This is a genomic window from Streptomyces sp. JLBG701 (genome assembly GCF_058544905.1).
Genome location: NZ_CM178588.1, coordinates 6,163,034 through 6,220,285, shown reverse-complemented (window position 1 = coordinate 6,220,285; position 57,252 = coordinate 6,163,034). Strand labels below are relative to the sequence as shown.

The 57,252-nt window shown below is 69.6% G+C and carries 52 protein-coding genes, 1 tRNA gene and 2 pseudogenes (2 of these 55 only partly in view); 33 read left to right on the top strand and 22 right to left on the bottom strand.

From position 1 onward, the window contains the following. The 4 genes from AC5DRG_RS28800 to AC5DRG_RS28785 form a co-directional block, all read left to right on the top strand. A protein-coding gene (locus AC5DRG_RS28800) for a fibronectin type III domain-containing protein (protein ID WP_491802348.1) crosses the window boundary here: on the top strand, positions 1–1,586 show its 3' portion. 109 nt of this gene lie to the left of the window's left edge; the window shows 1,586 of its 1,695 coding nt (coding positions 110–1,695); the start codon falls outside the window, past its left edge; its stop codon occupies positions 1,584–1,586. Then, positions 1,583–3,238 carry a PA14 domain-containing protein gene (locus AC5DRG_RS28795; RefSeq protein WP_491802347.1) on the top strand — a complete coding sequence of 552 codons (1,656 nt, stop codon included), beginning with the start codon at positions 1,583–1,585 and terminating at the stop codon, positions 3,236–3,238. Before AC5DRG_RS28800 ends, AC5DRG_RS28795 begins: the two co-directional genes overlap by 4 nt. Positions 3,239–3,321: 83 nt before the next feature. Then, on the top strand, positions 3,322–5,043 hold the full coding sequence (locus AC5DRG_RS28790) for a PA14 domain-containing protein (protein WP_491802346.1): 1,722 nt from the start codon (positions 3,322–3,324) through the stop codon (positions 5,041–5,043). A gap of 49 nt (positions 5,044–5,092) precedes the next feature. Then, positions 5,093–7,150: a fibronectin type III domain-containing protein gene (locus AC5DRG_RS28785; protein ID WP_491802345.1), complete on the top strand. Its 2,058-nt coding sequence runs from the start codon at positions 5,093–5,095 to the stop codon at positions 7,148–7,150. Positions 7,151–7,220: 70 nt separating this feature from the next. Here AC5DRG_RS28785 and AC5DRG_RS28780 read toward each other — a convergent pair whose 3' ends face one another. The 6 genes from AC5DRG_RS28780 to AC5DRG_RS28755 all read right to left on the bottom strand — a co-directional run bounded on the left by AC5DRG_RS28780 (position 7,221) and on the right by AC5DRG_RS28755 (position 13,089). Beyond that, on the bottom strand, positions 7,221–7,673 hold the full coding sequence (locus AC5DRG_RS28780; protein WP_491802344.1) for a heat shock protein transcriptional repressor HspR: 453 nt from the start codon (positions 7,671–7,673) through the stop codon (positions 7,221–7,223). Positions 7,674–7,678: 5 nt separating this feature from the next. Then, positions 7,679–8,860 carry a molecular chaperone DnaJ gene (gene dnaJ / locus AC5DRG_RS28775; RefSeq protein WP_491802343.1) on the bottom strand — a complete coding sequence of 394 codons (1,182 nt, stop codon included), beginning with the start codon at positions 8,858–8,860 and terminating at the stop codon, positions 7,679–7,681. A gap of 33 nt (positions 8,861–8,893) precedes the next feature. Then, positions 8,894–9,550, bottom strand: coding sequence for a nucleotide exchange factor GrpE (gene grpE / locus AC5DRG_RS28770; RefSeq protein ID WP_491802342.1), 657 nt, complete (start codon positions 9,548–9,550; stop codon positions 8,894–8,896). Beyond that, the gene (dnaK, locus tag AC5DRG_RS28765) at positions 9,547–11,391 is read right to left on the bottom strand and encodes a molecular chaperone DnaK (protein WP_491802341.1); all 1,845 of its coding nucleotides are present in this window, start codon (positions 11,389–11,391) and stop codon (positions 9,547–9,549) included. The genes grpE and dnaK overlap by 4 nt, the downstream gene beginning before the upstream one ends. Positions 11,392–11,485: 94 nt before the next feature. Further along, entirely contained in the window at positions 11,486–12,514 is a 1,029-nt protein-coding gene (locus AC5DRG_RS28760; RefSeq protein ID WP_491802340.1) for an MraY family glycosyltransferase, read from the bottom strand. 107 nt (positions 12,515–12,621) lie between these two features. After that, complete coding sequence (locus AC5DRG_RS28755; protein WP_491802339.1) at positions 12,622–13,089, bottom strand: hypothetical protein; 468 nt, start codon at positions 13,087–13,089, stop codon at positions 12,622–12,624. A gap of 216 nt (positions 13,090–13,305) precedes the next feature. Here AC5DRG_RS28755 and AC5DRG_RS28750 point away from each other — a divergent pair, with 216 nt between their 5' ends. The 8 genes from AC5DRG_RS28750 (at position 13,306) to AC5DRG_RS28715 (ending at position 25,888) form a co-directional block, all read left to right on the top strand. Further along, positions 13,306–15,606: a (Fe-S)-binding protein gene (locus AC5DRG_RS28750; RefSeq protein ID WP_491802338.1), complete on the top strand. Its 2,301-nt coding sequence runs from the start codon at positions 13,306–13,308 to the stop codon at positions 15,604–15,606. 211 nt (positions 15,607–15,817) lie between these two features. Continuing rightward, on the top strand, positions 15,818–16,795 hold the full coding sequence (locus tag AC5DRG_RS28745) for a glycosyltransferase family 2 protein (protein ID WP_491802337.1): 978 nt from the start codon (positions 15,818–15,820) through the stop codon (positions 16,793–16,795). Between the two features lie 2 nt (positions 16,796–16,797). Next, a complete protein-coding gene (locus AC5DRG_RS28740; protein ID WP_491802336.1) occupies positions 16,798–18,207 on the top strand; it encodes a polysialyltransferase family glycosyltransferase in 1,410 nt (469 codons plus the stop codon). Further along, positions 18,204–20,318 (top strand): arabinofuranosyltransferase, encoded by a 2,115-nt coding sequence (locus AC5DRG_RS28735; RefSeq protein WP_491802335.1) that lies wholly within the window; start codon positions 18,204–18,206, stop codon positions 20,316–20,318. The genes AC5DRG_RS28740 and AC5DRG_RS28735 overlap by 4 nt, the downstream gene beginning before the upstream one ends. Positions 20,319–20,414: 96 nt before the next feature. After that, positions 20,415–21,737: an FG-GAP repeat domain-containing protein gene (locus tag AC5DRG_RS28730; protein WP_491802334.1), complete on the top strand. Its 1,323-nt coding sequence runs from the start codon at positions 20,415–20,417 to the stop codon at positions 21,735–21,737. 136 nt (positions 21,738–21,873) lie between these two features. Then, complete coding sequence (locus tag AC5DRG_RS28725; protein ID WP_491802333.1) at positions 21,874–23,286, top strand: FG-GAP and VCBS repeat-containing protein; 1,413 nt, start codon at positions 21,874–21,876, stop codon at positions 23,284–23,286. A gap of 55 nt (positions 23,287–23,341) precedes the next feature. Next, a complete protein-coding gene (locus tag AC5DRG_RS28720) occupies positions 23,342–24,802 on the top strand; it encodes an FG-GAP-like repeat-containing protein (RefSeq protein ID WP_491802332.1) in 1,461 nt (486 codons plus the stop codon). Positions 24,803–24,889: 87 nt separating this feature from the next. Beyond that, entirely contained in the window at positions 24,890–25,888 is a 999-nt protein-coding gene (locus AC5DRG_RS28715; protein ID WP_491802331.1) for a Yip1 family protein, read from the top strand. Positions 25,889–25,974: 86 nt separating this feature from the next. On the opposite strand, the gene AC5DRG_RS28710 is transcribed toward AC5DRG_RS28715, so the two are convergent. Together AC5DRG_RS28710 and dcd are read right to left on the bottom strand one after the other, a co-directional pair. After that, positions 25,975–26,472, bottom strand: coding sequence for a phosphoribosyltransferase (locus AC5DRG_RS28710; RefSeq protein ID WP_491802330.1), 498 nt, complete (start codon positions 26,470–26,472; stop codon positions 25,975–25,977). A 2-nt stretch (positions 26,473–26,474) separates the two neighbouring features. Continuing rightward, complete coding sequence (gene dcd / locus AC5DRG_RS28705) at positions 26,475–27,050, bottom strand: dCTP deaminase (RefSeq protein ID WP_491802329.1); 576 nt, start codon at positions 27,048–27,050, stop codon at positions 26,475–26,477. A gap of 536 nt (positions 27,051–27,586) precedes the next feature. Here dcd and AC5DRG_RS28700 point away from each other — a divergent pair. Next, positions 27,587–27,660, top strand: a tRNA-Gly gene (locus tag AC5DRG_RS28700). 661 nt (positions 27,661–28,321) lie between these two features. Further along, on the top strand, positions 28,322–29,293 hold the full coding sequence (locus AC5DRG_RS28695; RefSeq protein ID WP_491802328.1) for a substrate-binding domain-containing protein: 972 nt from the start codon (positions 28,322–28,324) through the stop codon (positions 29,291–29,293). Positions 29,294–29,365: 72 nt separating this feature from the next. On the opposite strand, the gene AC5DRG_RS28690 is transcribed toward AC5DRG_RS28695, so the two are convergent. Together AC5DRG_RS28690 and AC5DRG_RS28685 are read right to left on the bottom strand one after the other, a co-directional pair. Beyond that, entirely contained in the window at positions 29,366–31,810 is a 2,445-nt protein-coding gene (locus AC5DRG_RS28690) for an alpha-L-rhamnosidase (RefSeq protein WP_491802327.1), read from the bottom strand. Positions 31,811–32,155: 345 nt separating this feature from the next. Next, positions 32,156–32,746 (bottom strand): TetR/AcrR family transcriptional regulator, encoded by a 591-nt coding sequence (locus AC5DRG_RS28685; protein ID WP_491802326.1) that lies wholly within the window; start codon positions 32,744–32,746, stop codon positions 32,156–32,158. A gap of 117 nt (positions 32,747–32,863) precedes the next feature. On the opposite strand from AC5DRG_RS28685, the gene AC5DRG_RS28680 reads away from it, so the two are divergent. The 10 genes and pseudogenes from AC5DRG_RS28680 to AC5DRG_RS28635 all read left to right on the top strand — a co-directional run. Then, complete coding sequence (locus AC5DRG_RS28680) at positions 32,864–33,601, top strand: SDR family NAD(P)-dependent oxidoreductase (RefSeq protein ID WP_491802325.1); 738 nt, start codon at positions 32,864–32,866, stop codon at positions 33,599–33,601. A 74-nt stretch (positions 33,602–33,675) separates the two neighbouring features. After that, on the top strand, positions 33,676–34,614 hold the full coding sequence (locus tag AC5DRG_RS28675; protein ID WP_491802324.1) for a cyclase family protein: 939 nt from the start codon (positions 33,676–33,678) through the stop codon (positions 34,612–34,614). A 32-nt stretch (positions 34,615–34,646) separates the two neighbouring features. Then, a complete protein-coding gene (locus AC5DRG_RS28670; RefSeq protein WP_491802323.1) occupies positions 34,647–35,297 on the top strand; it encodes a DsbA family oxidoreductase in 651 nt (216 codons plus the stop codon). Continuing rightward, entirely contained in the window at positions 35,290–35,445 is a 156-nt protein-coding gene (locus tag AC5DRG_RS28665; protein WP_491802322.1) for a hypothetical protein, read from the top strand. The genes AC5DRG_RS28670 and AC5DRG_RS28665 overlap by 8 nt, the downstream gene beginning before the upstream one ends. Positions 35,446–35,545: 100 nt before the next feature. Further along, a complete protein-coding gene (locus AC5DRG_RS28660) occupies positions 35,546–36,136 on the top strand; it encodes a TetR/AcrR family transcriptional regulator (protein ID WP_491802321.1) in 591 nt (196 codons plus the stop codon). 321 nt (positions 36,137–36,457) lie between these two features. Next, a complete protein-coding gene (locus AC5DRG_RS28655; RefSeq protein ID WP_491802320.1) occupies positions 36,458–38,794 on the top strand; it encodes an MMPL family transporter in 2,337 nt (778 codons plus the stop codon). 131 nt (positions 38,795–38,925) lie between these two features. Then, positions 38,926–39,189 (top strand): annotated as a pseudogene (locus tag AC5DRG_RS28650) (response regulator); the annotation flags it as partial. Then, positions 39,143–39,643: a response regulator transcription factor gene (locus AC5DRG_RS28645; RefSeq protein ID WP_491813186.1), complete on the top strand. Its 501-nt coding sequence runs from the start codon at positions 39,143–39,145 to the stop codon at positions 39,641–39,643. The pseudogene AC5DRG_RS28650 and the gene AC5DRG_RS28645, both read left to right, overlap by 47 nt. Next, positions 39,583–40,332: a response regulator transcription factor gene (locus tag AC5DRG_RS28640; RefSeq protein WP_491813185.1), complete on the top strand. Its 750-nt coding sequence runs from the start codon at positions 39,583–39,585 to the stop codon at positions 40,330–40,332. The genes AC5DRG_RS28645 and AC5DRG_RS28640 overlap by 61 nt, the downstream gene beginning before the upstream one ends. Then, positions 40,329–40,691 (top strand): annotated as a pseudogene (locus tag AC5DRG_RS28635) (transposase); the annotation flags it as partial. The gene AC5DRG_RS28640 and the pseudogene AC5DRG_RS28635, both read left to right, overlap by 4 nt. Before the next feature lie 247 nt (positions 40,692–40,938). Here AC5DRG_RS28635 and AC5DRG_RS28630 read toward each other — a convergent pair. From AC5DRG_RS28630 to AC5DRG_RS28620, 3 genes are all read right to left on the bottom strand, one after another. Beyond that, the gene (locus AC5DRG_RS28630) at positions 40,939–42,090 is read right to left on the bottom strand and encodes a tyrosine-type recombinase/integrase (protein WP_491802319.1); all 1,152 of its coding nucleotides are present in this window, start codon (positions 42,088–42,090) and stop codon (positions 40,939–40,941) included. Then, positions 42,090–42,302 carry a helix-turn-helix domain-containing protein gene (locus tag AC5DRG_RS28625; RefSeq protein ID WP_491802318.1) on the bottom strand — a complete coding sequence of 71 codons (213 nt, stop codon included), beginning with the start codon at positions 42,300–42,302 and terminating at the stop codon, positions 42,090–42,092. Before AC5DRG_RS28625 ends, AC5DRG_RS28630 begins: the two co-directional genes overlap by 1 nt. A 129-nt stretch (positions 42,303–42,431) precedes the next feature. Continuing rightward, positions 42,432–42,689 (bottom strand): helix-turn-helix domain-containing protein, encoded by a 258-nt coding sequence (locus AC5DRG_RS28620; RefSeq protein WP_060904833.1) that lies wholly within the window; start codon positions 42,687–42,689, stop codon positions 42,432–42,434. Between the two features lie 477 nt (positions 42,690–43,166). Here AC5DRG_RS28620 and AC5DRG_RS28615 point away from each other — a divergent pair, with 477 nt between their 5' ends. The 5 genes from AC5DRG_RS28615 to AC5DRG_RS28595 all read left to right on the top strand — a co-directional run bounded on the left by AC5DRG_RS28615 (position 43,167) and on the right by AC5DRG_RS28595 (position 48,410). Beyond that, complete coding sequence (locus AC5DRG_RS28615) at positions 43,167–44,021, top strand: helix-turn-helix domain-containing protein (RefSeq protein ID WP_491802317.1); 855 nt, start codon at positions 43,167–43,169, stop codon at positions 44,019–44,021. Positions 44,022–44,028: 7 nt separating this feature from the next. Beyond that, a complete protein-coding gene (locus AC5DRG_RS28610; RefSeq protein WP_491802316.1) occupies positions 44,029–44,715 on the top strand; it encodes a zinc finger domain-containing protein in 687 nt (228 codons plus the stop codon). 320 nt (positions 44,716–45,035) lie between these two features. Further along, positions 45,036–45,965, top strand: a complete 930-nt coding sequence (locus tag AC5DRG_RS28605) for a DUF2637 domain-containing protein (protein ID WP_491802315.1) — start codon at positions 45,036–45,038, stop codon at positions 45,963–45,965. A 394-nt stretch (positions 45,966–46,359) separates the two neighbouring features. Continuing rightward, positions 46,360–46,701 (top strand): plasmid mobilization relaxosome protein MobC, encoded by a 342-nt coding sequence (locus AC5DRG_RS28600; RefSeq protein ID WP_491802314.1) that lies wholly within the window; start codon positions 46,360–46,362, stop codon positions 46,699–46,701. After that, positions 46,698–48,410: a relaxase/mobilization nuclease domain-containing protein gene (locus AC5DRG_RS28595; RefSeq protein ID WP_491802313.1), complete on the top strand. Its 1,713-nt coding sequence runs from the start codon at positions 46,698–46,700 to the stop codon at positions 48,408–48,410. The genes AC5DRG_RS28600 and AC5DRG_RS28595 overlap by 4 nt, the downstream gene beginning before the upstream one ends. Positions 48,411–48,574: 164 nt before the next feature. On the opposite strand, the gene AC5DRG_RS28590 is transcribed toward AC5DRG_RS28595, so the two are convergent. The 3 genes from AC5DRG_RS28590 to AC5DRG_RS28580 are packed head-to-tail and all read right to left on the bottom strand — an operon-like array spanning position 48,575 to position 51,052. Further along, the gene (locus AC5DRG_RS28590) at positions 48,575–49,306 is read right to left on the bottom strand and encodes a WbqC family protein (protein ID WP_491813184.1); all 732 of its coding nucleotides are present in this window, start codon (positions 49,304–49,306) and stop codon (positions 48,575–48,577) included. 16 nt (positions 49,307–49,322) lie between these two features. Further along, positions 49,323–50,012 carry a YdcF family protein gene (locus AC5DRG_RS28585; protein WP_491802312.1) on the bottom strand — a complete coding sequence of 230 codons (690 nt, stop codon included), beginning with the start codon at positions 50,010–50,012 and terminating at the stop codon, positions 49,323–49,325. Further along, on the bottom strand, positions 50,009–51,052 hold the full coding sequence (locus AC5DRG_RS28580; protein ID WP_491802311.1) for a hypothetical protein: 1,044 nt from the start codon (positions 51,050–51,052) through the stop codon (positions 50,009–50,011). Before AC5DRG_RS28580 ends, AC5DRG_RS28585 begins: the two co-directional genes overlap by 4 nt. A 120-nt stretch (positions 51,053–51,172) precedes the next feature. Between AC5DRG_RS28580 and AC5DRG_RS28575 the strand changes: the two genes are divergently transcribed. The 4 genes from AC5DRG_RS28575 to AC5DRG_RS28560 are packed head-to-tail and all read left to right on the top strand — an operon-like array spanning position 51,173 to position 53,501. Further along, positions 51,173–51,577: a recombinase family protein gene (locus AC5DRG_RS28575; protein ID WP_491802310.1), complete on the top strand. Its 405-nt coding sequence runs from the start codon at positions 51,173–51,175 to the stop codon at positions 51,575–51,577. Then, positions 51,577–51,978, top strand: a complete 402-nt coding sequence (locus AC5DRG_RS28570; RefSeq protein WP_491802309.1) for a hypothetical protein — start codon at positions 51,577–51,579, stop codon at positions 51,976–51,978. Before AC5DRG_RS28575 ends, AC5DRG_RS28570 begins: the two co-directional genes overlap by 1 nt. Before the next feature lie 48 nt (positions 51,979–52,026). Continuing rightward, complete coding sequence (locus tag AC5DRG_RS28565) at positions 52,027–53,148, top strand: hypothetical protein (RefSeq protein WP_491802308.1); 1,122 nt, start codon at positions 52,027–52,029, stop codon at positions 53,146–53,148. Then, on the top strand, positions 53,145–53,501 hold the full coding sequence (locus AC5DRG_RS28560) for an ASCH domain-containing protein (RefSeq protein ID WP_491802307.1): 357 nt from the start codon (positions 53,145–53,147) through the stop codon (positions 53,499–53,501). The genes AC5DRG_RS28565 and AC5DRG_RS28560 overlap by 4 nt, the downstream gene beginning before the upstream one ends. 232 nt (positions 53,502–53,733) lie before the next feature. On the opposite strand, the gene AC5DRG_RS28555 is transcribed toward AC5DRG_RS28560, so the two are convergent. The 6 genes from AC5DRG_RS28555 to AC5DRG_RS28530 all read right to left on the bottom strand — a co-directional run. Then, positions 53,734–53,928 (bottom strand): hypothetical protein, encoded by a 195-nt coding sequence (locus AC5DRG_RS28555; RefSeq protein WP_491802306.1) that lies wholly within the window; start codon positions 53,926–53,928, stop codon positions 53,734–53,736. 4 nt (positions 53,929–53,932) lie between these two features. Beyond that, positions 53,933–54,400, bottom strand: coding sequence for a hypothetical protein (locus AC5DRG_RS28550; protein WP_491802305.1), 468 nt, complete (start codon positions 54,398–54,400; stop codon positions 53,933–53,935). A gap of 108 nt (positions 54,401–54,508) precedes the next feature. Beyond that, a complete protein-coding gene (locus tag AC5DRG_RS28545) occupies positions 54,509–55,468 on the bottom strand; it encodes an NADP-dependent oxidoreductase (RefSeq protein ID WP_491802304.1) in 960 nt (319 codons plus the stop codon). Beyond that, positions 55,468–56,373: a nitroreductase/quinone reductase family protein gene (locus AC5DRG_RS28540; protein WP_491802303.1), complete on the bottom strand. Its 906-nt coding sequence runs from the start codon at positions 56,371–56,373 to the stop codon at positions 55,468–55,470. The genes AC5DRG_RS28545 and AC5DRG_RS28540 overlap by 1 nt, the downstream gene beginning before the upstream one ends. A gap of 1 nt (position 56,374) precedes the next feature. Further along, positions 56,375–57,076 (bottom strand): NADPH-dependent F420 reductase, encoded by a 702-nt coding sequence (locus tag AC5DRG_RS28535; RefSeq protein ID WP_491813183.1) that lies wholly within the window; start codon positions 57,074–57,076, stop codon positions 56,375–56,377. After that, positions 57,073–57,252, bottom strand: the end of a protein-coding gene (locus tag AC5DRG_RS28530) for a 3-oxoacyl-ACP reductase family protein (protein WP_491802302.1). 600 nt of this gene lie beyond the right edge of the window; the window shows 180 of its 780 coding nt (coding positions 601–780); its start codon lies off the right edge, out of view — the gene reads right to left on this strand; its stop codon occupies positions 57,073–57,075. The genes AC5DRG_RS28535 and AC5DRG_RS28530 overlap by 4 nt, the downstream gene beginning before the upstream one ends.

Sequence of the window (57,252 nt, the reverse complement as noted above, 5' to 3'; positions counted from 1 at the left end):
CCTCGCCGGTCCACAAGCGGCAGTTCTTCGCGAACACCACCTTCTCCGGCACCCCGAAGAAGACCGACTGTGACGCGAAGATCGCCGAGAACTGGGGCACCGGAGCCCCCGCCTCCGGACTCCCCGCCAACAACTTCGGCGTCCGCTGGACCGTCACCCGCGACTTCGGCTCCGGCGGCCCGTTCTCCTTCGCCGCCGAAGCCCAGGACGGCATCCGCGTCTACGTCGACGGCAGCCTCGAGATCGACCTCTGGAAGAACGTCTCCAACACCCGGAAGAAGACCGTGGACCTCACGATCCCCTCCGGCAAGCACACCCTCCGCGTCGACTACGCCAACTGGACCGGGTCCGCGAACGTCAAGTTCGCCTACACGCCTCGCACTTCGGCCACCGTCGACAAGGTCAAACCCCTCGCCCCGACCGGCGCCAAAGCCACGTACGACACCGCCACCGGCAAGGCGAAGCTCACCTGGTCCAAGAACAAGGAGATGGACCTCGCCGGCTATCGCGTCTACCGCCGACTCAAGGGCAGCGACAGCTGGAAGCGGCTGACCACCACGACGGGAACCTCCTACACCAACACCCCGCCCGCCACCGGCGACACGTACTACTACGAGGTCCGCGCCTACGACAAGGCCGGCAACGAGTCGACGGGCAGCACCGATCGCCCGGTCACCACGCCGGACAAGACCGCGCCCGCGGTCCCCTCGGGCGTCACGGCGACCGACGGACAGCCGGGCATCACGGTGGCATGGAACGCCGTACCGGGAGCGACGCAGTACCTCGTGCACCGGCAGTGGCAGTACGACGGCGAGAACCCCGTCGTCGAGGTGGCGAAGGTGACGACCACCTCGTGGCTCGACACCACCGCCAAGGAGACCCTGAGCTACGAGTACTGGGTCACCGCCGTCGACGGCGCCGGCAACAAGTCCGCGAAGTCCGCGCCCGCGTGGGTCTCGCGCGACGACCACGCGCCGTCCGCACCCACCGTGCTGACGGCCACCACACAGGCCGACACGGGCGTCACCCTCACCTGGAAAGCGGCCACCACTCCCGTCACCCAGGACCTCTGGCGCTTCCGGATCTACCGGAACGGCTGGTTCGTCGAGGAAGTCCCGGTCAGGCAGACCTCCTTCACCGACACCGACGTCCGCCACAGCACCTCGTACGCGTACACGGTGACCGCCGTGGACATCGCCGATCACGAGTCCGTCCCTTCGGCCCCGGTCACCGGCACCGCACCGGCCACCGGACTCGCCCCTGCGGCCGTCGACGGGCTGCGGGGCGCCATGGACGGCAGTGACATCGAGCTGGTGTGGCAGCGCAGCACGGAGGAGGACGTCGACCACTACGACGTCTACCGGGGCGTGCTGGTCGACAGCGTCTGGCAGTACGAGCTGTGGAACGACGTACAGCAGAGCTGGGAGGACGAGCCGCTGGTGTCCTACGTCCACGAGATCTACGAGCCGCAGGGCGAGACCGTCCGCTGGGCTGTCCTCGCCGTGGACACGGCCGGCAACTCCCTTTTCCCCACCGGCGAAGACTTTTCCTACGTCACCGTGACCGAACCGGAGAGCGCCGAATGACCCGCACCATCCGCACGACAGCCACCACCGTCGTGCTCGCCACCGCCGGCGGGCTCCTCGCCACCGCCGCCGCGCCCGCCACCGCCGCGACCACCTGCGCATCGCCGGTCTACAAGCGGCAGTTCTTCGCGAACATCACCCTCTCCGGTACGCCGAAGAAGACCGACTGCGACTCGGCCATCGACCAGAACTGGGGCACCGGCGCCCCCGCCTCTGGCCTCCCGTCGAACAACTTCGGCGTCCGCTGGACCGTGACACGGGACTTCGGCTCCGGCGGGCCGTTCTCCTTCACCGCGTCCGCCCAAGACGGCATCCGCGTCTACCTCGACGGCACCCGCGAGATCAACCTCTGGAAGAACGTCACGTCGACGGTCAAGAAGACCGTCAACGTCACCATCCCCAAGGGCAAGCACACCCTTCGCGTCGACTTCATCAACATCACCGGCAAGGCCAACGTCAAGTTCGCCTACACGCCCAGGACTTCGGCCACCGTCGACAAGGTCAAACCGCTCAGCCCGACCAGTCCGACCGCGACGTACGACACCACGACCGGCAAGGCCAAGGTCACCTGGACGAAGAACAAGGAAATGGACCTCGCCGGCTACCGCGTCTACCGCCGCCTTCAGGGGACTACCTTCGGCAGTACGCCCCTCGCCACGACCACCTCCACGTCGTACACCGACACCACCCTCCCGAAGGCGGGCGACACCTACTACTACGAGGTTCGCGCCTACGACAAGGCCGGCAACGAGTCGACGGGTACCGCCGACAAGGCCGTCACGACGGTCGACCTGACGGCGCCCGACCGGGTCACCGGGGTCACCGCGCTCGGCACCACCGCGGGCAACGCCCTTTCCTGGCAGGCCTCTTCGAAGGACGTCCACCACTACGAGGTGTGGGCCGCGCCGGTGGGGCAGAGTGACCCGGACGGTCCCCAGCCCGTGTTCGAGACGTCGTACACGGATCTCATCGCGGACGCCGGTACTGCTTACACGTACACCGTTCAGGCCGTCGACGTCGCAGGGAACATCTCACCGTCCTCCGAAGCCGTGACGGTGACGCGCCCCGTGGCGTCCACCACGCCCGCCCCGTCCGCCCTTGAGGGCGAGCCCGGCGACGCCTCCACCCACCTCACGTGGACGCCGTCGGAGGACGGCACGGTCACCGGGTTCCACGTCTACCGCCGCACCTCCGCCAACGGCGCCTGGGGCCTGGTGGGCACCGCGGGGGCGTCGGGCACGTCCTACGACGACACCTCCGCCCCGCAGGGGGCCGCGTTCTACTACGTCGTCGCCCTCGACGACACGGGCGTCGAGTCGGTGCCCAGCGCACAGGTCACCGTCGACCGCCTCACCCCGGCCACCGCGACCGGGCCGGCCGCACCACAGCTGACCGTGGTCTCCGAGGGGGGCACGCGTTCCCCCATCCAGGTCGGCGTCAAGCCGGGAGCCGGTGACGAGGGTCGCGTGCTGCAGGGGTACTCCTGGGACATCTCCGGCGCCTGCGGCTCCAGCGGCACCCAGCTGACGACGTCGGCCACCATCGCGTGGACCCCTCAGTACACCGGCCCGTGCACCGTCACGGTGACCGCGGTGGATGCCTACGGCCGTACGGGCGAGGCGGGTTCGGTGGAGGTCATGGTCTCCCGCTAGAACCCGTTGGGAGCCCCCTCCCGAGTTGCCCGCCTGACCCGTACAACCATGTCCCGGCCCGATAACAGGACTTGAAGGACCGAATGAACCCAGCCAGACGTACGACCGCGGCCGCATCCGTCGCCGTCGTACTCGCCACCGCCGGCGGCCTGCTCGGCGGCGCCGCCGTGACCGCCTCGGCCGCCACAACCTGCAACTCCCCGGTCTACAAGCGGCAGTTCTTCGCCAACACCACCTTCAAGGGCACCCCGAAGAAGACCGACTGCGACAGCGCCGTCGACCAGAGCTGGAGCGGCGCTCCGGCCGCCGGCCTTCCGAAGAACAGCTTCGGCGTCCGCTGGACCGTGACCCGGGACTTCGGCTCCGGCGGGCCCTTCGCTCTTGCCGCGTCCGGGCTCGACGGGATACGGGTGTACGTCGACGGCGTTCGCAAGGTCAACCTGTGGAAGAACACCTCCACGACCGTGAGCAAGACCGTCAACGTCACCATCCCGTCCGGCAAGCACGCCCTGCGGATCGACTACGTCAACTGGACCGGCGCCGCCAAGGTCAAGTTCACGTACACGCCCCGCACTTCGCCCACCGTCGACAAGGTCAAACCGTTGACCCCGACGGGCACCACGGCGACATACGACACCGCCACCGGCAAAGCCACACTCGCCTGGTCCAAGAACAAGGAAATGGACCTCGCCGGCTACCGCGTCTACCGCCGCCCGCAGGGGACCGCATTCGGCAGCACCCCCCTCGCCACGACCACCTCCACGTCGTACACCGACACCACCCTCCCGGTGACCGGCGCCGACACGTACTACTACGAGCTCCGCGCGATCGACAAAGCGGGCAACGAGTCCGCCGGCACCGCCGACAAGCCCGTCACCACCGCCGACCGCACCGCCCCCGCCGTGCCCACCGGGCTGGAGACCTCCCTCTCCCTGAGCGGAATCCGGCTCGAATGGACCGCGGTCACCGGAGCGGCGTCGTACGGCGTGTACCGGGCGCCGAGCGGGAGCAGCTCGTACGTCAAGATCGGGGACGCGACTACGGCCACGTACCTGGACACCTCGGCGGTGGAGGAGAGCACCTACACCTACCGGGTGACCGCCCTGGACGCGGCGGGCAACGAATCCGCCCGTTCCGCCGCCATCGAGGCCACCCGCCCGGACAGCACCGCACCACCCGCGGTGACCGGGCTCACGGCCACGCCGACCGAGTACGGCTTCTCCCTGTCCTGGGACCCGAACCCGGCGCCCGACCTCGGGCGGTACCTCGTCTACCGGGGTGAGCTCCTGGGCGACGACGAGGAGAAGGTCTGCTCCGTGCACGAGGTGGAGTGGCTGTCCGCCGACACCACGTCGTACGAGTACGCGACCCTGCCCGACGGCGAGGAAGCCTGCCTCTTCGTGGACGCCTACGACGACAACTGGTGGTCCGCCTGGAAGACGACCGGCGAGGCCAACATCATCACGGCGACGGAACTCGACGTGACGCCGAGCGTCGCGACTCCGGAGGGCTCCCCGCTGGAACTGGACGCGTCCGGAGCGGAGGGCGACGAGGGCAACTACCTCGACTGGAACTGGAGCGCCAGTTCCCAGGAGACGACCGGCTACCGCGTCTACCGCTGGAACCCCGCGACCGAGACGTACGAGAAGATCGCCGACCTCGGCAGCGATGTCTCCTCCTACTTCGACACCGGCGTCCAGCGCGGCACCACGTCCTTCTACTGGGTGACCACCCTGGCCGCGGACGGCACCGAGTCCGTGCCGGCGGGCGACTGGGCGGCAACCGCGCCCACGCCCGCGCAGTGATCTGAAACCGAACCCTGACGTACCGCCCCACCATGGACTGAAGGACCGAATGAACTCAGCCAGACGACGCACGACCGCCGCGGCAGCCACCGCCGTCGTGCTCGCCACCGCCGGCGGCCTGCTCGCCGCCGTCACCGTCCCGGCCTCCGCCGCGACCACCTGCACCTCGCCCGTCTACAAGCGGCAGTTCTTCGCCAACACCACCTTCTCCGGCACGGCGAAGAAGACGGACTGCGACAGCACGATCGACCAGAGCTGGAGCGGTGCTCCGGCCTCAGGCCTGCCGTCGAACAACTTCGGCGTCCGCTGGACGGTGACACGGGACTTCGGCTCCGGCGGACCCTTCTCCCTCACCGCCTCGGGCCTGGACGGCATCCGCGTCTACCTGGACGGCACCCGCAAGATCAGCCTCTGGAAGAACGTATCCACGACGGTCAAGAAGACCGTCAACCTCACCATCCCCAAGGGCAAGCACACCCTCCGCGTCGACTACGTCAACTGGACCGGCGCCGCCAAGGTCAAGTTCACGTACACGCCCCGCACCTCGGCCACCGTCGACAAGGTCAAGCCGCTGGCCCCGACGGGGGCGTCGGTGACGTACGACTCGGCCGCCAGCAAGGCCAAACTCACCTGGGCAAAGAACAAGGAGATGGACCTCGCCGGTTACCGCGTCTACCGGCGGACGAAGGGGTACACCGACTGGCATCTGGTCAGCGGAGGCAGCCTGCTGACCGGCACGTCGTTCACGGAGGCTCTCGTGCCCTCCGGCCACGCGCACTACTACGAGGTGCGGGCCGTGGACAAGGCCGGCCTGGAGTCCGGGGGCAGTGCCGACCAGCTCGTCACCACAGCGGACCGGATCGCGCCGACCGTCACCGAGCTGACCGTCGTCGGCGAGTCGGCCCTGGACGGGGTGACCCTTACGTGGTGGCCCGGTGAGGCGATGCTGACGACGCAGCTGCTGAGGGCCGGTTCGCCCAACGGGCCCTTCGAGGTGGCCGAGACCAACCTGGGCAACTCCGCGGTCGATGACACCGCCCCGTACGGGGAGACCTCCTACTACAAGATCGCGTCGACCGACGCGGCGGGCAACACCGGGTACTCGTCGGTGGTGTCGTTCGCCCGGCCGCTCGCCGTGCCCTACTTCTGGAAGTCGGAGAACCGGCCGGAGGACGGCGGCGGCGTCGATCTGACCTGGGACGTGTCGCCCTACGCGCCGGACGAGTTCCGGGTCCACCGCGAGGAGCGCCGCTTCGACAACGCGACCGGCACGTTCGACGTCGTCGACTCGCAGGTGGTGCCCTGCGCCCCGACGCTCACCGACACCGCTTACGGCACCCGCCACACCTACACCTGCACCGACACCACGGTCGTGCCGAGCCCGAACGACGGCTTCTACGTGTACTGGGTGACGACCGTCGACGCGCTCGGGCGGGAGTCGGCTCCCTCGCAGACCATCTCCCACGGCTACGGCGACGGCACCGCCCCGCCGCTCGTCACCGGGTTCACGGCCACCGCCACCGAGTACGGCACGGTCCTGGACTGGGACGACAGCCCGGTCGCCGACCTGGCCGAGTACAACGTGTTCCGGCTCAGCACGGTGGACGACGGCACCCAGTACACGCACGTGGGCACGGTCAAGGCGGGCACCAGCCGGCTCGTCGACTCGGCGAACCTCCAAGACGGCGAGAATCACACGTACTTCGTGGACGCGGTGGACACCTCGGGCAACTCCAACTACACGTCGGCCGACAAGATGGTGTCCACCACCGTCACCGAGTACGACCTGCGGCCCACCGTGGAGACCCCCGCGGACTGGCTGGTCAGCGTGAGCGCCCAGGCCGGTGTCGAGGGCTCGACCGGCGTCGATCTCACGTGGAACCTGTCCAGCTCGTACTACGGGGACGACATAACCGGCTACCGCGTCTACCGCTGGAACCCGGCCACCGCTGCGTACGAGCCCCTGACCGCCGACCCGGTCACCGGCACCTCGTACACCGACACCACGGCCGCCGCCGGCACCACCCACTTCTACTGGGTGACCGCCCTGCACGCCGACGGCACCGAATCCAAGCCCGGCGACGCCTGGGTGGCCCTGGCGCCCTGAGCATCCCGAGCACACGAAAGCGGCCCGGAGGTCGATGAACCTCCGGGCCCCTTTCGCATGTCACACGCCGTCAGTCCGAGGACTGCCGCCCCTTGGGCCGCCACACCACCAGCGCACTCGTCTGCTGTACCTCCTGGTACGGCACCAAGTCCCGCCGATACGAAGCATGCACCGCCGCCTCCCGCTGCTGCATCGCCGCCGCCGCGCCGTCCAACGCCGACTCCAGTTCCGCCACCCTCGACTGCAGGGCCGCGACCTGGTTCTCCAGCTCGATGATGCGTTTGATGCCGGCGAGGTTGATGCCCTCGTCCTGGGACAACGCCTGCACTGTGCGCAGGAGTTCGATGTCGCGGGCCGAGTAGCGGCGGCCCCGGCCGGCGGTGCGGTCGGGGGAGACCAGGCCGAGGCGGTCGTACTGGCGGAGCGTCTGCGGGTGCAGGCCGGAGAGCTGGGCCGCCACCGAGATGACGTAGACCGGGGTCTCCTCGGTCAGTTCATAAGGGTTGCGTCGACGGCCGTCCATCTCGATCAAGCTCCCTTCGCTGCCTGGAACAGCTCGGCCCGCGGGTCCTCGTCCGCGGTGGCCTCGCGATACGCCTCCAGCGCGTCACGAGCATTCCCCGTCAGGTCCCTCGGGACACTCACCTCTACGGTGACCAGCAGGTCGCCCCGGGTGCCGTCCTTGCGAACCGCGCCCTTGCCGCGGGCGCGCATGGTGCGGCCGTTGGGGGTGCCCGGGGGCAGCTTCAGGGTGACCGACGGGCCGCCCAGGGTCGGGACGCGGATGTCGCCGCCGAGGGTCGCCTCCGCGAACGTCACCGGGACCGTCACCGTCAGGTTGTCGTCCCTGCGGCCGAAGACCGGGTGGGCGTCGACGTGGACCATGACGTACAGGTCGCCCGCCGGGCCGCCCCGCTCGCCCGGTGCGCCCTTGCCGCGCAGGCGGATCCGCTGGCCGTCGGTGACGCCCGCCGGGATCCGGACCTGCATCGTCCGGGACGACTTGGCCCGGCCGCTGCCCTTGCACTCCAGGCAGGGGTGCTCGGCGATCAGGCCGCGGCCCTTGCAGTCCGGGCAGGGGTCGGTCAGAGAGAAACCGCCGCCTGAACCCCTCGCCACCTGGCCGGTGCCGACGCAGGTCGGGCACACGCGCGGTGTGCCGTTCTTGTCGCCGGTGCCCGAGCAGGCCTTGCACGGCGCCTGCGAGGACATGCGCAGCGGAACCGTCGCGCCCTCGATGGCCTCCGTGAAGCTCAGCGTGACCTCGGACTCGATGTCCTGGCCGCGCCGGGGCTGGGTACGCGTGCCGGTGCCCGCGCCGCCGCGGCTGAACAGGCCCCCGAAGACGTCACCGATCCCGCCGCCGAAGCCGCCGGGGCTCTGGCCGCCCTGGGTGCCGCCTCCGAAGAGGTCGCCCAGGTCGAAGTTGAAGTTGCCGCCGCCCGCGCCCGGCCCCGGGCGGAACCCGCCGTTGCCGAAGAGGGCGCGTGCCTCGTCGTACTCCTTGCGCTTCTTGGGGTCACCGAGGACGTCGTTCGCCTCGGAGATCTCCTTGAACCGCTCCTCCGCCTTGGCGTTGCCCTTGTTGGCGTCCGGGTGGAACTCGCGGGCGAGCTTCCGGTACGCCTTCTTGATCTCGGCCTCGGTGGCGTCCTTGGGGACGCCGAGGACCTTGTAGTAGTCCTTCTCGATGAAGTCCTTGGTGCTCATCCCCGACGTCCCTCCTTCCACTCGCTGTTTACGTCAGCCCTCCTCAGGGCCGTTGTCCTTGTCCTCGCCCGCCTCGGCACCTTCCTCGGCCTTGACCACCTGCGTGGCCCCGGGCTGCGGCTCGGCGACCGCCACCCGCGCGGGGCGGATGGTGCGCTCACCGAAGCGATACCCGGGCTGCAGAATCGCCACGCAGGTCGTCTCCGTGACGTCCGGCGCGTACGAGTGCATGAGGGCCTCGTGGATCATCGGGTCGAAGGGCTCGCCCTCCTTGCCGAACTGCTGGAGTCCCAGCTTCGCCGCCACGGTCTCCAGCGACTCCCCCACGGACTTGAATCCGCCGACGAGTTCGCCGTGATCCCGCGCGCGGCCGATGTCGTCGAGGACGGGGAGGAGTTCGGTGAGGAGGTTCGCGATGGCGATCTCCTTGACCGTGATCCGGTCCCGCTCGACGCGGCGGCGGTAGTTCTGGTACTCGGCCTGGAGCCGCTGGAGGTCCGCGGTGCGCTCACCGAGCGCGGTGCGTACCTGGTCCAGCTGGGCCGTCAGGCCTGCGATCTGTACTGCGTCCCCGGCCGGGGCCGCCCCCTCCCCCGCGGAGGGGGAGGCGGCCTGCGGCTCGGCGTCTTCGGGGGTGGCGCCGGAGGGGACGTCGGGCTTCTCTTCGAAGCCCGGAGTCTCCTCGGTCACGCGGCACCGTCCTTGCGCTCGTCGTCGACGATCTCCGCGTCCACGACGTCGTCGTCGGCCTTCGGGGCCTCGGCACCGGCGTCGGCGCCACCGGCGGCCTGCGCGGCCTGGGCGTCGGCGTACATGGCCTGGCCGAGCTTCTGCGAGACGGCCGCGACCTTCTCGGTGGCCGTGCGGATCTCGGCGGTGTCCTCGCCCTTGAGCGCGGCCTTGAGCTCCTCGACGGAGGCCTCGACCTCGGTCTTGATGTCGCCGGGGACCTTGTCCTCGTTGTCCTTGAGGAACTTCTCCGTCTGGTAGACGAGCTGCTCGCCCTGGTTGCGGGTCTCGGCGGCCTCGCGGCGGGCGTGGTCCTCCTCCGCGTACTTCTCGGCCTCTTCGCGCATCCGGTTGACCTCGTCCTTCGGCAGCGAGGAGCCACCGGTGACGGTCATCTTCTGCTCCTTGCCCGTGCCGAGGTCCTTCGCGGTCACGTGCATGATGCCGTTGGCGTCGATGTCGAAGGCGACCTCGATCTGCGGGACACCGCGCGGGGCCGGCGGCAGACCGGTCAGCTCGAACATCCCGAGCTTCTTGTTGTACGCCGCGATCTCGCGCTCGCCCTGGTAGACCTGGATCTGCACGGAGGGCTGGTTGTCCTCGGCGGTGGTGAAGATCTCGGACCGCTTGGTCGGGATCGTCGTGTTCCGCTCGATGAGCTTGGTCATGATGCCGCCCTTGGTCTCGATACCAAGCGACAGCGGGGTGACGTCGAGAAGCAGGACGTCCTTGACCTCACCCTTGAGGACACCGGCCTGCAGGGCGGCGCCGATGGCGACGACCTCGTCCGGGTTGACGCCCTTGTTGGCGTCCTTGCCGCCGGTCAGCTCGCGGACGAGCTCGGCGACGGCGGGCATACGGGTGGAGCCACCGACGAGGACGACGTGGTCGATCTCGTTGATGGAGACGCCGGCGTCCTTCATGACGTTGAAGAACGGCGTCTTGCAGCGCTCCAGCAGGTCGGCCGTCAGCTGCTGGAACTGGGCGCGCGTGAGCTTCTCGTCCAGGTGCAGCGGGCCCTCGGCGGAGGCCGTGATGTAGGGCAGGTTGATCGAGGTCTCGGTGGACGAGGACAGCTCGATCTTGGCCTTCTCGGCGGCCTCGCGGAGGCGCTGGAGGGCCATCTTGTCCTTGCCGAGGTCCACGCCGTGGCCGGCCGAGAACTGCTTGACCAGGTAGTCGACGACGCGCTGGTCCCAGTCGTCACCACCGAGGTGGTTGTCGCCGTTGGTCGCCTTGACCTCGACGACGCCGTCACCGATCTCCAGCAGGGACACGTCGAAGGTGCCGCCACCGAGGTCGAAGACGAGGATCGTCTGGTCGTCCTTGTCGAGGCCGTACGCGAGCGCGGCCGCGGTGGGCTCGTTGACGATACGAAGGACGTTGAGACCGGCGATCTCGCCGGCTTCCTTCGTCGCCTGGCGCTCGGAGTCGTTGAAGTAGGCCGGGACGGTGATGACCGCGTCCGTGACCTTCTCGCCCAGGTAGGACTCGGCGTCGCGCTTCAGCTTCTGCAGGATGAAGGCGCTCATCTGCTGCGGGTTGAACTGCTTCCCGTCGAGCTCGATCTTCCAGTCCGTGCCCATGTGGCGCTTCACGGAGCGGATGGTCCGGTCCACGTTGGTGACCGCCTGGCGCTTGGCGACCTCGCCGACCAGCACCTCGCCGTTCTTCGCGAAGGCGACGACGGACGGCGTGGTCCTGGCACCCTCGGCGTTGGTGATGACGGTGGGCTCGCCGCCCTCCAGAACGCTGACGACCGAGTTCGTCGTGCCCAGGTCGATGCCGACCGCACGTGCCATGGTGATTTCCTCCAGCTGACTTGAGTGGAACGGACTCAAGTGTGCATCACGTCCGGCGCCCGGTCAACAGAGCTGAGTCGAGGGCACTCAACTCTTATCCGTTCCTTACACGCAACTGGCCTGTGACCTGCGGCGACGCGGGCACGACCCGCCGCCGAGGCCCGTACACCGAGACCCTCAACAGTCCCCCTACGACCATCAGCGCCACCGCCACCACCCACAGAGGCGCCGTTTCCCCGGCCCACCCGGTGTGCGCGAGCACCGCGACGAGCACCCCGGCAAAGGCGCCGACCCCGAGCAACAGCACCGCCCCGCGCGGGGTCAGCCCGAGCCGCCGCAGCCGGTGCGCGAGATGATCGGGCCCGCCCCGCAGCAACGGCCGCCCGGCCAACCTCCGCGACACGACGACGAGTACGGCATCGGCACCGGCCACGACAGTGAGCGCCGACAGCACCCCGACGCCGGAGGCGAGGTCATGCCCGGTCCGGGTGATCACCGCCGCGGCAGCGAGCACGAACCCGGTGAACAGAGACCCGCACGCCCCGAGCGCGATCCGCGCGGGATGCCAGTTGTGCATGAGAAACCCGGTCAGCGCGGCGGCCAGCACGCTCAACAACACGGCCAGCCCGTCCATCACTTCCACGGCCGCACACGCCCCGACCCCAAAGGCGGTGACGACCCCCACGGTCCCGGCCAGCCCGTCGGCATGATCGAGCGCTTTGAAGGCAAGCGCGACACACACGATCCACCCCGCGGCCAACACCCCACCGGCGACCCCGATCTCGCCGTACGGCACGACCCAGGCGGCCGCCACGACCGTACCGCCAAGCAGAAACCGAGCCTTCAGCCGCCACACATCCGCGACAAGCCCGAACCCGGCGACGACACCCCCGGCGACCAGCAACTCGCCGACCCCCTCCCCCAACGGAGCAACCCCGGTCCACTCCCCAACCCCGGCGACCACCCCCGTGGCCCCGACAACGGCCACCCCACCAAACATCGGCACCGGCCGCGCCCGCCGCCGGTCGAGAACGCCGAGGCGCAGGGCGGGCAGCCGGAGGAGGGCGGCGAGGAGAGCGGCGAGGAGGAGGGCGGTGGTGGCGGCGAGGATCCCGTAGAGCACGGGTCCAAGTTAAGTGCGAATGCCGCAAAAGCGGATGAATAACACGATCGGATCGTCGATCCGTCTGCCCGGAATCGTCGATATGTCCATCAGGAGAGGGGCGTACGTCAGCCCGCCGGCCTCCGCCACCGGCGCAGCGCCTGTCTGACCACCCCCGCGCACACCACCGCGACGAACGCCGCCGCGACCAGGCTGACGAGCTCCTCGGCGAGGTCACCCCACCCGGACGAGCCGTAGTCCCAGCGGGCCGGGGAGAGCCAGCTGCCCAGCCGGCACAGCTGGACCGCCAGGGCGAGCGCGAGCAGGGCCGCGGCCGCCCCTCGGGGAAGCGGCCGGGCCAGTCGCGGCTCGGCCAGCAGTACGGCCGCGATCAGCAGGGCCAGACCGAGCAGCACGGCTCCCGCGAACAGGCCGTACCGGATGGTCGAGGTCGGACATCCGCCGCCGTCGGCGACCGCCTCCCACCCGCACACCACCCGACCGCCACCTACCGTGGAACTCCAGACCAGGAACATCCCGTCGAGGGCCTGGAGGGCGAGGACGAGGGCCGCTGCGCGGCGTAGGACCCGGGTCACCGTACGGTTCTTCTCTTGGGCAGCACGGCCCTCTCCTCCGGTGATCCATTGATCGGTCGCACCACTGTGTACGCCGACGCCCGCGACTCAGGCAACCCTCAGCGACCCAGATCACGGTGCACCTGGCTACAGTGCGGCGGAAGATATGGGTAGTCTCAGACGGACTGCATAAGTTACCGCTTAGTAATGACCCTCGCAGGCCCGAGGAGCCCCGAAATGCAACTCGCCGCGATCATCGTGTCGCTGGTTCTGACCGTGGTCGGCGTCGCGCTGCTCGCACGCGCCATCGGTCAATTCGTCCGGTACTTCAAGCTCGGCCAGCCGGTGGTGGCCGGAGCCCGGACCGACAACCCGTACGCGCGCAGTGTGACGCTGGTGAAGGAGTTCCTCGGCCACACCCGGATGAACCGGTGGGGCATCGTGGGCTTCGCCCACTGGTTCGTCGCCGTGGGCTTCCTGACGCTGCCGCCGACCCTCGCCCAGGCCTTCGGCCAGCTCTTCCAGGCCGACTGGACGCTGCCGGTCATCGGCGAGTTCCTGCCGTTCGAGATGTACATCGAGTTCATCGGTGTCATGACCATCCTGGGCATCGTCGTCCTGATGGTCATCCGCCTGCTGAGCCTGCCCTCCCGGGCCGGCCGCAAGTCCCGTTTCGCGGGCTCCAAGTCGGGCCAGGCGTACTTCGTCGAGTACGTCATCCTCACCATCGGCCTCGCCATCTACGTGCTGCGCGGCCTGGAAGGCGCGATCCACCACGTCGAGCACTACGAGGCCGGGTACTTCGCCTCGTACCCGCTGGTCCTCGCCTTCAAGGGACTGAGCGTCCCCACGCTCCAGAACCTCGTCTACCTCACCGCGATGATCAAGATCGGGACGTCGTTCGTCTGGATGATCGTCGTCTCGCTCAACACCAACATGGGTGTCGCCTGGCACCGCTTCCTCGCCTTCCCGAACATCTGGTTCAAGCGGAACGCGACCGGGGAGACGGCCCTGGGCGCCCTGCTGCCGATGACGTCCGGCGGCAAGGCCATCGACTTCACCGACCCTGGTGAGGACGACGTCTTCGGTGTCTCCCAGGTCGAGCAGTTCTCCTGGAAGGGCCTGCTGGACTTCTCCACCTGCACCGAGTGCGGGCGTTGCCAGTCGCAGTGCCCCGCCTGGAACACCGGCAAGCCGCTCTCCCCCAAGCTGCTGATCATGTCGCTGCGCGACCACGCGCACGCCAAGGCGCCCTATCTGCTCGCCGGTGGCGGCAAGTCGATGGAGGGCGAGGAGAAGGCGAGCGAGGAGCAGCTCAAGGACGTTCCGGCCGCCGCTCTCGCCGAGGCCGAGCGGCCCCTCATCGGCACCGCCGAGGAGAACGGCGTCATCGACCCCGACGTCCTGTGGTCCTGCACCACCTGCGGCGCCTGTGTCGAGCAGTGCCCCGTCGACATCGAGCACATCGACCACATCGTCGACATGCGCCGCTACCAGGTGATGATCGAGTCCGCCTTCCCCAGCGAGGCCGGCACGATGCTCAAGAACCTGGAGAAGAAGGGCAACCCCTGGGGGCTCGCCAAGAAGCAGCGCCTGGAGTGGACGAAGGAGGTCGACTTCGAGATCCCGGTCGTCGGCCGCGACATCGAGGACCTCTCCGAGGTCGAGTACCTGTACTGGGTCGGCTGCGCCGGCGCCCTCGAAGACCGCGCCAAGAAGACCACCAAGGCCTTCGCCGAGCTGCTGCACATCGCGGGCGTCAAGTTCGCGATCATGGGCGGCGACGAGAAGTGCACCGGCGACTCGGCCCGCCGCCTCGGTAACGAGCCCCTCTTCCAGGAGCTCGGCATGGAGAACGTCGCCGCGCTGAACATGGCCTTCGGCGAGGACGACGAGGACGAGTCGACGAAGAAGCCGAAGTCGGCCAAGAAGATCGTCGCCACCTGCCCGCACTGCCTCAACACCATCGGCAACGAGTACCCGCAGCTCGGCGGCGACTACGAGGTCATCCACCACACCCAGCTGCTCCAGCACCTGGTGGACGAGGGCAAGCTGATCCCGGTCACGCCGGTCGAGGGCATCATCACGTACCACGACCCCTGCTACCTGGGCCGCCACAACAAGATCTACACGCCCCCGCGCGAGATCATGACCGCCGTCCCCGGCCTGCGTCAGCAGGAGATGCACCGCCACAAGGAGCGCGGCTTCTGCTGTGGCGCCGGTGGTGCGCGGATGTGGATGGAGGAGCGGATCGGCAAGCGCATCAACAACGAGCGCGTCGACGAGGCCCTCAGCCTCAACCCGGACATCATTTCCACTGCCTGCCCGTTCTGCCTCGTAATGCTGACCGACTCGGTCAACGGCAAGAAGGCTGAATCCGATAGCGGCTCCGCCGCGGGGGGCAAGGCCAAGGAGTCCATCCAGGTCGTCGACGTGGCCCAGCTGCTCCTGGAGTCCGTGAAGACACCGGCCGAGGAGGAGCCTCCGGCGGGTGAGGCGGACGCGGAGAACGCGCCGGAGCCGCAGCCGGTGAAGTAGGCGGTAAGTAGCCGACCGATATTCGGGATTGACCCCGTGCCCCTGGTTCACGCCAGGGGCACGGGGTTTTTGGCTTCCGGAATTCGTCGTCTAAGAGGGCTATGCCGGATTGCCCCGAATGCCCTGAAAGAGATATCTGAAGTTCATCTCAATGTCACCCGGAGGCGGGTTGTGACTCAAGAGCACTCTGCCTCCTACCGAGGACTCCTTCATGACTCTCACCGCCGTCGTCATCTGCAGAAACGTCGTCGACCAACTCCCTGACTGCCTGGGCTCGATCCACCGCAACACAGGCCCCGGCATCGACTTCGTCTTCGTCGACGACTGGTCGACCGACGGTTCGAGGGAGTTGCTGGAGGCGGCCGTCCCCCGCATTCCGAACGCCCGTCTGATCACCCACACCGAACCCCGCGGTGCCTCGGCCGCCCGGAACTCCGGAATCGAGGTGGCGACCGGCACGTACACCACCTTCCTCGACGGCGACGACTGGCTGGCCCCCGGCTACTACCCGCGCCTGGACACCACCTGCGCCCGCATGGCCACCGATTTCGTACGCGTCGATCACATGCGTGTCTACGGCCGCAAGCGCACCCTGCACCGGGCCCCCGCCGGCCGCCGCGGAGTCGCCCTGCCCTCGATCGACGGGATCGGCTCGGAGCAGCGCGAGACGATGGTCGACTACCCCAACGTCTGGTCCGGCGCCTTCCGCACCGCCCTGCGCGACCGCGACCGCCTGCTGTACTTCGACACCGAACTGCGCACCTGCGAGGACCGCCTGTGGACCTGGCGGCTGCATCTGCGCACCGAGACCTACGCCGTCGCCGACCTGGCCGGGCTCTTCTACCGGCGCGGCGTCAGCGGCTCCCTCACCGCCGTCGGCGACGACCGCCAGCTGGACTTCCTGCCCGCGCTGCGCCGGGTCATCGACGAGGCCGGCGCGCACCCCAAGGCGGACACCCTGCAGCGCAAGGCGGTCCGCACGCTGCTCGGCATCACCCACTTCCAGCTGGAGAACACCGAGCGGCTGCTGAAGCCCGTCGCCCGCGCGCTGCGCACCCGCTACCGCGACCTGGCCGCCACGCTCCCCCAGGACCTCCTGCGCTCCGTCCTCGACGGCATGGACGGCAAGCGCCGCGACGCCCTGCTCAAGCTGTACCGCCCGAAGGCCACGATCAGGAAGGGCCGCTGACCATGGATACCCCCGAGACGACCCAGCCCCCCGTCCAACTCGTCGAGGTCTCCACGCTCTACGGCCTCGCCTCCGTCTGCGCGGCCATCGACGCGGGCTTCCTGCCCCTGCCGCCCGGCGGACGCCGACTGCTGATCACGTCGAACAACGCGGACGTCCCCGAGTCCCAGCCCGCGTGGGACGACCTGCCCGGCTTCCGCCGCCTGGCGAGCCGCTTCGAGCGGGTCGTCGACTGGAACGCCCTCGCCTTCCCCCGCCACCCCAACCTGTGGCGCCCCAGCGCCGAGGACATGCCCCTGCTGGCCCGCTGTCTGCGCGAATCCTGGGCGGTCCCCGAGGACGCGCCGATCCAGCTCGTCCTGGAATCCCTCCAGGTCCCCCCGGCCCAGACCCTGGCCCACCTCTTCCGCGAGGCCGAACTCCACGTCTACGCCGACGGGTTGATGACCTACGGCCCCCTCCGCGCCCACCTGGCCAACGACCTCGCCGACCGTATCCGCCAGCTCATCCACCCCGACCTGGTGACCGGCCTGCGCCCCCTCCTCCTCAGCTCCGTCGACGCGCGGCACAGCGTCCTGCCCCCCGAGACCCTGCGCGCCGTGTTCGAGGAACTCGCCGAGGAGGCCGACGCACCCCTGGCGGCGGAGGGCCTGCCCCAGCAGGACGCGGGTCTCGTCGTGGGCCAGTACCTCGCCGAGATCGGCCTGCTCAGCGCCGCCGAGGAGGACGCCCTGCACCAGGACATGGTCCGCCTCGCCGCCCGCCAGGGCTGCACCCACGTCGTCTTCAAGCCGCATCCCCGAGCCCCCAGACGCCACATGGACCTCCTCCGCAAGACGGCCGCGGAAGCCGGAGTGGCCTTCTTCACCGCCGAGACCCCGGTCCTCGCCGAGGTCCTGCTCACCCGCCTGCGCCCCCGCCTGGTCGTCGGCTGCTTCTCCACCGCCCTGTTCACGGCCTCGGCCCTCTACGGCATCCCGGCCCTGCGCCTGGGCACCGAACGCGTCCTGCGCAACCTGCGCCCCTACGAGAACAGCAACCGCATCCCCCTGGTCCTCGCCGACCAGCTCCTCCCCGACGGCAGCGGCCGGGCCCCGTTCGCCGTGACGGACGTACGCCCGCTCGTCGAGACGATCACGTACTGCATGCAGCCGGAGAAGAACCCCCGCCTGCGCCCGGTGGCCGAGCGTTTCCTCAACTCCCCCGCCGCGGACCGGGTGTTCGCGGACCGCCACATCGGCATGCTCCGCCTGACCCGCCTGTCCCTCCCCGGCGGCCTGCCGCTGCGCGGCCGCGCCCTGCGCCTGGCGACCTCCCCGACGCTACGACGCCACCGCGCACGTCTCGCCAAGGCGCTGCGCTCGTCGTCGGGCCTGCGGACGGTCCTGCGACTCCGGGGAGCCGGCCGATGACGCCGCCTCCGGAACAGACCGAACAACAGGCTGAGCAACAGGCCGAGCAACAGGCCGAGCAACAGGCCGAGCAACAGGCCGAGAGGGCCGACTCCCGTATTCCCGAGGCTCGGGCGCGAGCGACCAGGCAGCCGCAGATGGCGATGTCAGCCGGCCGGCCCGGACTCCGGATCTCCCCCCTCCGGTTCGCCGCCGAACTCCCGGCGGGCTGCGCGCTCGCGGTCGCCACGTCCGTGGCCGCGCAGTACGGCATCGAGCGCCTCCCCATCCCCGAACCGTCACTGCTGGCCGCCGTACTGACCACCCTCGGCGTCACGGTCGTAGTGGCCGCCCTTGCGCTGCTCAGCGCGGCGGGCGCGCGCACCAGGCTGACCCCGTGGGCCGGTTACGCCCTCGCCGCCGCGCTGCCCACCCTCCTTCTCGCGATCCCCCTGCACGGCACGCGCTGGTTCCTGGGCGGGCTGGCCTCGGACAACCTCTTCCGGGTCGAGTACCTGACCCGGCTGGCGTCCTCCCCCTTCCTCGCGGACTTCGCGTACCGGGGGGTGCCGCCGCTGTATCCGCCGGCCTGGTTCTGGGCGGGCGGACGCCTGGCCGCCGAACTGCACGTCCCGGCCTGGACGGTGTTCAAGCCGCTGGGCATCACGTCCGTGGCGCTGACCGCGGCGCTGGGGCTGGCGTTGTGGCGGCTGCTGGTTCCGGCGCGTACGGCGGTGCTGCTGGCCGTGGCGACGACGCTCTGTGCCTTCGTCGAGCCGTCGATGGGGGTGCGCGAACCGTACGCCTGGCTGGTCGGCGGAGTCCTGGCCCCGCTGACGGTGCTCGCGCTGAAGGCCCTCGGCTCGCGGAACCCCCGCTGGTGGTCGCTGGTCGCGCTCGGCGGGGCGTTCGGCGCGGCCCTGGTCGTCTACACGATGCTGGCGGCGTTCTGGGGCTTCACGCTGCTGGTCCTGACGGTGACGCTCGCCGTCCGTCGCAGGCAGCGCCCGCTGGTCATGCTCGGCCGCCTCGCTCTGGTCGGCGTGAGCGCCCTCCCCGCCACCTGTCTCGTCCTGGTCCCGCACAAGCTGGCGGGTCTGCTGGCCGGCTCGCCGCCCACCACGGCCCTCCAGTTCACGCCCTACCAGCAGCTCACCTACCTCCTGCCGATGACGACCCCCACCCCGGCGGGCCTGCTCTGCCTGGCGGGCGTCGGCTGGCTGGTGCTGCGCGCGCGGACGAACCCGGTCGCGGGCGGCCTGACGGTGCTGGTGATCTGCTGCTACCTGTGGGTCGTACTGTCGCAATGCGCGATCGCCCTGGACACGACGCTGCTGTCGTTCCGCGTCCACCCGGTCCTGCTCTCGGCCCTCTACTGCGCCGGCGTACTGGCGACGGCGGATGCGCTACGGGCGGTACGCGGGCGTTGGCCGTCCCGCTACCGCTCCTCGATCCGCCCGTTTACGGCGCTGATCGCGGCGGCATGCGCGGTCTCCGTACTCCAGTCCCCCACCAGCACCTTCACCCACGAGGTCGACCTGGCCCACCGCCAGGCCTACCCCCTCACCGACGGCTCCGCCCCCGGCGCCACGGCCCGCGTCCGCGAACCCGGCCTCGACCACCCGTGGATCGGCCCGCTGGCCCGCGCGATCACGGCGGCCACGCCCCACCGCCGCGCCCAGGACCTCACCGTCCTGACGGACGAACACCGCCTCATGGCCGTGAAGCCGTACTGGGCGTACGTGTCGATCACGCCCGGCTACTCCAACCCCCTGGGGCAGCACGAGCGGCGCAACGCGGAGGTCCTGCGGTGGCTGACGGCGCGTAACGCGGCACAGTTCGCTGCGCGGCTGAACGCGGATCCGTTCGGGGCGCCGGACGTGTTCGTGCTGCGAAGGGCGGGAGCGGAGGAGGAGAAAGCGGGGCCGGTACCGGCGGTGCCCGCGACACCGGGTCCGGTGGCCCCCGTACCCCCACCCCACGGCTACCTCCTCGACCTCACCCACCACCGCTTCCCCCGCGTCCCGGTGACCGGCGCACGGGAGGTCACATTCCCGGAGGAGCTGTTCGGGGGCGGCTACTTCACGCGGAAGGACGTGGGCCCGTACTCGGTGCTGGTCCGCGTCCGTTGAGCGTGCGGATAGTCACGCACCGACACCCCTTACCGCGTCGCTCGAACAAGAGCATCATGTGCGGGCTGTTGTCCGTTGATGCGGTAGGGGTGAATGGTGCGGGCGCGAAGAGGCGGCGGTCGGAGGCGTACGGCTGCGACGGCCGCGGCGGCTCTGGGCGGCACGCTGCTGCTCGCCGCCTGCGGCCCGGTATCCGGCGCCGGACCCGACAGCGCCCAGCACACACCGCCCCTCCAGATCGCGCAGGCACCGGCCCAACTCCCCATCCCGCAGGGCAAGGGCAGCAAGGTCCCCGACGACTTCAACGGCGACGGTCACCGCGATCTGGTGCTGGGCGACCTGGTCAAGGCGGAGAGCCACGCGGACGACGCGGGCATCGGCGTCGTCTACGGCAGCGAGCGCGGACTCAGGCCGGGCGCACGGCAGTTGCTGAGCCCGGCGAAACAGGGCGCCCGAACCCAGGGCCAACTCCCGGCGGTCTTCGACGCGGAGGAAAGCTGCGACCTGAACGGCGACGGCTTCACCGACCTGGTGGTGTCGACCGATCCCCCATACGACGGTCAGGGCCGGCCCCCGGTCCCCCTCCAGCTCCTCTTCGGCTCCCCAAAGGGCCTGACCGGCAAGGCGGTTCACCTCACGATCCCCGCCCAGGCCCGCGCCGGCAACGACTGGCCCGACCAGCCCGTCTGCGGCGACTTCGACGGCGACGGCGCGAACGACCTGGTGGTGCACGCGACGGGAGGGCAACTGTCGTATCTGCGGGGCCCGTTCACGAGCAAGGGCGCGCCCAGCGAGGCAGGCGCCCCGCTCGCGTCCCCCGGTGAGGTCCCCACGGGCCCGTCGGCCGACGTGAACCGCGACGGCTACGACGACCTGCTCGTCCGCAAGTCCCAGGACAGCACGGCCAAGTCGGCGATCGTCCTTGGCGGCCCCGACGGCCCCACCCGTACCGGCGCCGAGCTCCCGGCCGGAATCGACGTGGCCCTGGGCCGCTTCGGCAAGGGCAAGTCGCTGGACGCGGCGACCGGCACGATGGGCGAAACGTCCTTGCGCTACGACCTGCCGACGGGGACGGACGGAACCCTGGCCTCGCCGGGCTCGATGCTCGACGCGGGCGACCTGGATGGGGACGGGCTGAGCGAACTCGTCTCCAGCGGCTCCCGGTTGAAGGTATTCCGGGGGCGCGCGGCCGGCCTGTCGGCGGCGGACGTGGTGATCGTGGAGCCTCCGGCCCGGGGCACGACCCGCGTCCTCGCGGTCGGCGACTTCGACGGTGATGGACGGGCGGACCTTGCGGTGCGGACGTATGCGGGGGAGACGAAGGACACGGTGGCGGTCTATCCCGGGGCCAGGAAGGGGTCGGTCGCGAAGGAGCCCGCGGTCACCTTCTCCAGCTCGGAGTTCCTCGGAGACGACTGACAGCTGGCGGCTGGCGGCTGGCGTCACAGTGGACTCAAGAGTTCACCGAACTCCCGTACAACCCACGCCACTTGCCAAGTGTCTCCTCATCGCGACACCTCGTGATACCGGGACATCCACGACCCTTGGAGCCCTCTTGACCACCCGCCCCCGGACCCGCCTCCTGGCCGCCGCCGCTCTCCTCGCTTCCGGCCTGACCCCGCTCGTCCTCGCAGCCCCGGCCAACGCGGCGGCCGCGAAGTACGCGGACGACTTCAACGGAGACGGATACCGCGACCTCGTTCTCGGCGACCGCACCGCCGCGGTGGGCGGGAAGAAGGAGGCGGGCGCGGTCGTGGTCGTCTGGGGCACGGCGACGGGGCTGGATCCCGCCACGCGCAAGGTCTACACCCAGAACAGCCCGGGAGTCGAAGGCTCGGCGGAGGCCAACGACTACTTCGGCGCGAAGGTCACCACGGCCGACGTGAACAAGGACGGTTACGCGGACGTCGTCGCCACCTCACCCGGTGAGGACGCGGGCTCCCGGCACGGCACGTTCACCGTCCTGTGGGGCTCCAAGTCCGGTCTGACCAGGGGCAGTTGGTACGCCGCCCCGGGCGGCAAGGACGACGGCTTCGCCCAGGACGTCGCCGTCGGTGACTTCAACGCCGACGGCAAGGTCGACGTGGTCTCCGTCGGCGACGACTACATCTGGTACCTTCGCGGCCCGTTCACCAAGTCCGGCTCCCGCGGCGGCGCCACCAACCTCGACCCGGTCGACGGCGAGGACATCAAGCCCGAACTGGTCGTCTCCGGAAAGGTCACCAAGGACAGCACCACCGACTTCGCGGTCATCGGCTACGACGTGGACACCCGCACCAACCGCGTCTGGTTCTACCGCGGCAGCGCGAGCGGCCCGGTCAAACCACCCAAGAAGTACGGCCTGCCCGCCTCCTCCGACCTCGTCGGCACGAGCGCTGTGATCGCCGACTTCGACAAGAACGGCTACGGCGACCTGGCCGTCGGCGTCTCCCGCTCCGGCAAGGGCGGGGCCGTCCACATCCGCAAGGGCACGTCCACGGGCTTCAGCAGCACCGCCAAGTCGATCAGCCAGAACACCGCGGGCGTGCCCGGCGTCCGCGAGTCCGGCGACTACTTCGGCTACGACATCTCGGCCGGGGACACCAACGGCGACGGCTACCCGGACCTCGCGGTGGGAGCCCCGATGGAGACACTCGGCAGCGAGTTCTGGCGCGCCGGTGCCGTGACCGTGCTGCGCGGCGGCACGTCCGGTCTCACCGGCACGAACTCCCGCCAGTACGACTACACCACCACCGGATTCCAGCGCCCCGCGGACGAGAGCGACTCCTGGTTCGGCGCTTCCGTCCTGCTGCGCGACTACAACCGCGACGGCCGTGCGGAACTCGTCGCCGCCGCATGGGAGATCGGCCGTCTGCACCTCTTCCCCGGCACCGCCTCGGGCCCGACGGGCACGGGCTCGACGACGCTCACCGTCAAGGGCCTGGGCCTTGGCACCCGCACGCACTTCGGCGCGGCGCTGGCGGACTGACCCACTCACCCTCACACGAACTCCCCCTCACACGAACTCACTTGGAGTCCTGGACGTGAAGCACCCCGTGCGCACCACCACGGCCCTCGCCGCCCTGACGGTCGCGGGCCTCACCCCCCTGACCCTGGCGGCCACCCCCGCCTTTGCCGCCCCGTCCGGCCTCCAGGGCGACTTCAACGGAGACGGCTACCGCGATGTGGCGATCTCCGCCCCGGCCGCCACCGTGAGCGGCAAGAAGTGGGCCGGGCAGGTCGCCGTCGTCTACGGCTCGGCGAGCGGTCTCGACCCGGCGAAACGGAAGATCATCAGCCAGAACACCGCGAGCATTCCGGGAGCGGCCGAGGCATACGACGAGTTCGGCGACCAGGTCGCCACCGCCGACCTCAACCGGGACGGTTACAGCGACCTCGTCATCGGCGCCCAGCACGAGAAGGCCGGATCCGCGGAGGACGCGGGCACGGTGGTCGTCGTATGGGGCTCGTCGTCCGGACTGTCCGGCGGTACGACGGTGAAGAACCCCGAGACCCTGTACGGCAGTTACTTCGGCCTGAGCATCGCGGCGGCGGACTTCACCGGCGACGGCAAGCCCGACCTGGCGATCTCCGCGCAGAGCTCCGCCGCGGACCCGGCCTACCGGATCCGGCTGATCCGCGGCCCGTTCACCAAGTCCGGCTCGACCGGGTCGGTCTCCTCGTACTCGCCCGGCATCGACAATCCGGCCCTGACGGCGGGCCGCGTCAGCGGCGACACCAAGGCCGACCTCGTGGTCACCGGCCAGAAGCCGAACAGCAGCCAACTCGCCACCGCCGTCTACTACAAGGGCACCGCGAGCGGCCTGAGCAAGGCGGCAACCCTGCGCCCCGCCGCCACGGCGGCCATCGGCGACCTGAACAAGGACGGCTACGGCGACATCGCCCTCGGCAACCCGGAGGAACCGGACGACGAGCCGTCCGCCTCGACGGGCGGCAAGATCCACGTCGTCTACGGCACGGGGTCGGGCCCGAGCGCCACCCGCCGTGTCACGTTCACGCAGAACACATCCGGGGTGCCGGACTCCTCGGAGTACAGCGACGACTTCGGCGGGGCGCTGGCGATCGGCGACTTCGACAAGAACGGCTACGGGGACCTCGCGGTCGGCGCCCCGGGCGAGTCCTTCGGCGACGACACGAACTACGTCGTCTCGGCAGGCGCGATCACCCTGATGCGGGGCTCGGCATCCGGCCTCACCGCGACCGGAGCGGTGCACCTGACGCAGGACAGCACCGGGGTCCCGGGCGCGGTGGAGGCCCTCGACGGCTTCGGCGCCACGCTGCTCGCGTCCGACGTGAACCATGACGGCCGCGCGGACCTCACGGCGATCGCCTCCGAGGAGAACGACCCGGCGGGCGCGGCATGGTTCCTGCCGGGTGCGGCGTCGACGCTGTACTCGACGACGACGGCCACGACCTTCAGCCCGACGAAGCTCGGCCTGTCGACCAGCCAGGGCGGAGCGTTCGGCCAGGACCTGGCCGGCTGAGGTTCTCGGCCCGCGTCGGGCTACCCGCGCCCGGGCCGGGGAATGCCGCCCTGGCCCCCTGTTTTTCCCTGTGTCTCCCCTTAGGGGATGTCACAGCTCGGCCGCAAAGCCGGACCCGGATCGCCGGGTCCGGCACGTGACTCTGTGGGACCAGGTACGTTCGATTACGTGGCTGGATTCAGGATCGGACGGGGCGCCCGGGACAACCGCGCCCCGCAAGCGCGACCGCAACAACCTCCGTACGGACAGCAGGCGCCCCAGGGACAGCCGTACGGCTACCCTCCCGCGCCGCAGCCGTACCCGCAGCAGCAGCCGTACGGCGGCAGTGGCAGCGGTGGTGGGCAGTGGCCGGGGACGAACGGCGGGCAGGGCGAGCCGGAGTACTTCGGCGGCGACGACCCGTACCAGCAGGGCAACGCCGGCCCTGACCCGTACGCGGCGAACAACCCGGGTCACACCCAGGCGTTCTCCGTAGGGGAGTCCCCGTACAACCAGGGTGAGACCTATCACGCGGGCTCGACCCAGGCCCCGCCCGGCCCGATCGGCCCCCGGCTGCACTGGAAGGCCCTGCTGAAGGGCATCCTCACTGCCCCCAGGCAGACCTTCCTCCAGATGCGGGACTACTCGATGTGGGGCACGGCCCTCATCGTCACGTTCCTCTACGGCCTCCTCGCCGTCTTCGGCTTCGACGGCGCCCGCAAGGACGCGATAAACGCCACACTGTCGAACGCCGTCCCGATCGTCCTGACGACGGCCGTGGCGATCGTCCTGAGCTCGCTGATCCTGGGCGTGGTCACCCACACCCTGGCCCGCCAGCTCGGCGGCGACGGCTCCTGGCAGCCGACGGTCGGCCTCTCCATGCTGATCATGTCTCTCACCGACGCCCCCCGCCTGGTCTTCGCCATGTTCTTCGGCGGCGACGCGACCTTCGTCCAGGCCCTGGGCTGGGCGACATGGGTGGCGGCAGGCGCCCTGCTGACCCTGATGGTGTCCAAGTCCCACGACCTTCCGTGGCCGAAGGCGCTGGGCGCGTCGGCGATCCAGCTGATCGCGTTGCTGTCGATCGTGAAGCTGGGGACGTTCTAAGTAGTACTGAGCAGCAAAAAGGGGTTCTCGGCTGTGGCAGCCGGGAGCCCCCTTTTTTTTGGACTTGTCGCCTTGTCGCTGACGCCTCAGGCGTCGAGCACCTGCCCGGCCCGCTTGATCACGGGCTCTTGGACACTCCACGGAAAGTTGATCCAGTCATCGGTCCGCTTCCACACGTACTCGCACTTCACGAGCGACTGCGACTTCTCGTAGATGACCGCGCTGCGGACCTCGGCGACGGTGTCGAGGCAGAAGTCCCGGACCAGCTTGAGCGTCTTGCCGGTGTCGGCGACGTCGTCGGTGATCAGGACCTTCTTGTCGGAGAAGTCGATGACGTTGGGGACGGGCGCGAGCATGACGGGCATTTCGAGCGTTGTGCCCACACCGGTATAAAACTCGACATTTACCAGGCTGATGTTCTTGCAGTCGAGGGCGTAGGCGAGCCCTCCGGCGACGAAGACGCCGCCGCGGGCGATGCTGAGGACGACGTCGGGTTCGTAGCCGTCGTCGGCGATGGTCTGGGCGAGCTCGCGCACGGCGACGCCGAACCGTTCGTAGGTCAGATTCTCGCGTACGTCGCTCATGCTCAGACCTGCGTCCGGTGGAAGTTGAGGAAGGACCGGGAGGCGGTGGGTCCGCGCTGCCCCTGGTAGCGGGAGCCGTAGCGGTCGCTGCCGTAGGGGAACTCGGCCGGCGAGCTGAGCCGGAACATGCACAGCTGGCCGATCTTCATGCCGGGCCAGAGCTTGATGGGGAGGGTCGCGAGGTTGGAGAGCTCCAGCGTCACGTGACCGGAGAAGCCGGGATCGATGAAACCGGCGGTGGAGTGGGTGACGAGGCCGAGGCGGCCGAGGGAGCTCTTGCCTTCGAGGCGCGAGGCGAGGTCGTCGGGGAGGCTGATGACCTCGTAGGTGGAGGCGAGGACGAACTCTCCGGGGTGGAGGATGAACGGCTCGTCGCCCTCGGGCTCGACGAGCCGCGTCAGGTCGGCCTGCTCGATGGAGGGGTCGATGTGGGGGTAGCGGTGGTTCTCGAACACCCGGAAGTAGCGGTCGAGGCGCACGTCGACGCTCGACGGCTGCACCATGGTTTCGTCGTAGGGATCGATCCGTACTCGCCCGGAGTCGATCTCGGCCCGGATGTCCTTGTCTGAGAGAAGCACGCCCCGAGGATACGCAAGGCGCGCGGAGCCGCCACAATCGTGACGACTCCGCGCGCGTATTACTTGGCGTACTGCTTGACCGCGGGCTGACGCATTACTGGCCGCTACCGCTTTTCGAGGCTGACCGGCACGACACTCCTCAGCCGCGCACACCGCGGACATCGGACGAGCCGCCCGGGACCGAGCCGCTCTGCCTGCTGCATCGGGAACGAAGCGGTGCTGAACACGTGCCCATCGGCACAACGGACGACGGTGCGCTCCATCAAGTCCTAGAGTCCCTTCCCCAAGAGCCGCGTCCGGCTGCTGCTCGCCGGACGACGAAAGGCCACATTACGGGATGAAAGGGACGGCTCTCCAGGCGGCACTCCGTCCCGCCCAGACCCTCTTCCACGTCTCCACCGTACGCCCCAACTCCGTTCCCCTGCAGCCCCATCACTCCCCGGAAACGCACTCCGGCCCCACGGCTTCAGCGCCGGGGGCCGGACATGAGGTAAAGTGTCGATGCGTTCGGACACCGGCTCCGACCGGCGTCTTACGCGGGTGTAGTTTAGTGGTAGAACATCAGCTTCCCAAGCTGAGAGTGCGAGTTCGATTCTCGTCACCCGCTCCAACACGAACCCCCAGGCCATTGGCCCGGGGGTTGTTTGTTGTCTAGTCCAATTTGAGGGTGGCGTGCCCTCCGCGTGCCCTAAGTCGAGGCAGCGGGCCCAATTCGAGGACCTCGGGGGGAAATCCGAACCTCGCACCGCTGACATGTCTCGCATGATGAGATCGACTTTCGGTGACCCGGGTCACATGCTCAGCAAATGCCATCTGGGTTGCATGCGCAAAAGGTGAATTGTTGGGCGGCAGAAACCGCTCGACCTGAAGCGACCGGCGGCCCTCCGGTAGTGCGCTTTACCGAGGACCGTTGGGACGCAGATCAGGTGGACGGTGCATCGTAAGTGGCGACAACACACCCATTGCCGCCATCAGGTTGTTGAGCCCGGGAAACATGGTGCAGTGAGCCTGCGGTCGCCCAGAAGCGGACGCGAGCCCCGCCGACCTCACCGGCAACCCTTGGGCGAAGCTCGTCGCCCCCGACCGGCCGCCGCCGTCTGCGGGATCGAGGACCCAGCCGTGCTGGTCAACGTCCGGAGTGGCGTCGGTCGGCCCTGAAGCGCAAGGAGCACTCTGCACACGCAGCGTTGGGCAACGCATAGCCTGGCTGGAGTCGAAGAAGAGGGGCTGGACGAGTGGATGCCGGGATACGCCGTCCGACGATCCGCGACGTGGCGAAGCTCAGCGGGGTGTCCGTGGCCACGGTCAGCTATGTGCTGAACGGCAAGGAGTCGCAGTCGATCAGTCAGGAGACGAAGCAACGGGTGACCGCGGCGGTCTCCGAACTCGGATACGTGCGCAACCCCGTGGGTACCGCTCTGCGCCGCGGGCATTCGAACGTCGTCCTGGCGGTCTTCGACCCGACCTTCGTCGGGGATGTCAGCGAGCGCTGGAACGGTGCGGTCATTGGCGCCCTGTCCGATCTCGGCTACACCGTCGTGACACACACGCTGCTCCAGGAGGCGGAGGCGGTGAAGGTGGTGCGGTCGTTGCAGCCCTTCGGCGTCGCGCTGTTCGCCTTCGTGACCGTACGGACCCATGAGGAGATACGTGCCGCCGGAGCCCGGCACGTGTTCGGGTTCCCTGCCGCCGAGGCCGATCCGGAGGCGGCGGACCGGCCCTGGGAGCGGGCGATCGGCCGCGCTCAGGTGGCGCACCTGGCGGAACGCGGATACGAACGGGTCCGGTACGCGTTCCCGGAGCCTTCGAGTCGGCGAGTGGTGGCCGAGCACCGGCTCCGGGGCGTACGGGAGGAATGCCGGCGGCGAGGGATGCCGCAGCCCGAGGTGTTCACCCTGCCTCTCGACCGGCCGCAGGCGGTGGCCGCCCTGTCCGCGCTGGGCCGGATGCAGGGTTCGGCGATCTGTGCGGCCGATGACCGTCATGGACTGGCCGTACTGGCCGCTGCTGCGGATCTCGGCCTGCGGGTCCCGTCGGATGTGGCGGTCATCGGCGCCGAGGACACCGTGGAAGGCCGCTTGGCGATCCCCGCGCTCACGACCACACGCTTGGTCGATTCCGACAGACTCACAGGTCTGCGCGCCTGGCTGGAGGCGGAGCTGAACAGTCAGCGGACTCCGCTCGGCCGCACGATCTGGGAGAGCGCGGCTTCGGCGGAGGTCGTCGTCCGCCGGTCCACCTGAACCGACCGAACCGACTGGACCGGCCGGGCCCCAAGCCCACCCCCGTCTGCGTGCTCGGGGCCCGATGCCTGGTCAGGACACGTGGAACACGTGCGTACCGCCCTGCACGCGGTAGACGACGTAGCCGGCCTTCTGCTCCACTCGGGTCGCGCCCCGGCCCGCAGTGATGCTCCACGCACCGTCCGGGACCGGGACACGGACCTCGGCCGGTGTCCTCGCGGGCACCTTCACCGTGAGGGTCAGACGGCCCTTCTCCTGGCGCCAGCCGGCGCCGACCTCGCCGCGCGGGGTGGTCACCCGGGCCGAGGCATACCGCAGGCCGTCCGGCACTACCGGTGCGACGAGCACCTTGCGGTAGCCGGGAGCGGCGGCCTGGATACCCGCCAGATGCTGGTAGAACCAGTCGTCCACGGTGCCCAGGAACGGGTGGTTCATCGAAAGGTCCTTCTTGGTCATGGACCAGGTCTCCCACGAGGTGGTGGCGCCCTGCTTCACCCAGTAGCCCCAGCTGGGGTAGCTGGTCTGGGTGGCGATCCGGTAGGCCAGGTCGGCTCGGCCGTTCCCGGTCAGGACGGGGAGCAGCAGTTTGGTGCCGATGGCCCCGGTGTTCAGGTGGTCGCTGCGGTCGGTGATGTCCTTGACCAGGTTGGCGAAGACCGCGTCCCGGTGTTCTTCGGGGACCAGCCCGTACGCCAGGGCCACCAGGTTGGAGGTCTGACGGTAACCGGCTTCCACGGGCGTCCGGTAGACGCCCGCGTCAGCGTCGAGGAACGTCTCGTTGAACTTCTCGGCGAGGGCGTCGGCCAAGGTGTCGAACCGGGCGGCGTCGCCGGAGTGACCGAGTTCCCTCGCGATCCGGGCCAGGAGACGGGCCTCGTGGTAAAGGTCGGCGTTGGCGGTCAGCAGGGAGCCCTCCGGCGGCCTGAGGGCCACGGTGGCGGCGTTCTCCGCGCCGGGCGGTGACCAGTCGCCGAAGGAGAAGCCGGTGTACAGACCGTTCGTCCCGGCGATGGTGGTGCGCATCAGGTCGAGCCAGCGCGCCATGGCCGGATAGTTGTCGGACAGCACGCCGACGTCGCCGTAGTGCTGGTAGTGCGTCCAGGCGGAGGAGATCAGCGTGCCCGACCAGGACGGGTCGTTCCACAGGGGGAAGCCGCCGGGGTTCGGAGCGATCACCGGCAGGCTGCCGTCGGCCCGCTGGGAGTCACGGAACGTCCGCAGCCACTGGCGGTACAGGCCCTCGACATCGAAGTTGAGGGCCGCAGAGTCCAGGTAGAGATAGGCGTCGGCGGTCCAGCCCTGCCGGTCCCGCCAGGGGGTGTCGGTGGGAATGCCCCACATGTTGTCCAGCAGGGACGCACGCTGAATGGCGTTGATCCTGTTCAGAAGCGGGTCGGCGCTGTCGAAGCGGCCGGTCGACGCCACCGCTGTGTGCGCGACGCGGGCCTCGATCCCGAACGAGGTCAGCGGCGCCGAGGTGGACACCTCGACATAGCGGAAACCGTGCCGCGTGAAGCTCGGTTCCCACGTCTGCGTTCCCTTGCCGCCCAGGATGTAGGAATCCCGGTGGGTGACCGCGGCGGGACCGAGCATCGCCGACTGGAACACGGTGCCGTCGTCGTTCAGCTGCTCGCCGTAAACGAGGGTCACCGTCGTTCCGGCCGTGCCGCTGACCTTGATGCGGGCCCAGCCGGCCGTGGTCCGGCCGAAGTCGTAGACCCGGGTGCCGGTCGTGAGCCTCGTGACGCCGACAGGCCCGAAGGTGTCGGTGACCTTGACCGGTGGCATGTCGGCGGGCACCACCTGCTTGGTGGGCGCGGGCTGGACGCGTGCGGTCTCCCAGGCCGAGTCGTCGTAGGCGGCGTTCGTCCAACCTGGTTTGGCCAGGCGGGCGTCGTACGACTCACCGAAGTACAGGGCGTCACGGGTGGGCCCGTCGGTGATCTTCCAGGTGCCGTCGCTGACGACCCGGCTTCTGGTGCCGTCGCTGAAGACGATGTCCAACTGCGCCAGCAACCGGGGCTCCTCTGTCCAGGGGGCCTTCGACAGGCCGAACAGCGTCGTCGGAGTGGTCTCCGGGGTGCTGAAATAGCCGCGCCCCAGGGTGACGGCGATGGCGTTGTCCCCGCCGCGCAGCGACTTCGTGACGTCGAACGAGCGCGAGTACGCGGTCTGGTCGTAGGCCGACGGCGGCGGGTCCAGGACCTGGTCACCCACTCGGTGGCCGTTGATCCACGCCTCGTAGTAGCCCAGTCCGACGATGTTGAACCTCGCCTGCTTGACGCGCTTGCCCAGCGCGAAGACCCGGCGCAGCAGCGGTGCGGGGTTCTGCTTGCCCAACTCGGGCGCCACCGACGGGGTGTCCCGCCCGATCCACTTCGCCGTCCAGTCGTTTCCGGCAGACGCGGCCGTGGACGGTGACCCGTAGGCGAGCCCCGGGCTCACCACACCGATGACCACGGCTGCGGCAGCGGAACCCACCACTTGCCGACGCGTGGCTGACCTGTTGAGAGACATGCCCGTTCCCTTCTTGTCAGTGAACCTGCCTGGCAGGTCTGTGGGGGGACAGGAGGCGCTCACAGGCGTCCACGCACGCCTCACGACGCGGACACCCACTCCCCGGAGGTGCCACAGCACTCGGCCGGTTTGGAACGTTTCGGCGCACGCTAATGAGAGGGCGCAACTTGAGTCAATAGGGTTACTTAAACGTTTCTGGCTTGGAAGATCAGATCACGAAGGCGCGTCCTGCCTGCTTTCCGGGAAGATCGAGCAGCGATCATGTGCCCCGACTGGCCCACATAATGAATCGATTCACTCCAGACCTAGGAGGACAGACGGGCGATCCCGCGCCCCGGTCGACTGTCAGCCGACGGGTACCACCTGGGCAGCAAGGACGGCGGCGGCCATCAGCTCTTCGCGGGGCGCGTCGGCGGCGGCGTTGACGGCGAGACCCTCGGCGGTGGCCATGAGGAAGCGTGCCAGGACCTTGCAGTCGGTGCCGGCGGGCAGGTCTCCGTCCGTCACAGCCTTCTCGAAGCGGCCCTGGACGGCATTGCGGTAGTCGTTGCGGGCCGCCTTGAGCACCTCCACGATCGCGCGGCCGTCCTCGCCCGAGGCGAGTCCCGCCTGCACCGTCAGGCAGCCACGAGGCTTGCCCGGCGTGGTGTACGCCTCGACCAGGCCGGTCAGCAGCCGAAGTGCCACCTCGCGTGCCGTGGGCTGCGCCAGCGCGTCGCGCGACAAGGGGGAGCGCGCCTGGGCGTAGCGGTCCAGGACCTTCACGAAGAGCTGCTGCTTGTTTCCGAAGGCCGCGTACAGGCTGGGCGGCCGGATGTCCATCGCCGCCGTCAGGTCGGCGATCGAGGTGGCCTCGTAACCCTGGCGCCAGAACAGCTCCAGGGCTGTGTCCAGTGCGACCTCCTCGTCGAAGGCGCGCTTGCCTCCCCTGGGCATGACCCCTCCTCCCTTGCCCGGCTCCGCCACGGGTGCCGGTTGCCCGATTGCTTTAGCGGTCGTTACAGTGTAGCCGTTCACCGCTTTAGCGATCGCTACACGAAAGGTCGGGTGCTCATGGGAAAGCTGGACGGCAAGACCGCGGTCATCACCGGCGGAAGCAGCGGGATCGGTCTGGCGACCGCGAGGACGTTCGTCACCGAGGGCGCCTACGTCTACATCACCGGCCTGGGTGCGGAGGAACTGATTAAGGCCCAGGCCGAGATCGGCGGCCACGTCACAGCCATACAGGTCGACATCTCCCGCCTGGAGGATCTCGACCGGCTCTGGCAGCAGGTCGAGGAGGAGCGGGGAGGCGTCGACATCGTCGTCGCCAACGCCGGTCGCGGCGAGCAGTCCACCCTGGCCCGGGCCACGCCCGAGCACTTCGACCGGCTCTTCTCCGTCAACGCCCGGGGCACGTTCTTCACCGTGCAGAAGGCGCTGCCGTTGCTCAACGACAACGGCTCGGTCGTCCTGATGGCGTCCGCCGGGCACCTGAACGGCGCGGCGGAGCGCACCGTCTACAGCGCCACCAAGGCCGCCGTACGCTCCTTCGCCCGTACCTGGGCCAGTGAGCTGAAGGACCGCGGGATCCGGGTGAACACCGTCAGCCCGGGGCCCATCGACACCCCCGTCATCGACACGCAGGACGACCCGGACGCCCTGCGCGCCGCCCTCGCCGCCATGATCCCCCTGCGCCGGCTGGGCCGGCCCGAGGAGATCGCCGCGGCCGTGCTGTTCCTCGCCGCCGACGACAACCGCTACACCACCGGCTCCGACCTCGTCGTCGACGGCGGCCACACCCAGCTCTGAAGCCACCGCACGGGCAGCCGGAGCCCTCCGGCGCGACAACAGCCCGCATCCGTACACCTCTTGAGGAGAGACCCATGACCGACACCACGACCTGGCCGCATCACGCACTCGGCAAGGAGCTGAGCAACTGGGGGCGTTGGGGTGCCGACGACGAGATCGGCACGCTGAACTTCGTCACGCCCGCCAAACTCGTCGCCGCGGCGCAGCTGGTCAGGACGGGAAAGACCTTCGACCTCGGAATGTCCTTCGGCAAGGAGGGCCCGGCCACGCCGAACACCTTCCGGGACAACCCCCAACACATGATGACCCTGCTGCCCTCGGACAGCGCCGGTGCCCCCGACGGCATGTTCGGCACCGACGACCTGGTGGTGATGAGCCTTCAGGCCGCCACCCAGTGGGACGGTCTCGCCCACATGGGATACGACGGGCACTTCTACAACAACGTGCCGGCCGCCGCGGTGAACAACTTCGCGGGCGCCTCCAGGGACTCCTTCGACAAGGTGGCCGGACGCCCGATCTCGCGCGGGGTGCTCCTGGACATCGCCGCGCTCAAGGGCGTCGACCGGCTCCCGGATTCCTACGAGATCACGGCCGCCGATCTCTCGGCGGCCGAGGAACGCCAGGGCGTGCACGTGGAGTCCGGTGACATCCTCTGCGTCCGCACCGGGTGGCACCGGTGGTTCGCCGAGGGCGACCGTGACCGGTACATGGGCGAGAACGAGGCCGGCCTCGGCCTGGACACCCTGCGCTGGCTGCACGACGTCGAGGTCGCCGCCGTAGCCGTGGACAACTGGGCCGTCGAGGTCTACCCGTCGCCGGTCGAAGGCACCTACGCCCCGTTCCACCAGGTCGCGATCCGGGACATGGGCCTCACCCTCGGCGAGATGTGGGACTTCGAGGCGCTCGCCGCCGACTGTGCCCAGGACGGCGTCTGGGAGTTCCTCCTGTGCGCCCCCGGCCTCAAGATCACCGGCTCGGTCGGATCGCCCGTCACCCCGATGGCACTCAAGTAACCCCGTTCACCTGACGAAAGGCGGTGCCCGAGATGACGTCCCCTCAACTGACGATCGACGTGTGGGCGGACGTGCTCTGCCCCTGGTGCTATGTCGGCGAGCACCGGCTGAGCACGGCGGTCGCGCAGTCCCCGTACGCGGCCCGCATCGAGGTGAGGATGCACACGTGGCAGCTCGACCCGAACGTGCCCACCCGGGTCACCTGGATCCCGGAGTACCGGGTCGAGAAGTTCGGGGTCACTCCCGACCAGGCGCGTGCGATGGAGAAGGAGGTCGCCGGGCAGGCCGCCGCCGACGGTCTGCCCTACGTCCTCGACCGGCCGGTGCGCAACACCCTCGACATGCTGCGCCTGGTCCACCTCGGCAACGAACACGGCGTCGGCGCACGGTACATGGCGGCGATGCAGGCCGAACTGTTCGGCGGGAACCCCGACGCGTTCGGGCACGACACGCTGATCCACCTCGGCGGGAGACTGGGCATCCCCGCCGACGAGATCCGCGACGTGCTCGCCACCGACCGCTACGCCGACGCCGTACAGGCCGACCACGCCGCCGCGGTGGCCCTGGGCGCCCGTGGAGTGCCCTTCACGGTCCTCGGCGACCGCTTGGCCATTCCCGGTACGGCCGGCCTTCCCCAGTACGCCGACGCCATCGACCGGGCGTGGGAGCAGGCCAATGGCTGACACGCCCCCGGCCCCCGCGTCGCCGCTGCTCGTCGAAACCGGGCCGGACGGTGGCTGGTGCGACGCCGCGACCGGTATCTGTACGACCTTCGCGGCCGACCCGGAAGACCCGCTCTCCGAGGGCGAAGACACCGCCGATGACATGTGACCCACGTCACTTAGGAAACGGTGCCGTTTTCTTCGCGGTCTCGCTAATCTGATGCCGTCCAAAGAAAACGGCACCGTTTTGTGCAGGGAAGGAGCAGGTCATGACCGAGCAGTCCACCGCCCGGGGCAGCCGCTTCACCCCCCTCCGCGCGGCACAGCTCTACGACGCCGTGCTCGACCTCCTGCAAGAGGTCGGATACGAGGCCCTTTCGATGGAGGCCGTGGCCACCCGTGCACGGTTCAGCAAGGCCACCCTCTACCGCGACTGGGGCGGCAAGCCGCAACTGGTCGCCGCGGCCGTGGAGTTCCGCAGGCCGACTCGGATCGACCTGATCGACACCGGTTCACTGCGCGGCGACCTGTACGTGATGGTGGAGCAGGCCGACGACAACCAACTCGCGCGGGACGCCGCTCTGCAACTGAGCGTGGGCCACGCGATCTACAACAACCCCGAACTCCGTCGCACCCTGAGAGAGGTGAGGCTCAACCCGGCCCTCGACGACATCGGCGCCATCCTCCAGCGCGGCGTCCAACGAGGCGAGGTCGCCCCGGACAACCCGGCGCTGGACCTCGTCCCGTCCATGCTGGTCAGCCTGATCGTCGCCCGCCCGCTGATGAGCGACACGGCGATGACCCAGGACGACCTCAGGCGGAACATGGAAGCGCTGGTCTTCCCCGCACTCGGTATCTGACCCACCCGTATCCGGGTCTTCACGATCCGGTCTTCACGATCCGAGTCCTCACGATCCGGGTCCTCACGCACCGACCTCCCCCACCGTCGGCGCGTACCGCACACCTTTCCCGCCCCGGCCTCCCCGTGCCGTAGGCGTCCCGCGCCCTGCCCTCCGGCCAATGACGGCCGTGTGGCCGAGGCGCCCCTCCCTTTCTCGCCGTGCCCCCGCGCGGCTGAACACACCCCCACCTGACGCGCACCGCTCACGTCGTCGGCGTACCCCTGCACGCCCTCATGCCCTGACGGGCGTTCCCAACGACCTGACCGAGAGAGCACCACCATGGCTACATTCCTGTACAGACTGGGGCATACAGCCTTCCGGCGGCGCCCCGTCGTCCTCCTCGTCTGGCTCGCCCTGCTGGGCGCGGCCATCATCGCCGCCCTCAGCGCACCGGCCACGAAGGCACTGCCCTTCACGCTGCCCGGCGCGGAGTCCCAGAAGGCGTTCGACCTGCTGGACCAGCGGTTCCCCGGCTCCGCCTCGGACGGAGCGACCGCCCGGATCGTCTTCAAGGCCCCCGAGGGACAGACGATGACCACCGCGGCCAACAAGGCCGAGGTGCAGAAGGTCACCAAGGAGATCGTGAGCGGCTCCGACCAGGTGGCCTCCGCGGTCGACCCCTACACCGCCAGGGCCGTCAGCAAGGACGGCTCGACCGCGTACATCTCCGTCACCTACAAGGTGACCGCGGCCGAGGTGGACTCCGACTCCCACGACGCGCTCGACAAGACCGTGGAACAGGCGCGTGCGTCCGGACTGACCGTGGAAGCCGGCGGAAACGCGGTCAAGGTGGCGTCCCACGGCGCCGCCGCCGAGGTCATCGGCGTGATCGTCGCGGCGATCGTCCTGGTCATCACCTTCGGCTCCCTGGTCGCCGCCGGACTGTCGCTGCTGACCGCGCTCATCGGCGTCGGCATCGGCTTCCTCACCCTCGCCGCGCTGAACTCGCCCCTCGAACTGGGCGACAACGCAGGGGTGTTGGCCCTGATGCTGGGGCTGGCGGTCGGTATCGACTACGCGTTGTTCATCGTCTCCCGCTACCGGTCCGAACTCGCCGAGGGGCACCCGCGGCAGGAGGCCGCCGCCCGTGCCACGGGCACCGCAGGCTCCGCGGTGGTCTTCGCGGGCCTGACCGTGATCATCGCGCTGGCCGGCCTCGCCGTGGTCAACATCCCGATGCTGACCAAGATGGGCTTCGCCGCCGCCGGATCCGTCACCATCGCGGTGATCATCGCCGTCACCCTCGTCCCCGCCATGCTCGGCTTCGCCGGCGACCGGGTGCTCTCCAAGAGGAAGGGCGAGAAGAAGGCCGAGAAGAAAGCCGGGAAGAAGGCCGGCAACAGCAGGTTCGGCAGGAACAAGGGCGACATCAGGGCTGTTGCGGACGACGCGGCGGAGAGCGGCACGGCGAGGTCCCCGGAGTCTCCGAGGCCCCCGGAGTTCTCGAAGCCTCCGATGGGCGTGCGCTGGGCGCAGTTCGTGCTCCGGCGTCCGGTCGCCGTCCTGCTGACCTGTGTCGTCGGCCTCGGGGTGATCGCCATCCCGACGGCCTCCATGACCCTGGGCCTGCCCGACGACGGCGCCCAGCCCACCGACACCACCCAGCGCCGCGCCTACGACCTGCTCTCCGAGGGCTTCGGCGTCGGCTTCAACGGCCCGCTCGTCGTCGTGGTCGACGCGGCCAAGAGCGAGGACCCGGAGACGGCCGCCACCGAGGTGGTCAGCCGGATCGGCAAGCTCGACGACGTGGCCGCCGTCGCCCCCGCCCGCTTCAACCAGGCCGGAGACACCGCGATCGTCACGACCGTCCCGTCGTCCAAGCCCGCCTCCGAGGCCACCGAGAAGCTCGTCGAGCACATCCGCGACACCGGTACGGCCATCGAGAAGGAAACCGGCGCGAAGCTGCTGGTCACCGGCCAGACGGCGGTGAACGTCGACTTCTCCCAGAAGGTCAACGACTCCCTCGTCCCCTACCTGGCCCTGGTTGTCGGACTCGCCTTCCTGCTGCTGATGGCCGTCTTCCGGTCCGTCCTCGTCCCGCTCAAGGCCGCACTCGGCTTCCTGCTCTCGGTCCTCGCCGCCCTCGGCGCGGTCGTCGCCGTCTTCCAGTGGGGCTGGCTCGCGAGCCTGATCGGAGTGGAGGAGACCGGGCCCATCATGAGCCTGATGCCGATCTTCATGGTGGGCATCGTCTTCGGCCTGGCCATGGACTACGAGGTCTTCCTGGTCACCCGGATGAGGGAGGCATACGTCCACGGCGAAGGGCCGGGCCAGGCCGTCCTCACCGGCTTCCGCGACGGAGGGCGCGTGGTCACCGCCGCTGCCATCATCATGATCGCCGTGTTCTCCGGCTTCATCGGCGCCAGCGGAGCCATGATCAAGACGATCGGCTTCGGCCTCGCGGTGGCCGTCCTCTTCGACGCCTTCGTCGTCCGCATGGCCATCGCGCCCGCCGTACTGGCCCTGCTCGGCAAGTCCGCCTGGTGGCTGCCCGCCTGGCTCGACAGGATCCTGCCGAACGTGGATGTCGAGGGTGAGGGGCTCGCCAAGTCCACCGCCCCGGACCCGGGTTCGGGGCCGGGGAACGACGACCGCCCCCAGCCCGTCCACGTCTGACCCGTACGTCGACGCCCCCGGGCACGCGCGCACCCCGCCCGTGCCCGGGCCCGACCGGACCTCCCTCGCGCACACCGCACACCGCTCCCGCCACCCGGTGGACACCCCTCCCCACACTGGAGCAGTCCGGCATGATCACCGTCCTCCTCGCCGACCCCCACGCCCTGCACCGCCTCGGGCTGCGCACCCTCCTCGGCTCCTGCCACGGCCTGACCATCGTCGGCGAGGCGACCACCGGCGCCGAGACAGCCCGTATGCACGAACGCCTGCGACCGGACGTCGTCCTGCTCGGCAGCGGCCTGCCCGCCACCGGCGTCACCACGACCGTCCGCCGCCTCCGACAGACCCGTGTCCCCGGCTCACCGGCGCCCCGCGTCCTCGTCCTCAGCTCCGCACACCGCGACGAGCACGCCTACGACGTGCTGCGCGCCGGAGCCGACGGCTTCCTCCCCGCGCCTGGCCGGCGCGCTCATCCACGCCGTCCGTTACGGCCCCCGACCCGCGGTCCCGGTCCCCAAGGGCCGGCTGGAGGACCTCACCGAACGCGAACGCGACGTCCTGACCGCCGTCGCCTCCGGCCGGTCCAACGCCGAGATCGCCGCACAGCTCTCCATCGCCACGACCACCGTCAAGTCCCACGTCGGCAGAATCCTCACCAAGATCGGAGCCCGCGCCCGCGTCCAAGCCGTGATCTTCGCCTACGAATCCGGACTCGTAGGCCCTCCCCTGCCCCCGGCCGGCCCCTCCCTCCCAGCCCCCCACCGAATGACGGACCGCGAGGAACCGACATGCACGTACTTCTCGTCGAGGACGACCCTGCCATCGCCGAACCACTGGAACGCGGCCTGAAGCGTTACGGCCACACCGTGCACCGGGCCGCCACCGGACGAGAAGCCCTGCGCACTGGGACAACCTGGGACTTGGTCCTGCTCGACCTGGGGCTGCCGGACATCGACGGCCTGGACGTCTGCAGACGGTTGCGCGCCGACAGCGACGTCCCGCTCATCATGATCAGCGCCCGGGACAGTGAGGCCGACAAGGTCGTCGGCCTCGAACTCGGCGCGGACGACTACCTCGTCAAGCCCTTCCTGATACGGGAGTTGATCGCCCGCATGCGCGCGGTGCAACGCCGCCGCGCGAGCGCCCCGCCGCCCGCCCCGGAACCCTTCGAATCCGGCCGACCCGGGGTAGTGATCGACCTGCCCGCGCCCGGACGCAGACCCGACCGCTACGGCCGGGTGGTCCTCGACCGCCCAGCCCACCGCGTCTTCCTCGACGGGGCCGAAGTCCCTTTGGCACCGAGGGAGTTCGCGCTGCTCGCCTTCCTCACGGCACAACCGGACGTACTGGTGACCCGCGAGACCATCATGTCCTCGGTCTGGGACGCCAACTGGTTCGGCCCCACCAAGACCCTCGACACCCACATCTCCGCCCTGCGGCACAAGTTCGGCGACGCCCTCACCATCCAAGCAGTACGCGGCGTCGGCTTCCGCCTGACCGTCAGCCCCCGCACAACGACACGCCCCTCCGCGTCATGACGCTCTGCACGCCATCGCGAGCCGCCAGTCGTCAGCCCCGGCCCAGCACACGCAGCGGACGTAGACCGTCTCGGGCCTGGCCGTGGACCTTGGCTGGTGTGCGAGACGGGATCGCAGGTGATCGTCCAGTTCATTCGGACGCTCACCCAAGAAGTCGAGACCCTAAGGACAGGGCCGCCGAGGTCGACCGGCTCATCGATGCCAGGTTGGCCAGCATCGGTCCGCTGTTGAGTGCCGAGTTCCTCGCCGCAGTCGGCAACAACCTGACGGACCCCACCAGTTGGGACGGGCTCGCGGCGTTCGTCGGTCTGTCTCCGGCACCGCACGATTCCGGGAAGCGGAACGGCAACATGCACCGGCCGTGCAGCTACCACCGGGGTCTTTCACGGGACCCAGATCGCAGAACCAGTTGCGGGCCGATGCTGGGCCGCGGGTTTCCCATCTCGATACCCGCCTCTACGACAGCAACCAGTTCTACACAAGGCGGTCGGTTGGGTTCGCACAGGGATGGTGCAGGCCGAGCCGGTACACCCGGTGCTACAAGGGCTTTCGCCACGTCGCTTGCTGGACGGATCCGGCTGGGATCCGTCCGGCCCATGTGCGTCGTCACGCCTCTTCGGCGGGTCGGCGCTCGGTGCCTGGCTCTTTCAACTGCTGACGCACCTCGGCATCGATGCCCTTGGCGAGCCTGCGCTGGTGCTTCGCCGTCGAGTGCTGGTAGATCAGCTGAGCCCGCTCCGAGGACTGCCCAGCGCGGACCATGAGGTCCTTCAACTTGGCGCCGGTGTCGGCGGCGAGGGTGTTGCCGGTATGGCGGAGGTCGTAGAAGCGGAAGTTGTCCGGCATCCCGACCTTGGTGCGCGCCTTGCGCCACTTGCGGCCGAAGGTGGAGCGGCGGAACGGGGCGCCCTTCTCGCCGACGAAGAGGAGACCGTCCGGCTCCTTCTCCGCGAACCATTGCAAGTGGCGGCGTAGCTCGGGCTTCAGGAAGTCCGGCAGGTAGACCGTGCGCTTGCCCGCCCGGGTCTTGGGGTCGCCGGTGACGCGCCTGCCGTTGGTGAGCTCCGGGGACGCCTGTGTGACGCGCAGGGAGCATGCGACGAGATCGACACTGCGTCGGCGCAGTTCGGCCAGCTCCTCCGGGCGCAGGGAGGCGAAGGCGCCGAGCAGCACCATCAGGCGCCAGCGCGGGCCCATGGCATCGGCGAGGTCGAAGACCTGCTCGATGGTCGCGGTGGGGCGTTCGTCGGCCTCCTCCTTGCCGGCGCCCTTGATGCGGCACGGGTTGCTGCGCAGGAGGTCGTCGTCGACCGCCGTCTGGAGGATGGCCTTCAGCAGGCGGTACGACTTGGCGACCGTGGTAGCGCCGGTGGCCTTCAGGCGCTCGGCACGCCACGTGCGGACGGACGGCGGGGTGATTTCGTCCAGGTCCTTCCCGCCGAAGGTCGGCAGGATGTGCAGACGCAGCAGCCCGTCGTAGCGGTCGAGCGTGGTGGGGGCCAGTCCGCGCTCCTCCTTCCAACGGAGCGCATACTTCTCGAAGTTGACCGCGCCCGCGTCCGGGTCACGCCACACGTCGCGCTCGATGTCGGCGCGGGTGAGGTTGAGCCACTCCTGGGCGTCGGACTTGGTCTCGAACGTCTCCGGGGCGGTGTGCCGCTGCCCGTCGGGGCCGATGTAGCGGGCCTGCCATCGACCGGAAGGGAGCTTGCGGGTCGTGCCGAACTCGCGCCGCCGCTGCGGCTTGCGTCCCGCCATCAGGCAGCCTTCCCGTAGCGGGTACGGACACGGCGGACCGGCTCGACGGTGCGCTCCTCGACGTACTCGGCGATCGCGCTCTCGGGGACGCGGACCGGGCGGCCGAGCTTCACGTAGCGGATGCGGCGCTCGGCGATCAGGCGGCGGACGAAGCGCTCGCCCGTGCCGAGCATTTCGCCGGCCTCGGCCACGGTCAGGAGGCGGTCAGCCATTCGCGATCACCTCCGTCGCGGAGAGGCGCTGGGGACAGGCTGGAGCCGGGGGTATTGCAGGCAGGCGCAAGGGCGGTGAGTCCTCACTCGGGTGCGGGATGGGGCGAGCTGCGGCGCGGCGAAGGCGGTTCAGACTGCGGGGCGGCCGGGCAGGAGCGCGGGTGCCGGGACGTGAAGGGCCTCGGCGATCGCGATGAGGTCGTCGACGTCACATCGGCGCTGGGCGCGCTCGATGCGGGACAGCATGGTGTTGGACATCGGGTGGCCGAGGGCTGTCACGCGGTCGGCCAACTGCCTTTGTGACAGGCCGCGTTCAGCGCGGAGGATTTCGATGGCACGGGCCGCCTGCATTCCTGCAGGCCCGATTTCCAATGAGCGTGGGGGCATGGCTCCAATTGAAAGGCTCAATCGCCGGTTTTGGTAACCGGCGATCGTCGGCTATGTTGCGCTCGCGTCGTACGCCGGGGAGAGGTTTCCGGGGGCCGGGATGGGGGCGCGGACGGATGCGTCGATCGATGCTGTGACGTGCGGTGTTGTGTTGTAGCTTCCCCGAGGGCGGCGCGTCAACGGCTTGCCGATGTGATGCTTCTGGCTTCACCTGACGGTCCGTTATTTCGGCAGCGGCCGATTCGGGTTTATAATTTTGGCAATGCCTAGCTCGCAGTAAGTGTTCGCCGTCAGCTGTCTGAATTTCTCGGCGGAATGCTGGACTTGAGCGGCATGGATGTGGCTGTCTTGGCTATACGACGCCACCAGCCCTCCCCCGCGCCTTCGGCCGGGGCGGTGGGCCAACCCCCTCCCTGTGCACCGCCCGACAAGGGCCGACTGCACCTCCATGCACTGACCCCCAGGAGCCGCCGCCCGATGAGCTACGACGCCCGCGAATGGGTGTGGGACCACAGCCACAGCAAGGGCACCGCCCGCATGGTCCTCGCCCTGATCGCCGACCGGAGCCGCGACCAGCACTGCGTCGCCTACGCGTCCGTGCCCACCCTCATGAAGCGCGCCAACGCCTCCCGCACCGCCGTGCGCGATGCGCTCGCCAAGCTGATCGCCGACGGGGAGCTGGTGCAGCTTCCCGACCGCAAGGGGCCCAGGGGAGAGACGTACTACCGCCTCCCAATCGCCGCCCGGTTCCTCGCCGATGAGCCCCGGGAGGGGGACCGGAATCCGGCACCTCAAGGGGGTCGGAATCCGACCCTCGGGGGGTCAGAATCCGACCCTGCCGAGCCCTTCGCGGGGGGATCGGAATCCGACCCCGGGGAACAGAATCCGACCCCCAGGGGGTACGAATTCCGACCCGAGGGGGGTGCAGATTCCGACCCCCAGAACAGAAGAGAACCGAAGGTGAACGGTAGTAAGAGCAGCAGCAGCTCTCTCCCGCTCATCTCCGCCACCGAGTGGCAGATCGACGACAGCGCCCGCGCCTGGCTCCAGCACGACGGGCATCTCGACCGGCTCGGCGATCACGCCCTGCAGGCCGCCGACGCGAAGTGGCGCACCTACCGAAGCTCGTGGGATCCCCGCACCGCCGACGCGTGGGCCGCCGACTGGCGCGCGTGGATCGCCCGGGAACGCACACCTGCCCCCGGTCGCCCGAACCTCTACGCCCTGCCCGGTGGCACACCCACCCCCACCTCGACCACCGGCATGACGCGGACCGAGGCGCACATGGCCGCCCTTCTCGCCGCCCTCGACGAACCGACCGGAACGGAGTAACCCGCCTTTGGACCGACGCGAAGTCGCCGCCGTCCTCGCCTACATCGGCCGCCTCGATCCCCGCGCCGCCCGCACTGGTACGGGCGATGCCCGTGATCAGATCGCCCAGTGGCACGAGCTGCTTCACGACGTGCCCTTCGCCACCGATCACGGCTGGGACGTCCGCGAGGCGATACGGGCCCACGTCCTGGACTCCCCGTACCCGATCCTCCCGGTGGACGTCGCCCGCAAGTGGCGCGCCTACCGACGCGACCGCCTGGACCGGCACACCGATCCCACCCCGGCCGCCGACCCGGACAACCCCGCCGCCTGGCGCACCGAACTCCTCGGCACACGGCACACCGTCGCCACCGGCATGGCCGCGCCCTCCGCGCACCGACAGCTCACCGGCGGCCCGCACTCAGGCATCGATGCCCGCCGAGCCGCCATCGGATCGTCCATCCCGCCGGCCGTCCGCGCGGCACTCGCCCCCTACCGGCCCGCGCGTGCCGCCCGCGAGGCCGCCGTCGCCGCCGGACAGCCCGACGCTCTCAGCGTCCCGTGCCGGTGGTGCCACGCCATCAAGGGCGAGCCCTGCCGCAGCCGACGCCTCGGACTCGACGGCCACGCCCGGGGCAACGCACCCCGCACGACGCCGCACCCCACCCGCGTGGACCTCGCCGTGGCAAAGCTGGCCCGGCAGGAAGCCGCGTGACCGACGCGCTGTCGTATCGGCGCCGGCGCCTGACCAACGGCCCCTCCGGCGCACCCGAATCCCACCTTCACCGCCCGTCGGCAGCACCGATGCCATGCCCGGACGGCTTCCTCGGAGACCTCACCTCATGCCCGCCTACGCCCACCCTGGAGATATCTGACTTGCCCTCCCCCACCCCGATAGCTCCGGTCGCCATCCCCACCGCCGACAGCCATCGCTCCCCCTTCGCCCGGCTCCGAGCTCTCTACCGACGCGCAGACGTACGAGCTGGGAGTCATCGCCCGAACCGCGGTGCACGATTCACCCTCGTCCTCGGTCTAATGGCTGTGGTCCTCATGGCCTTCCGGGTCTCGTGGAACGCCTTGTCCGACGTGGCCCGCGCCATCGGCGCCGACGCCACCGCCGCCCTGTTCTACCCGATCGTGGTCGACGGGCTGATGGCCCTCGCGCTGATCGCCACGCTCGTGCTGCCCGATGCCGACCGGAAGTTCGCCCTGCGGGTCCTGGCGACCTACACGATCGCCAGCCTCCTGCTGAACTACGTACACGGCCTGACCCCAGCCCTGCACACCACGCCGGCCCGGTGGGGCCGACTGACCGACTGGGATCCGGCGAACTGGGCCCTCGTACTGCTGGCCACGTCGCTCCCGGTCGGGTCGATCTACTTCGGATCGGACCTCGTGGCGAAGGTGCTGCACCACAACCCCGAGTCGGCCGACTCTGCCGAAGCGGTTGGTCGGCAGGGCGACGAGCAGGCCGCACGGTCGACCTCTGACCAGGCCCGATCGGCCCCCGAGCCGCCGACCGAGTCGGCCCCCGCAAAGGCCGCCAAGACGCCCGTGACCAAGCCGACCGAGGCCGACCAGGCGGCCCGCTCTGCCCGACCGCTCCGGTCGGCCGCCACGGTTGAGTCGAGCGGAGCCGCCCCACGCCGTGCGACCGGTCGGATCCCCTCCACCACCAAGTCGGCCGCCGACCGCACCCGCACCAACACAGAAGTCCTCGACGAAGCCCGACGCCTGACCGCCGACTGGAGCCCAGACCGGCTGACCGCCGAGCGTCTGCGCAACGAACTCAGGATCAGCCAGACCCGCGCTCGCACCCTGCGCGACCAGCTGCAGACCGAGCGCACCGACCGGCCAGATCCCGCCGCCCATGACGGCTCCGAGACCGAGCCTCCCGACGGACGCGACGAAGCCGCCTCCGAGCGCCAGAGGCAGCGCGGCGCAGCCCCCGTCGCCACCACCTGAGCCCCGCAAAGACACCGACCGCCCCTCCCTTCCAGCTCACCCCGTGCCCCAGGCAGACAAGCCCGGGGCACGGGGATTGCGCACAGCAAAGCACCCGGCAACAGCACCCACGGAGAACCGACCCATGCACGACCCGAACGAACTCCCTGCACCCGAAGGGGAGATGACCACCGGCCTGAACAGCGCAGCAAGTTGTACCGGAAGCGATGCTTCCGGAGTTCCCACCCCTGGGGTGGCGGGAACAGCCCGGCGCCAGGGGGCACCGGACCGTCAGGCTGCGGCCGAGGGCGGACCGCAGCAGGCAGGGAGGCGGCAGGCCGAGTCCGTGTCGACCAGACGTCAGCGTGCTCGTCTGCCGAAGTCCCGCAAGCGACTGAAGCAGCCCAGCTGCCGTATGAACGACACCGAGTTCAAGCGATTCACCGACGCCGCCGCCCACTGCCAGATGTCCAACGCCGCCTTCCTTGCCTACGCCGCCGACAAGGCCGCCCGCGACCTGAACCGCACCGCCGCCGAGATCGCGGCGGAACGGGAAGTCATCAACGAGCTGTTCGCCGCCCGCCGGCACCTCGGCCGCATCCACGGCTTGTTCAACCAGGTCGCCAAGGCCCTCAACTCAGGCGCCGACGCACCCCACCTGGACGCGGCGGCCGAGGCTGTCGGCAACGCCGCCCGCCGCATGGAGGACGCCGCCGATGCCCTGCTCGCCCACCGCGACGGCGGTGCCCCTGAGTGATTCCCAGCATCCACAACCGCGGCAGCGAAACGATCGGCCTGATCCGCTACCTCTACGGGCCCGGCACCAAAGAGGAGCACATCGACCCGCACCTGGTGGCCGCCTTCGACCCGCTCACCCCCGACCCCGGCCGTGATCCGAAGGCCACCTACGAACAGCTCCAGCGCCTGCTCGACCAGCCCGTCAACGCCCTGCCCGCCGGCAAGCGCCCTGAGAAGCACGTATGGCACCTGTCGGTGCGGGCTGCCCCTGAGGACCCGGTCCTGTCCGACACGGACTGGGCGGCCATCGCCCGCCGCATGGTCGCCGCCACCGGCATCGCTCCCGAGGGCGACGAAGCCGCCTGCCGGTGGGCGGCCGTCCGGCACGCCGACGATCACATCCACATCATCGCCACGCTCGTACGTGACGACGGCCGTCGGCCCCGCCTGCACAACGAGGCCCGCCGCGCCCAGGCCGAGTGCCGCCGCGTCGAAGTCGATTACGACCTGCGCCGCGTCCCGACCGGGGACGGCACCGCCGCCAAGCCACCCACCAGCGCCGAACGGCACAAGGCCGAACGCGAAGGCCGGGACCGCACCGCCCGCGAGGAACTGCGCGAGACCGTGCGCCGCGCGGTGGCCGGCGCGAGCAGTGAGGAGGAGTTCCTCGACCGCCTCAGAAACGCCGGACTTCTCGTGCGTACCAAGGTGCTGCCGTCCGGCGACTTGCAGGGGTACAAGGTCGCCCTGCCCGACGATCGCAACGGGAACAAGGAGCCGGTCTATTACGCCGGTTCCACCCTCGCCCCCGACCTGTCCCTGCCCCGCATCCGCAAACGCTTCTCCAACGGCACCTCCAGCCAGGACACCGACACGCCGTCCACCCGGGCACCGAGCGGCCCAGCAACGGCTCGACGCCGAACGGCCACAGCCGCGTGGCAGGCGATGCTGGTCATCGACCGCGGTGAGGACGCCCAGGTGGCCGCGCACATCGCCGCCGCCGGAGAGGTCCTGGACGCGCTCGCCAAGACCTCCGCCGCCCACACCCGCACCGAACTGCGCGAGGCAGCCTTCATGTTCGAGAGGGCCACCCGCTCCCACGTCCAAGCCGCGCGCGGGCACGACCGCGCCCTGCGTCAGGCCGCCCGCGACCTCGTCCGCAGCGGCCCCGCCCTCGGCCGTGGGGAAGACGGCGCCACCACCGCCATGGTGATCGACATGGTGTTCTTCCTCGTCACAGCCGCCGCCCACTGGCACGCCAAGAAGAACCACGCCCAGCAGGCCGCAGCCGCCCGCCAGGCCGCCGAGCACCTACGCGCTGCCTACCAGGCCGCCGCCGTCATCTCGCTGGCAGTGCTGTACCAGCGAGGTCGGCACCTGTCCCAACCGCTTCGTCAGAGACAGGCCGCTTACCTCCGCCAGGCAGTGCCGGAGCTGGCGGAACAGGCTCTGGCCGAGCCGGGCTGGTTTGCGCTGGCCGCCACGCTCGCCGACGCCGAAGCAGCCGGACACGACCCGGCCGGGCTCCTGGCCGAAGCCGCTGAACGGCGGGAGCTCGCGACCGCGGACTCGATCACCGACGTCCTGGTGTGGCGGCTGCGCCGCATGGCCGACCTGCCCGCCGACGCCACCGCGATGCCCGCACGCGTCTCCACTGCGGACCCGGGCAACCGCCGCGTCACCCACCCCTTGGCGGGCCGAGACGATCAACCCCGCAGGGCGCGATGATTCCGGACATACGAAGAGCCCCCGCGCCGAGGCCGAGGGGCTAAGTCAGTGGGAGACCTGGGCCTGGCGAACGATCATCGGAGCCGTTGCGGCGAGCGCAACGCCCGTTCCGAACCGGAACAGGCGTTGCGGGCGCTTCCTGAGTGAACCGTTCGAGCGTTTACTCAGGAAACGCTCCTCTCGTTTCCTGAGTAACCTGGCGCGATCCGAGGGGCGGCGAGTTGGCTCGCCAGTTCACCGGGGCCGACCGCGCTTAGCGCCCAGAGGCTGCTGGCTCGGCGGGCCCACAGCCAGCGCAAGTCATCCACAGGGGTGTGGAAGCGCAGCACGGGAATGCCGTGGGCATCGAAGGCGTCGGCGTCGAGATAGCGCAGCCCGCCAGTGCCGCACAGGTAGTGGGTGCTGCTGGTGGCTGCCGCGAGATCCGCCAGGCGCTCGGAGCGCCCTGGGCGGGTCGGGATCTCGCTGCTGTTCAACACGTCCCCTGCCCAGCCAAGGACCGTGAGCAGGGCAATCGTCGATCTTTTCGCGACGTCGGCCAGGCGGTCAGAGGTGTCGAGCATGTCCAAGACCGCGTCGAGGACATCGGACACGGCTTTCCAGTAGGGACTTCGGCCGTAGTACTGGCGCACGAGCAGATGGACCGTTCTGCGCGAGCGCTGGGGGTCGACGAGCCGCGCCTGGCTGATCAACGTCGAGCGCCCCTGGGGAAGATGCGTGGGGAGTGTGAGCCACTGCTGGCGTGCGGGCTCGTCCAGATCGGCGAGGCGGGCGCGGTGCTGGTAGTCGCGGCGCGCGAACTGGACGTCGTCCAGGACGATCCACCGGTCGGCGGCATAGAGCTTGGCCAGCGTGGACAGCCTCGGGAAGAGGTTCGGCTGGTGGATCGCGCACACCCCGCCCGGTGGCGGGTCAGGCGCCGATGAGGCGGCTGTCGAATCCGGCCCGCAGAAGGCGCTCGTAAGCGTCATGCACATCCCCCGGTACGTCCTGCTCGACGGCGAAGCCGAGCTTCGGGTACTCGATCACCCGCTGCAGGTCGCCGACGACCATGTCGACGACGAGCTTCTCGTCGCCGATGGACTTGATGTAGTCGTCCAACTCCAGTGGCTCGGAGGCACAGATGACCTCGGCCTCCGGCCACAGCTTGCGGCAAGTCGCGTAGGAGCGGCGCTCCATGTACGGCTTAGAAATCAGCAGCAGGGAGTCCACCTGGGCGTCGGCCTCGGTCAGCAACTCCCTTGAGAACGTGATGTTCTGGCCGGTGTTCACGGCCTTCGACTCCACGAGGATCGCCTCGTCCGGCACCCCCAGGCTCAACGCATGTTCCCGGTAGTGCACGGCCTCCCCGCGGGGGAAACGCGCCCGGGTGGTGGGGCTGTTGCCGCCGCTGAACACCACAACGGGGAAGAGGCCGGCACGGTAGAGGTCGGCGGCCGTGGTCGCGACGCCCAGGTCGTGGCTGCCGAGACCGATAGCTGCCGAACAGGGCCGCTGCTCGTGGCCCATCTGGTGGTAGTTCCAGATCAGCGTCGCGTCGTGGAACTGCTCGTCGGTGATCTGGCGCTGCTGGTGCTGCGGCACTGGCACTCCCTGGCTCATCCTTGCTGGCCCTTTCGGATGCCCTCGATGCTGCGCAGCTGGTGGCTCAGCCCGAACTGCTGGGCCACCTGTGCCGCCTGGTCGAGGACGGACAGCCCATCATTGCGGGTCGCCGCATCCGACAGAAGGATGTGCCCGTAGGCGGTGTCCAACCGCACGCGCTGCATCGGGGAGTCGACCGTGCCGGTTGTACGGGCGATGTCGATGTAGTGCAGGGCCTGGTCAAGGTGGCCGGCGCCGCGGTGGGCCAGGGCCAGCTTCTGGTGTGCCACGGACCAGTCCTCCGGCTCGCCGAGGGCCTCGAACTCGCAGGTGGCGGCCGTCATGACCTCGGTGGCGTAGTCGTTGTCACCCTCCTTGCTGAGCGCCGTACCCACCCACAGCCGAGCACGCGCCCGGTCGCGCCGGCTCAGTCGCTCGTCCCGGGCAAGCTGCTCGTAGTGGCGGGCGGAGGCTTCCAGTTGGCCGGACATCTCCTGCACCACGGCCAGGGACAGCTCGATCTGGGCCACCCGGCGCGGGATGTCGAGTTCACAGAACATGAAGCGCGCGGTGAGGTACGACTGGCGGGCGGAGAGCGGACCGAGAATCGCTCCCTGGTCTCGCTGCACATCCCCGAGCAACACCAGTGAACGCCCGTACAGGTAAAGGCCCTTGTCGTCGAGATCCCGGGGATCGTGTCTGCCCAGCCATCGGTTGAGCAGCGTCGAGGCGAAGGGGAAGTTCTGGCGGCTCACGCAGACCACGGCCCGCTCGATGTCCTCGGTCCACGTCTCGTAGTCCGCCGGCCGCGCGCTCTTCCGCTCCGGGAACAGCAGCGCTTCGAGCCGGGCGTGGGCGGCGGAGTCGGCGCGGGCGAGCGCGGTGTCGAGGATGGCCTGAGTATCGGGCCGGGGGTTTGTTTCGGTGCCCAGGCTCTCCCATTTGGCCACCGTGCGCAGGGCGACGCCGAGGTGTTCGGCGAAGGCGCGGGTGCTCATGCGTAGCGCGGCACGCAGGGCGCTCGCCTCCTGGCCACTCCACTGCTGCACGCTGACCACGGATCGCCTCCCTCCGCCACGTATGGAAGCACTCTCGGTGACCACGTGGGGCTCGAAGTGCAACGGAAGTACAACAGCAGGTCATTTCAAGGCCGTTCGCAACGGCCGACGCTCTTGGTCATGGACGACGAACCCATCACCGAACTCCGACCGGTCACCGGCCCGCGCGTCTTCGGCTACCTGCGCCACATCGCCGGAGGGACAGCCCGCCACACGGCACTCGCCGGCTGCCTCACCGAGTACTGCCGCAGCCACGAACTGACCCTGTGCGGCGTGTTCACCGACCGCGAGCCGGCAGTCGCCATCCGTGCCCCCGCCTTCGTCGGTCTTCTCGACGTCCTCGAACTGCCCGACGCCTACGGCGTCCTGGTGCCCGCGCTCGGCCATCTCGGCCCCAGGCCCGTCGCCGCTGAGCGGAAGCGGCAGATAACAGCAACCGGCGTCCGTCTAATCGTTGTTCGTTCCGCGAGGCCGTCGGCAGGCAGCGAGCGCAGCTTCCGCCTCCAGCAACAGGGAGGCACCTGATGTCCGTACGCACCGCGCTGCGCCGCGCCCCGATGGTCGGCGACATTCCCGGACTGCGCATGCTGCAAGTCGGCGACGAGTGGGACCTCGTACGAACGTCCGCGGAGATCGGTTTCCTGGCCCTGGCCCACCTCCGCGCCATCGGCGCCTCGATCGGCCCGGTGCTCTACGACGGCCCCAACGAACGCCTCTACTACGCGATCCAGACCGGCACCGCCGACCGATGGGACGACCTGCCGGTCCGGCACCTCTCCAGCAACGCATGGCTCGTGGCACCCGGCCTGGAGCTGATGGACGACTGGTTCGGCGGCTGGTGCGAGCTGCCGGACGACGACACCCTCACCGACCCGGACATCCTGCGCGCCGCGCTCCAACACCCGTACGTGGCCGACGCCCACTAGGCCACGACCACGCGCCCCCCGTTCCGACCCGACCGCAAGGGGACATCCGTGACGACCCACCCCCTCTCCCCGAACACCGTCCTGGCCAACGCCCTGCTCCGCACCGAGGACGTGCTGACCCCGCGCATCCTGGCCACTCCGCCGGCGCGGATCGTGCTCGTCGTCGGCACTCAGATCAACGGCGCCCCGCACATCGGCACCTCCCTCGTGCAGTCCCTGGCCTTCGCAATGGCCGCCCGCCTGCGCGACCGCTTCGGCATCCGAACCGAGGTCCTGTTCAGCGCTCTCGACAACGCCCCGTACCAGCTGGCCACCGACCCGGTCAGCGGTCACCACTACCAGCGGGCGTATGCCCAGGCCGCCGACACACAGCCCGCCACCGACCTCGTCGACGCCCTCTACCAGCCCCTGTTCACCACCCTGTCCCGACGACTGGGCATCCCGTACCGCATCGAGACCTACACCCAGCAGCAGGCCGACGAGCACTTCCGCCACACCTGGCTGCGACTGCTCCCCCGCCTCGACGCCGCCCGCTGGTGGCTCTCCCCCTCCACGGGCACCCCGCACCTCCGTGTCCCCTGCCCCCAGCCCGGCTGCGGCTGGGCCGAGAAACACGCCGAGCGCACCCGCGTACACCTCACCGACCGCGGCACAGCCACCGTCGCTGCCGTCTGCCTGCACCACGGCCCCTACCGGGCCGACATCACACCCACCGCCGGCGCCTACCTCGACCTGGCCACCCTGTACCGCAACCTCGTCAAGGAACTAGCTCTGACCAACCCGCGGGAGGGCGGCACCTTGCACGTCATGGTCAAGGGCGGCGACTGGATCTTCGGTTCCCTCCTCATCGACGAGGCCCTCCAAGCCGTTGGCCTCACCCGCGCCCAGCTCCCCGCCCGCCTGTTCTGCCCCCAGGTCGTCACCGACACCGGCGCCAAACTCTCCAAGTCCCTGATCCGCGAAGGACACGCCACCTTGCCGACAGGCGCGGCGGACTGGATGCTCGACACCCGGCAGTGGCCCGGCAACGTCACTGAGTACGCCGACCAACTGCTGGCCCTGACTGAAATGATGCTGTCCGACCCCCGCCACTTCTTCCGCTCGTACTCCGCAGCCGAGATCGGCCGCATGATGATCGCCCCAGCGCCCAGGAGCGTTCCCGCGCCATGACCGACACCACCGCCCGCGTCCGCGAGCTCAACCTCTACCGCCAGTACTTCGGTCTCGTTGCCGCAGGCACGAAGACCATCGAGGTACGGGTGAGATACCCGCACCTCGCCGACCTCGCCGCCGGCGACACGATCCGTTTCCGCATCAAGGGCAGCGACGAGACCTGCGAAGTCAGGGTCATCAGAGTCACTGAGTACGCCGACTTCGAGGCCCTGCTCGACGGCGAGGGGGCGGCCAACGTCAACCCGACCGCCACCCGCGACGAGCAACTGGCCAACATCCGCGCCATCTACCCACCCCAGAAGGAAGCCTTCGGCGCTCTGGCCATCGAGATCGCTCTGCTCCAGCCCTAATAGCCCAGCAGCCGTAGATCGGTCAGGCACGACCAGGTGTCAGAACGGCACGCAAGAAAGGCCCGGTCCGCTGTGTGGACCGGGCCTTTCGTGGTTCTTGGTGAATGCGTGAGTGACTTCCGCGTCCCGAAGGAAGCGGCCGTCTCTGCTGAGCGCTCAAACCCGCCTGTGCGTCGCCCTGAGCCACAACGCGGAAAGGGCGTACCAGTAGCTATTCCGGTACGCCCTGCTGTCAGCGCTTCTCTGTGGCACCGGGCGGCTGTACCGCCTTGTTGAGGGTGGGGGTGTCGCTCTTCTTCTCGGTCCCCACCAGGGCGGGGTTGAAGTGGGTGTCCGTGAAGCTCGACTGCGGTTGCGTCGGCGGGGCTGGGGCTGGTGCCGGAGGGGGAGAGGTGTGTCCCGCTCCTGCGTTCTGGTCGTCGCTCATGAGTTCAATCGTGCATCACGAGTGCGGCAGTGGACAGGACAAGCCCGACAACAAGTGACCACAGACTGATCGCCCACCATTTGGCCTTCCGCCGTTCCCGCTCCTGGTTCCTTTCAAAGATCACTACACGGGCCGCCGCCAACGCGGCCAACGCCTGCCCCTTGGGCAAACCAGCGTGGGCATCCAGCAACGGCCGCGCTTCAAGATCCCTATGATCAGCCACGCGAAACGTCTGCATGCCAGCTGCCAAGGCGAGCGCGTATGCGGCGAAGGCCAAGTAGGTCAAGACAGGCTGGTGCCTATGCGTCGCCAGGAACTGAGCAGCAGTCGCAGCGAACCCGATCAAGAAGACCGCTTTCGTGTCGATCTTCGCCAAGGAATCCGACTGGCGAGTCAGCCTCGACGCCAGCTCGCTGTTCAGCAGCTCCAAGGTCGCTTCCTGGCCATGCGGATCCGCCGGTGTCGTAGTCATGACCAGAGCCTAGGGCGGCCCTCCTGACCCTTGCGCTCAGCCGCAGACCAGGCGACAGCTCCAGCGGTGTCAGCCCCGAGTGCGGACTCCCCACAGTGAGTCGGCTGACTACGGCGGCGGCGTGACGGCCAGTGTGGGCTGCACGGCCCGGCTCATGGTCAGGACGATCTTCCCTCGCGTGTGGCGCTTGGTGAGCTTGTTGTAGGCGGAGCGTACGTCGGTGAGTGGGTAGATGGAGTCGATCGGGAAGACCAGGTTCCCTGCTACGGCCATCGCTGCGAGCTGTTCCCAGACCTCTGGGGTGTCTGCCTCGGCCTGTCCGATGGTGCGGACGCCGTAGCCGGCGACAGCAGTCCCGTCGGCGAGGGTGTTGATCCTCGACGGTGGGACGCCCAGGTCCAGTGCCGTCGCGACGTTGCCGCGTCCGAAGTGGTCGAGATAGGCGGTCACGGACCCCGATACCGCTTTACGGATGCGCTCGGGCAGGCCGTCGCCGTACTCGATCGGGATCGCGCCCAGGGATTCCAGGAACGGAAAGCTGCTGATGCTTCCCGTGGCCAGGACGGTGGCGCCCTTCAGGCGGGCGAGTTGCACGGCGATCGAGCCCACGCCGCCGGCACCCGCGGAGACGACCACGGTGTCGGCCTCGGACAGTGCGAGGGCTTCCACCTCGGCGTAGGCGGTGGCCCCGACTCCCGGAACAACTGCTGCCTGCGGCCATCCCAGCGTCGCAGGCTTGCGGGCGAGCCGGTCGGCGCCGGTGCGGACGAACTCGGCCTGTGCGGCGCGCGGTTGGAAGCCCATGACCTGATCGCCGGGCTGGAAGGCTTCCACGCCCGGCCCGACTGCGTGCACCACGCCTGCGTAGTCGTTGCCCTGCCCTTCGGGGAAGCGGGCAGGCCACATGTCGGCGAAGACACCCTCGCGGATGCTGATCTCGCCAGGGTTGATCGCGGCCGTTTCCACGGCCACGACCACCTCTCCCGGTCCCGGGGCGGGCCGATCGACGTCCACGACCTCCAGAACGTTGGGGCCGCCATAACGACTGAAGCGAATGGCTTTCGGCATCAGGGCCGCCTCTGAAGGACGTCGAAGGCAACGACGGGGATCACCCGGTCGATGTGCTTCTGGTACTCGGCGTACCCCGGCTGCCGCGCTACCACCTCGGCGAAGAGCCGGTCGCGTTCGTCACCTTCGGTGAAGGTGGCGCGGGCGGTGAGGGTCTCGGTGTCGATCTCCAGGGTGACGGTCGGGTTCTTGCGCACGTTGTGGTACCAAGCCGGGTGCTTAGTACGGCCGAAGTTGGAGGCGATGAGCAGGATGCGGTCGCCGTCGCGGTAGTAGGTGATCGGGGTCGTGGCCGGGTGGCCCGACTTGGCGCCGGTGGTAGTCAGCAGAGCCATGTCGGCGCCCTTGAAGACGCCCCCGACCTTGCCGCCGTTCGCGCGGAACTCCTCTTGGATGCCCCGGTTCCAGGCCCGCAGTTCCTCCGGGTCGGCGCTGCCGCTGGGGATGGTGTCGCTCGCGCGTGGGACGCGGACTGGGGGCGGGCCGACGACCTTCAGGCCGTACTCGCCCGCGCTGCTGATCGCGGCGTCCAGGTCGAAGGGCGGGGGGAGTTCGCCGGCGGTGGCGACCGGGGTGCCGTTGCGGGTGAACCATTCCTCGATGCCGGCGGGGGCGAAGGTGACGAGCATGCGCGAGGTGGGGCTGCGGACGACGTAGCTGTGCGGGACGCCGCGCGGGCCGAAGGCGACGTCGCCCGCGCTGAGGTCGTACTGCTCATCGCCGACGAAGAAGGTGATCTCGCCTTCCAGGACGGCCCAGATCTCGTCCTCCTGGGTGTGGACGTGCAGGGGTGGCGACTGCTCTTCGGGGTCGTGGAATTCCAGCTGGGCGGCCCGGCCCTGGGCCGCGTGGCCGGGGAGCTTCACCTCGACGGTGCCGCCGAGGAACCAGAGGCTGTCGCTCACGTCAGTTCTCCTTCAGCAGGCTCAGGGTGGGCAGCGGGCCTCCGGGGAACTGCTGCAGACGGCCGCCCTCGGCCAGCGGGCCGAGGTCGACCGCGGCCCATCCGGCGCGCTCGATCAGGCGGGTGATGCGGTCGTTGGCGCCCGCGTCGTCACCGGACAGGAAGATCACCCGGCGTCCGCTTCCGGAGCGGGGGTTGGCGCCCAGGACGTGGGGCGGCAGGGTGTTGAAGGCTTTGACGAGCCTGGCGCCGGGGACGAGGTCGGCGACGACCTCGCTGGAGGTGCGCCCGCCGAGGTTCGCGACCTTGAAGTCGGGCGGGCCGAGGGGGTTGGTGGTGTCGATGACGATGCGGCCCTCCCAGTCGGTGAGACCGGTGGCGCCGACGGCGTCCTTCAGCCGCTTCCAGGGCACGGCCAGGACGACGACGTCCTGCGCGGCGGCTTCCTTGACCGTCACGGCGGTCAGGCCGGGGCCGGTCGCGCCGACCAGTCCTGCGAGGGTGTCGGGCCCGCGGCTGTTGCTGATGAGAACGTTCTCTCCGGCGGCTACGAGGCGCTCGGCGAGGGCCGTGCCGATGGCTCCGGCTCCGATGATTCCGATGGACATGACGTGCTCCCTGAGGGGGGATGAGAAGTGATGGCGGGTGGAGGGCGCCGGGCGGGGCCGGGGGAATCCCGCCCGGCTGCTGCACGGGTGGGTCAGACGGCGAAGCCGCCGTCGACGTCCCAGCTGGTGCCGGTGATGAACCGGGCTTCGGGGCGGGCGAGGTAGGCGACCGCGCTGGCGATGTCGGCGGGCTGGGCGTAGTGGCCGAGCGGCATGAGCTGCTTCATGGACTCGGCGAACGGGCCGGCATCAGGGTTCATGTCGGTCTCGGT

Bases quoted from the DNA above. Each gene is read 5' to 3' on its own strand.
- AC5DRG_RS28605 (WP_491802315.1), top strand. From the start codon at position 45,036: ATGGCTGTGGTCCTCATGGCCTTCCGGGTCTCGTGGAACGCCTTGTCC.
- AC5DRG_RS28555 (WP_491802306.1), bottom strand. From the start codon at position 53,928: ATGAGCGACGACCAGAACGCAGGAGCGGGACACACCTCTCCCCCTCCG.
- AC5DRG_RS28680 (WP_491802325.1), top strand. From the start codon at position 32,864: ATGGGAAAGCTGGACGGCAAGACCGCGGTCATCACCGGCGGAAGCAGC.
- AC5DRG_RS28665 (WP_491802322.1), top strand. From the start codon at position 35,290: ATGGCTGACACGCCCCCGGCCCCCGCGTCGCCGCTGCTCGTCGAAACC.
- AC5DRG_RS28780 (WP_491802344.1), bottom strand. From the start codon at position 7,673: ATGGACGGCCGTCGACGCAACCCTTATGAACTGACCGAGGAGACCCCG.
- dnaJ (WP_491802343.1), bottom strand. From the start codon at position 8,860: ATGAGCACCAAGGACTTCATCGAGAAGGACTACTACAAGGTCCTCGGC.
- AC5DRG_RS28655 (WP_491802320.1), top strand. From the start codon at position 36,458: ATGGCTACATTCCTGTACAGACTGGGGCATACAGCCTTCCGGCGGCGC.
- AC5DRG_RS28670 (WP_491802323.1), top strand. From the start codon at position 34,647: ATGACGTCCCCTCAACTGACGATCGACGTGTGGGCGGACGTGCTCTGC.
- AC5DRG_RS28685 (WP_491802326.1), bottom strand. From the start codon at position 32,746: ATGCCCAGGGGAGGCAAGCGCGCCTTCGACGAGGAGGTCGCACTGGAC.
- AC5DRG_RS28690 (WP_491802327.1), bottom strand. From the start codon at position 31,810: ATGTCTCTCAACAGGTCAGCCACGCGTCGGCAAGTGGTGGGTTCCGCT.
- AC5DRG_RS28675 (WP_491802324.1), top strand. From the start codon at position 33,676: ATGACCGACACCACGACCTGGCCGCATCACGCACTCGGCAAGGAGCTG.
- AC5DRG_RS28570 (WP_491802309.1), top strand. From the start codon at position 51,577: ATGTCCGTACGCACCGCGCTGCGCCGCGCCCCGATGGTCGGCGACATT.
- AC5DRG_RS28600 (WP_491802314.1), top strand. From the start codon at position 46,360: ATGAACGACACCGAGTTCAAGCGATTCACCGACGCCGCCGCCCACTGC.
- dnaK (WP_491802341.1), bottom strand. From the start codon at position 11,391: ATGGCACGTGCGGTCGGCATCGACCTGGGCACGACGAACTCGGTCGTC.
- AC5DRG_RS28750 (WP_491802338.1), top strand. From the start codon at position 13,306: ATGCAACTCGCCGCGATCATCGTGTCGCTGGTTCTGACCGTGGTCGGC.
- AC5DRG_RS28560 (WP_491802307.1), top strand. From the start codon at position 53,145: ATGACCGACACCACCGCCCGCGTCCGCGAGCTCAACCTCTACCGCCAG.
- AC5DRG_RS28795 (WP_491802347.1), top strand. From the start codon at position 1,583: ATGACCCGCACCATCCGCACGACAGCCACCACCGTCGTGCTCGCCACC.
- AC5DRG_RS28785 (WP_491802345.1), top strand. From the start codon at position 5,093: ATGAACTCAGCCAGACGACGCACGACCGCCGCGGCAGCCACCGCCGTC.
- AC5DRG_RS28575 (WP_491802310.1), top strand. From the start codon at position 51,173: ATGGACGACGAACCCATCACCGAACTCCGACCGGTCACCGGCCCGCGC.
- AC5DRG_RS28625 (WP_491802318.1), bottom strand. From the start codon at position 42,302: ATGGCTGACCGCCTCCTGACCGTGGCCGAGGCCGGCGAAATGCTCGGC.
- AC5DRG_RS28745 (WP_491802337.1), top strand. From the start codon at position 15,818: ATGACTCTCACCGCCGTCGTCATCTGCAGAAACGTCGTCGACCAACTC.
- AC5DRG_RS28660 (WP_491802321.1), top strand. From the start codon at position 35,546: ATGACCGAGCAGTCCACCGCCCGGGGCAGCCGCTTCACCCCCCTCCGC.
- AC5DRG_RS28630 (WP_491802319.1), bottom strand. From the start codon at position 42,090: ATGGCGGGACGCAAGCCGCAGCGGCGGCGCGAGTTCGGCACGACCCGC.
- AC5DRG_RS28545 (WP_491802304.1), bottom strand. From the start codon at position 55,468: ATGCCGAAAGCCATTCGCTTCAGTCGTTATGGCGGCCCCAACGTTCTG.
- AC5DRG_RS28585 (WP_491802312.1), bottom strand. From the start codon at position 50,012: ATGAGCCAGGGAGTGCCAGTGCCGCAGCACCAGCAGCGCCAGATCACC.
- AC5DRG_RS28735 (WP_491802335.1), top strand. From the start codon at position 18,204: ATGACGCCGCCTCCGGAACAGACCGAACAACAGGCTGAGCAACAGGCC.
- AC5DRG_RS28550 (WP_491802305.1), bottom strand. From the start codon at position 54,400: ATGACTACGACACCGGCGGATCCGCATGGCCAGGAAGCGACCTTGGAG.
- AC5DRG_RS28710 (WP_491802330.1), bottom strand. From the start codon at position 26,472: ATGAGCGACGTACGCGAGAATCTGACCTACGAACGGTTCGGCGTCGCC.
- AC5DRG_RS28715 (WP_491802331.1), top strand. From the start codon at position 24,890: ATGTCACAGCTCGGCCGCAAAGCCGGACCCGGATCGCCGGGTCCGGCA.
- AC5DRG_RS28620 (WP_060904833.1), bottom strand. From the start codon at position 42,689: ATGCCCCCACGCTCATTGGAAATCGGGCCTGCAGGAATGCAGGCGGCC.
- AC5DRG_RS28615 (WP_491802317.1), top strand. From the start codon at position 43,167: ATGAGCTACGACGCCCGCGAATGGGTGTGGGACCACAGCCACAGCAAG.
- AC5DRG_RS28640 (WP_491813185.1), top strand. From the start codon at position 39,583: ATGCACGTACTTCTCGTCGAGGACGACCCTGCCATCGCCGAACCACTG.
- AC5DRG_RS28740 (WP_491802336.1), top strand. From the start codon at position 16,798: ATGGATACCCCCGAGACGACCCAGCCCCCCGTCCAACTCGTCGAGGTC.
- AC5DRG_RS28790 (WP_491802346.1), top strand. From the start codon at position 3,322: ATGAACCCAGCCAGACGTACGACCGCGGCCGCATCCGTCGCCGTCGTA.